This is a genomic window from Streptomyces sp. NPDC103540 (assembly GCF_055584445.1).
This window is the reverse complement of sequence record NZ_JBVJMA010000016.1, coordinates 57,672-113,611: the sequence shown is the minus strand read 5'-3', so window position 1 is coordinate 113,611 and position 55,940 is coordinate 57,672. Positions and strand designations below refer to the sequence as shown.

48 protein-coding genes (1 of these 48 only partly in view) are annotated in these 55,940 nt (G+C 72.9%); 16 read left to right on the top strand and 32 right to left on the bottom strand.

What is annotated here, in order from left to right; translation table 11 throughout:
• The first annotated feature begins 408 nt into the window (after positions 1-408).
• From ACZ6ZI_RS31995 to ACZ6ZI_RS31975, 5 genes are all read left to right on the top strand, one after another.
• The gene (locus ACZ6ZI_RS31995; protein WP_469526708.1) at positions 409-1,170 is read left to right on the top strand and encodes a thioesterase II family protein; all 762 of its coding nucleotides are present in this window, start codon (positions 409-411) and stop codon (positions 1,168-1,170) included.
• Positions 1,171-1,181: 11 nt separating this feature from the next.
• Entirely contained in the window at positions 1,182-1,724 is a 543-nt protein-coding gene (locus ACZ6ZI_RS31990; protein WP_363056351.1) for a carboxymuconolactone decarboxylase family protein, read from the top strand.
• Entirely contained in the window at positions 1,714-2,862 is a 1,149-nt protein-coding gene (locus ACZ6ZI_RS31985; protein ID WP_469526705.1) for a DegT/DnrJ/EryC1/StrS family aminotransferase, read from the top strand. Before ACZ6ZI_RS31990 ends, ACZ6ZI_RS31985 begins: the two co-directional genes overlap by 11 nt.
• A gap of 162 nt (positions 2,863-3,024) precedes the next feature.
• Positions 3,025-4,950: a KedN5 family methylcobalamin-dependent radical SAM C-methyltransferase gene (locus ACZ6ZI_RS31980; protein ID WP_469526703.1), complete on the top strand. Its 1,926-nt coding sequence runs from the start codon at positions 3,025-3,027 to the stop codon at positions 4,948-4,950.
• On the top strand, positions 4,947-6,113 hold the full coding sequence (locus tag ACZ6ZI_RS31975; RefSeq protein WP_469526700.1) for an aminotransferase class V-fold PLP-dependent enzyme: 1,167 nt from the start codon (positions 4,947-4,949) through the stop codon (positions 6,111-6,113). The genes ACZ6ZI_RS31980 and ACZ6ZI_RS31975 overlap by 4 nt, the downstream gene beginning before the upstream one ends.
• 96 nt (positions 6,114-6,209) lie before the next feature.
• Here ACZ6ZI_RS31975 and ACZ6ZI_RS31970 read toward each other — a convergent pair whose 3' ends face one another.
• Entirely contained in the window at positions 6,210-7,793 is a 1,584-nt protein-coding gene (locus ACZ6ZI_RS31970; protein WP_469526697.1) for a GMC family oxidoreductase, read from the bottom strand.
• Between the two features lie 203 nt (positions 7,794-7,996).
• Here ACZ6ZI_RS31970 and ACZ6ZI_RS31965 point away from each other — a divergent pair, with 203 nt between their 5' ends.
• Complete coding sequence (locus ACZ6ZI_RS31965) at positions 7,997-8,479, top strand: SgcJ/EcaC family oxidoreductase (RefSeq protein WP_469526695.1); 483 nt, start codon at positions 7,997-7,999, stop codon at positions 8,477-8,479.
• A 105-nt stretch (positions 8,480-8,584) separates the two neighbouring features.
• On the opposite strand, the gene ACZ6ZI_RS31960 is transcribed toward ACZ6ZI_RS31965, so the two are convergent.
• The 8 genes from ACZ6ZI_RS31960 to ACZ6ZI_RS31925 form a co-directional block, all read right to left on the bottom strand.
• On the bottom strand, positions 8,585-10,195 hold the full coding sequence (locus ACZ6ZI_RS31960; protein WP_469526690.1) for an MFS transporter: 1,611 nt from the start codon (positions 10,193-10,195) through the stop codon (positions 8,585-8,587).
• A gap of 86 nt (positions 10,196-10,281) precedes the next feature.
• Entirely contained in the window at positions 10,282-11,580 is a 1,299-nt protein-coding gene (locus tag ACZ6ZI_RS31955; protein WP_469526688.1) for an activator-dependent family glycosyltransferase, read from the bottom strand.
• A gap of 306 nt (positions 11,581-11,886) precedes the next feature.
• Entirely contained in the window at positions 11,887-12,549 is a 663-nt protein-coding gene (locus ACZ6ZI_RS31950; protein WP_469526685.1) for an alpha/beta hydrolase, read from the bottom strand.
• Between the two features lie 31 nt (positions 12,550-12,580).
• Positions 12,581-13,327, bottom strand: a complete 747-nt coding sequence (locus ACZ6ZI_RS31945) for a DUF2306 domain-containing protein (protein WP_363056368.1) — start codon at positions 13,325-13,327, stop codon at positions 12,581-12,583.
• A gap of 107 nt (positions 13,328-13,434) precedes the next feature.
• On the bottom strand, positions 13,435-14,493 hold the full coding sequence (locus ACZ6ZI_RS31940; protein ID WP_469526681.1) for a glucose-1-phosphate thymidylyltransferase: 1,059 nt from the start codon (positions 14,491-14,493) through the stop codon (positions 13,435-13,437).
• Between the two features lie 28 nt (positions 14,494-14,521).
• The gene (locus ACZ6ZI_RS31935; protein ID WP_363056372.1) at positions 14,522-14,986 is read right to left on the bottom strand and encodes an SgcJ/EcaC family oxidoreductase; all 465 of its coding nucleotides are present in this window, start codon (positions 14,984-14,986) and stop codon (positions 14,522-14,524) included.
• A 49-nt stretch (positions 14,987-15,035) separates the two neighbouring features.
• Positions 15,036-15,482 (bottom strand): SgcJ/EcaC family oxidoreductase, encoded by a 447-nt coding sequence (locus tag ACZ6ZI_RS31930; RefSeq protein WP_469526679.1) that lies wholly within the window; start codon positions 15,480-15,482, stop codon positions 15,036-15,038.
• Between the two features lie 32 nt (positions 15,483-15,514).
• Positions 15,515-16,798, bottom strand: a complete 1,284-nt coding sequence (locus tag ACZ6ZI_RS31925; RefSeq protein WP_469526676.1) for a cytochrome P450 family protein — start codon at positions 16,796-16,798, stop codon at positions 15,515-15,517.
• Between the two features lie 204 nt (positions 16,799-17,002).
• Here ACZ6ZI_RS31925 and ACZ6ZI_RS31920 point away from each other — a divergent pair, with 204 nt between their 5' ends.
• From ACZ6ZI_RS31920 to ACZ6ZI_RS31910, 3 genes are all read left to right on the top strand, one after another.
• Positions 17,003-18,184 (top strand): acyl-CoA dehydrogenase family protein, encoded by a 1,182-nt coding sequence (locus tag ACZ6ZI_RS31920; protein ID WP_469526674.1) that lies wholly within the window; start codon positions 17,003-17,005, stop codon positions 18,182-18,184.
• A gap of 91 nt (positions 18,185-18,275) precedes the next feature.
• Positions 18,276-19,625, top strand: a complete 1,350-nt coding sequence (locus ACZ6ZI_RS31915) for a nucleotide sugar dehydrogenase (RefSeq protein ID WP_469526672.1) — start codon at positions 18,276-18,278, stop codon at positions 19,623-19,625.
• Positions 19,625-20,602: an NAD-dependent epimerase/dehydratase family protein gene (locus ACZ6ZI_RS31910; RefSeq protein ID WP_363056382.1), complete on the top strand. Its 978-nt coding sequence runs from the start codon at positions 19,625-19,627 to the stop codon at positions 20,600-20,602. Before ACZ6ZI_RS31915 ends, ACZ6ZI_RS31910 begins: the two co-directional genes overlap by 1 nt.
• A 53-nt stretch (positions 20,603-20,655) precedes the next feature.
• On the opposite strand, the gene ACZ6ZI_RS31905 is transcribed toward ACZ6ZI_RS31910, so the two are convergent.
• The 7 genes from ACZ6ZI_RS31905 to ACZ6ZI_RS31875 all read right to left on the bottom strand — a co-directional run bounded on the left by ACZ6ZI_RS31905 (position 20,656) and on the right by ACZ6ZI_RS31875 (position 28,313).
• Entirely contained in the window at positions 20,656-22,110 is a 1,455-nt protein-coding gene (locus ACZ6ZI_RS31905) for a pyridoxal phosphate-dependent decarboxylase family protein (protein WP_469526668.1), read from the bottom strand.
• A 5-nt stretch (positions 22,111-22,115) separates the two neighbouring features.
• Entirely contained in the window at positions 22,116-23,936 is a 1,821-nt protein-coding gene (locus tag ACZ6ZI_RS31900; RefSeq protein ID WP_469526667.1) for a hypothetical protein, read from the bottom strand.
• Entirely contained in the window at positions 23,933-24,514 is a 582-nt protein-coding gene (locus tag ACZ6ZI_RS31895) for a prephenate dehydrogenase/arogenate dehydrogenase family protein (protein ID WP_469526665.1), read from the bottom strand. Before ACZ6ZI_RS31895 ends, ACZ6ZI_RS31900 begins: the two co-directional genes overlap by 4 nt.
• A gap of 7 nt (positions 24,515-24,521) precedes the next feature.
• A complete protein-coding gene (locus tag ACZ6ZI_RS31890; RefSeq protein WP_469526664.1) occupies positions 24,522-25,325 on the bottom strand; it encodes a TIGR03084 family metal-binding protein in 804 nt (267 codons plus the stop codon).
• Positions 25,326-25,513: 188 nt separating this feature from the next.
• Positions 25,514-25,972 (bottom strand): acyl-CoA thioesterase, encoded by a 459-nt coding sequence (locus ACZ6ZI_RS31885; RefSeq protein ID WP_363056392.1) that lies wholly within the window; start codon positions 25,970-25,972, stop codon positions 25,514-25,516.
• Positions 25,973-26,073: 101 nt separating this feature from the next.
• A complete protein-coding gene (locus ACZ6ZI_RS31880; protein ID WP_469526662.1) occupies positions 26,074-27,732 on the bottom strand; it encodes an FAD-dependent oxidoreductase in 1,659 nt (552 codons plus the stop codon).
• Positions 27,729-28,313, bottom strand: coding sequence for a DUF5987 family protein (locus ACZ6ZI_RS31875; protein WP_363056395.1), 585 nt, complete (start codon positions 28,311-28,313; stop codon positions 27,729-27,731). The genes ACZ6ZI_RS31880 and ACZ6ZI_RS31875 overlap by 4 nt, the downstream gene beginning before the upstream one ends.
• Before the next feature lie 386 nt (positions 28,314-28,699).
• On the opposite strand from ACZ6ZI_RS31875, the gene ACZ6ZI_RS31870 reads away from it, so the two are divergent.
• Together ACZ6ZI_RS31870 and ACZ6ZI_RS31865 are read left to right on the top strand one after the other, a co-directional pair.
• Positions 28,700-29,710 (top strand): ParB/RepB/Spo0J family partition protein, encoded by a 1,011-nt coding sequence (locus tag ACZ6ZI_RS31870; protein ID WP_469526659.1) that lies wholly within the window; start codon positions 28,700-28,702, stop codon positions 29,708-29,710.
• 25 nt (positions 29,711-29,735) lie between these two features.
• Positions 29,736-30,518 (top strand): AraC family transcriptional regulator, encoded by a 783-nt coding sequence (locus ACZ6ZI_RS31865; RefSeq protein WP_363056399.1) that lies wholly within the window; start codon positions 29,736-29,738, stop codon positions 30,516-30,518.
• Between the two features lie 69 nt (positions 30,519-30,587).
• On the opposite strand, the gene ACZ6ZI_RS31860 is transcribed toward ACZ6ZI_RS31865, so the two are convergent.
• From ACZ6ZI_RS31860 to ACZ6ZI_RS31820, 9 genes are all read right to left on the bottom strand, one after another.
• Complete coding sequence (locus ACZ6ZI_RS31860) at positions 30,588-31,934, bottom strand: cytochrome P450 (protein WP_469526657.1); 1,347 nt, start codon at positions 31,932-31,934, stop codon at positions 30,588-30,590.
• Positions 31,931-32,500: a flavin reductase family protein gene (locus ACZ6ZI_RS31855; RefSeq protein ID WP_469526656.1), complete on the bottom strand. Its 570-nt coding sequence runs from the start codon at positions 32,498-32,500 to the stop codon at positions 31,931-31,933. The genes ACZ6ZI_RS31860 and ACZ6ZI_RS31855 overlap by 4 nt, the downstream gene beginning before the upstream one ends.
• A complete protein-coding gene (locus ACZ6ZI_RS31850; RefSeq protein ID WP_469526654.1) occupies positions 32,497-33,081 on the bottom strand; it encodes an acyl-CoA thioesterase in 585 nt (194 codons plus the stop codon). The genes ACZ6ZI_RS31855 and ACZ6ZI_RS31850 overlap by 4 nt, the downstream gene beginning before the upstream one ends.
• Positions 33,078-39,017, bottom strand: a complete 5,940-nt coding sequence (locus ACZ6ZI_RS31845) for a type I polyketide synthase (protein ID WP_469526652.1) — start codon at positions 39,015-39,017, stop codon at positions 33,078-33,080. Before ACZ6ZI_RS31845 ends, ACZ6ZI_RS31850 begins: the two co-directional genes overlap by 4 nt.
• Positions 39,014-40,168: an enediyne biosynthesis protein gene (locus ACZ6ZI_RS31840; RefSeq protein WP_469526650.1), complete on the bottom strand. Its 1,155-nt coding sequence runs from the start codon at positions 40,166-40,168 to the stop codon at positions 39,014-39,016. Before ACZ6ZI_RS31840 ends, ACZ6ZI_RS31845 begins: the two co-directional genes overlap by 4 nt.
• Positions 40,165-42,087 carry a CRTAC1 family protein gene (locus ACZ6ZI_RS31835; RefSeq protein WP_469526648.1) on the bottom strand — a complete coding sequence of 641 codons (1,923 nt, stop codon included), beginning with the start codon at positions 42,085-42,087 and terminating at the stop codon, positions 40,165-40,167. Before ACZ6ZI_RS31835 ends, ACZ6ZI_RS31840 begins: the two co-directional genes overlap by 4 nt.
• Positions 42,084-43,070: a DUF1702 family protein gene (locus ACZ6ZI_RS31830; RefSeq protein ID WP_363056413.1), complete on the bottom strand. Its 987-nt coding sequence runs from the start codon at positions 43,068-43,070 to the stop codon at positions 42,084-42,086. The genes ACZ6ZI_RS31835 and ACZ6ZI_RS31830 overlap by 4 nt, the downstream gene beginning before the upstream one ends.
• 92 nt (positions 43,071-43,162) lie before the next feature.
• Entirely contained in the window at positions 43,163-44,146 is a 984-nt protein-coding gene (locus ACZ6ZI_RS31825) for a DUF1702 family protein (protein ID WP_469526646.1), read from the bottom strand.
• A 141-nt stretch (positions 44,147-44,287) separates the two neighbouring features.
• Complete coding sequence (locus tag ACZ6ZI_RS31820; RefSeq protein WP_469526644.1) at positions 44,288-44,731, bottom strand: winged helix-turn-helix transcriptional regulator; 444 nt, start codon at positions 44,729-44,731, stop codon at positions 44,288-44,290.
• Between the two features lie 145 nt (positions 44,732-44,876).
• Here ACZ6ZI_RS31820 and ACZ6ZI_RS31815 point away from each other — a divergent pair, with 145 nt between their 5' ends.
• Positions 44,877-45,440: a hypothetical protein gene (locus tag ACZ6ZI_RS31815; RefSeq protein ID WP_469526642.1), complete on the top strand. Its 564-nt coding sequence runs from the start codon at positions 44,877-44,879 to the stop codon at positions 45,438-45,440.
• On the top strand, positions 45,437-45,958 hold the full coding sequence (locus ACZ6ZI_RS31810) for a hypothetical protein (protein WP_469526639.1): 522 nt from the start codon (positions 45,437-45,439) through the stop codon (positions 45,956-45,958). Before ACZ6ZI_RS31815 ends, ACZ6ZI_RS31810 begins: the two co-directional genes overlap by 4 nt.
• Before the next feature lie 363 nt (positions 45,959-46,321).
• Here ACZ6ZI_RS31810 and ACZ6ZI_RS31805 read toward each other — a convergent pair whose 3' ends face one another.
• Positions 46,322-47,518 carry an IS701 family transposase gene (locus ACZ6ZI_RS31805; RefSeq protein ID WP_469526636.1) on the bottom strand — a complete coding sequence of 399 codons (1,197 nt, stop codon included), beginning with the start codon at positions 47,516-47,518 and terminating at the stop codon, positions 46,322-46,324.
• A 307-nt stretch (positions 47,519-47,825) separates the two neighbouring features.
• Between ACZ6ZI_RS31805 and ACZ6ZI_RS31800 the strand changes: the two genes are divergently transcribed.
• Entirely contained in the window at positions 47,826-48,482 is a 657-nt protein-coding gene (locus tag ACZ6ZI_RS31800) for a TetR/AcrR family transcriptional regulator (RefSeq protein ID WP_363056425.1), read from the top strand.
• Positions 48,483-48,525: 43 nt separating this feature from the next.
• Here the strand turns inward: ACZ6ZI_RS31800 and ACZ6ZI_RS31795 are convergent, their stop codons facing one another.
• Together ACZ6ZI_RS31795 and ACZ6ZI_RS31790 are read right to left on the bottom strand one after the other, a co-directional pair.
• The gene (locus ACZ6ZI_RS31795; RefSeq protein WP_469526922.1) at positions 48,526-49,281 is read right to left on the bottom strand and encodes an SDR family NAD(P)-dependent oxidoreductase; all 756 of its coding nucleotides are present in this window, start codon (positions 49,279-49,281) and stop codon (positions 48,526-48,528) included.
• A 245-nt stretch (positions 49,282-49,526) separates the two neighbouring features.
• Positions 49,527-50,162 carry a ScbR family autoregulator-binding transcription factor gene (locus ACZ6ZI_RS31790; RefSeq protein ID WP_363056427.1) on the bottom strand — a complete coding sequence of 212 codons (636 nt, stop codon included), beginning with the start codon at positions 50,160-50,162 and terminating at the stop codon, positions 49,527-49,529.
• 110 nt (positions 50,163-50,272) lie between these two features.
• Between ACZ6ZI_RS31790 and ACZ6ZI_RS31785 the strand changes: the two genes are divergently transcribed.
• Positions 50,273-51,211, top strand: coding sequence for a ScbA/BarX family gamma-butyrolactone biosynthesis protein (locus tag ACZ6ZI_RS31785; protein ID WP_469526634.1), 939 nt, complete (start codon positions 50,273-50,275; stop codon positions 51,209-51,211).
• 47 nt (positions 51,212-51,258) lie between these two features.
• Here the strand turns inward: ACZ6ZI_RS31785 and ACZ6ZI_RS31780 are convergent, their stop codons facing one another.
• Both ACZ6ZI_RS31780 and ACZ6ZI_RS31775 read right to left on the bottom strand, forming a co-directional pair.
• Complete coding sequence (locus ACZ6ZI_RS31780) at positions 51,259-52,338, bottom strand: saccharopine dehydrogenase (protein WP_469526632.1); 1,080 nt, start codon at positions 52,336-52,338, stop codon at positions 51,259-51,261.
• Between the two features lie 368 nt (positions 52,339-52,706).
• Positions 52,707-53,225 (bottom strand): hypothetical protein, encoded by a 519-nt coding sequence (locus ACZ6ZI_RS31775; protein ID WP_469526629.1) that lies wholly within the window; start codon positions 53,223-53,225, stop codon positions 52,707-52,709.
• A 122-nt stretch (positions 53,226-53,347) separates the two neighbouring features.
• Between ACZ6ZI_RS31775 and ACZ6ZI_RS31770 the strand changes: the two genes are divergently transcribed.
• On the top strand, positions 53,348-54,034 hold the full coding sequence (locus ACZ6ZI_RS31770) for a TetR/AcrR family transcriptional regulator C-terminal domain-containing protein (RefSeq protein ID WP_469526627.1): 687 nt from the start codon (positions 53,348-53,350) through the stop codon (positions 54,032-54,034).
• Positions 54,035-54,101: 67 nt separating this feature from the next.
• Here the strand turns inward: ACZ6ZI_RS31770 and ACZ6ZI_RS31765 are convergent, their stop codons facing one another.
• Both ACZ6ZI_RS31765 and ACZ6ZI_RS31760 read right to left on the bottom strand, forming a co-directional pair.
• Positions 54,102-54,875 (bottom strand): thioesterase II family protein, encoded by a 774-nt coding sequence (locus ACZ6ZI_RS31765; protein ID WP_469526625.1) that lies wholly within the window; start codon positions 54,873-54,875, stop codon positions 54,102-54,104.
• Positions 54,872-55,940, bottom strand: the 3' portion of a protein-coding gene (locus tag ACZ6ZI_RS31760) for an AMP-binding protein (RefSeq protein ID WP_469526622.1). Its footprint extends 314 nt past the window's final position; only the last 1,069 of its 1,383 coding nucleotides appear in the window; the start codon falls outside the window, past its right edge; the stop codon is at positions 54,872-54,874. Before ACZ6ZI_RS31760 ends, ACZ6ZI_RS31765 begins: the two co-directional genes overlap by 4 nt.

The window sequence follows — 55,940 nt, the reverse complement described above, 5'->3', positions numbered from 1 at the left end:
CCACCGCGCCTGCCGCGGCCCCGCACGAACCGCACGGCGGCCCGCAGGCCCGCCCCCGACCGGCGCCGCGGTCCGCCCGGGCGGGCCACCCGGCGGGCCGCCCGACGAGCCGCCCGACGAGCCGCCCGAGGGTCCGTCCGCACCCCCCGTACGCCCCTTCACGCGCCCGCGCGCAAGGCCGCTCCACCGCCGGTGCACCAAGTTGCCAAAGTCTGGCAATTCATTGCCAACCTCTGCCGGCTCCACTAGGTTCCTGGCCGTCGCGAACTCCGCGACTCCCGCCGAGTCCGACTCATCGAGGAGACGCCATGCGTACCGTCCTTCGCGTTGCCCGCCTCACCGCCGCCGCCGTCGCCCACGGGCCCGACGACATCGGCTGGCCCTGATCGGTCGGCGCCCACGCCCCCCATGAGATGGCTGGAGCGCACGACCCCCCGCCCCGGCGCGGGATGGCGGCTGGTCTGTTTCCCCCACGAAGGGGGTTCGGCCCGCCTCTTCGACACGTGGGGCGAGGGCCTCACCGGCACCGAGGTGTACGCGGTGCGCTATCCGGGGCGCGGCCCCCGGTCGAACGAACCCTGCCCGACCGACGTGCACCGGCTGGCGGCCGAGATCGCCCGCGCCGTCGCGCCGCTGACGGACCGTCCGGTCGCCCTGTTCGGGCACAGCCTCGGCGCCTGGGTGGCCTTCGAGACCGCCCGGCGGCTCCAGCGGGCCGGCACGCCGGCGGGCCACCTGTTCGCCTCCGGAGCGCACGCCCCGCAGACCCGTACGGGACTCGGCGCGTGCCGGACCCAGCACGGACACGACGCCGTCGCCGCCGCCCTGGTGGAGATCGGCGGTCGTGACGGGGGCGGGCTCCTCGACCCGGCGCTGCGCCGGATGGTCATGCCGTACGTCACCGCGGACCACCGGATGCTGGACGGCTACGTGTACCGGCAGGGGCCGCCGCTCGACTGCCCGGTGACCACGGTGGTCGGGGTCGGCGATCCGCACGTCACCGCGCGGGACACCGCCTCCTGGGCCCTGTTGACCCGTCGCGGGCACCGGGGGTATACCGTGCCGGGCGGCCGCCTCTACCTCAACGCGCACCCTCCGCTGCGGCTGTTCGCGACCCTGTCCGCGCCGACGCCCGTGCCCGCCGGCGCCGGCGCGCCGTACCGCTCCTGAAGGGAACCACCATGCCCCACATCTCCCTGGACAACGACCTGCCCGGCATCAGCGGCCTGCTGACCCAGCGACCGGACACCGCCGGGCCGCTCGGCGCCCTGGCCAACGCGCTGCTGCGGGTGTCGACGCCGTCGCTCGGCTGCGGCGACCGGGAGCTGATCGCCGCGTACGTCTCCGAGCTCAACGGCACCCGTTTCTGCTCCGACTCGCACCGCGCCTTCGCCGCCGCCCAACTGCCCGGCGGCCAGGAGCTCGTCAAGGCCGTGCTCGCCGACCCCGACACGGCCCCCATAGGCGCCAGGATCCGCGCGCTGCTGCGCATCGCCGCCGAGGTGCGGGGACAGGTCGGCCCGGTGAGCGACGCGGCGGTGGAGGCGGCCCGCGCCGAGGGGGCGAACGACGCCGACATCCACGACACCGTGCTGATCGCGGCCGCGTTCTGCATGTTCAACCGGTACGTCGACGGCCTGGCGACCAAGCTCCCCGACAGCGAGGGCTACTACTGCGAGTCGGCCCGCAGGATCGTCAGTCGGGGCTATCTCGGTGATCGCTGAACCGGAACGGACCGCCGCGGGGGAACCGCCGGTCCCCTTCCTGGACCTGCGGGCGCCCTACGCGGAACTGCGTGACGGCCTCGACGCGGCCTGGGCCCGGGTGATGGGCTCGGGCCGCTTCGTCCTGGGGCCCGAGGTGGAGGCGTTCGAGGAGGAGTTCGCGGCCTGGTGCGGCGGCGCGCACTGCGTCTCGGTGGGCGACGGCGGCTCCGCGCTGGAACTGATCCTGCGCGGCCTGGGCATCGGGGCGGGCGACGAGGTGATCGTGCCCGCCCACACCTTCGTGGCGACCTGGCTCGCGGTTTCCGCCACCGGGGCCCGGCCGGTGCCGGTCGAGGTCGACGCGCACACCTTCACCCTGGACGCCGACCGGGTCGCGGACGCCGTCACGCCCCGGACCCGGGCGGTCCTGCCGGTGCACCTCTACGGGCATCCGGCCGACCTGCGGGCCCTGCGCGCCCTCGCGCGGCGGTACGGGCTGGCCGTGGTGGAGGACGCGGCGCAGGCGCCCGGCGCCCTGGCGTACGGGAGCCGCGTGGGCTCGGGTGACTCGACGGCGGCCTTCAGCCTCTACCCGGGCAAGAACCTGGGGGCGGTCGGGGACGCGGGGGCGGTGGTCACCTCGGACGGGGACCTGGCCCGCCGGATCCGGCTGCTGCGCAACTACGGCAGCGAGGTGAAGTACCGGCACGAGGTCCGGGGCACCAACTCCCGCCTGGACGAGCTCCAGGCGGCCGTCCTGCGCGTGAAGCTGACCGTCCTCGACGAGTGGAACGCGCGCCGGGCGGCGGTGGCGCGGCGGTACCTGGAGGCCTTCGAGGGGTTGTCCGGGGTGGAACCGCCCCGACCCGCGTCCTGGGCGGATCCGGTGTGGCACCTGTTCGTCGTGCGCTGCGCGCGGCGGGAGGAGGTGCGGCGGCTGCTGGCCGAGGCCGGGGTCGAGACGCTGATCCACTATCCGGTGCCGGTGCACCGCTCGGGCGCGTACGCCGACGCCGGCCTGCCGGTCGGCTCCTTCCCGCTGTCCGAGCGGCTGGCCGACGAGGTGCTGAGCCTGCCGATCGGGCCGCACCTTTCCGCGGGACAGGTCGACCGCGTCGTCACCGCGCTTGAGAAAGCCTTTACCCGGACGGGCTGACGGGGAGGCGTTTGCGCATCCTCGAAGATGTTCCGCTCACCACGCCACGGCCACCCTTGAGCAATCGAACCGCTGCCGGAGTGCAGAATCAAGGGAGTCCTGACGATGCCGCGTGAGAAAGCCCTGGTTTACCTGGTTCAGCAGAGCGTCTGGGATTCTCCTATGGAATCCATGCCGCTCGCCATGGGGTACATGAAATCCACGGCCCTGGCCGATGAGCGGATAGCCAGGGAAGCCGAGATAAAGATCCTGAACTACCGGGGCGGAAAGACCCTCTCCAGCATGGCGAACGAAATGTTCCGGGACGGTGTTCCGGACGTGCTGGCGTTCTCCGTGCTCGGTTGGAACTTCCGGACCTTCGGCTCCCTGGCGGAGACGTTCAAGCAGCTCAACCCCGACGGCTGGGTGGTGATGGGCGGCACGCACGTGGCGCACCAGGGCAGCCGGGTGTTCCGGATGTTCCCGGAAGTCGACATCGTGGTGAACGGCGAGGGCGAGTTCGTATTCCGGGACATCCTGTCCGCCCGGCTCGACGGGACCTCTCCGCGCGAACTCGGTTCGATCACCGGTCTGACCTATCAGAGTCCCGAGGGTCTTCCGGTGAAGAACGAGGACCGGGCGCGGATCGAGAACCTGGACGACATTCCGTCGCCCTTCCTGACCGGAGCCCTGGAGCTCACGGACGAGAAGGGCGATTTCCGCTATGACGTCGCCATCATGGAGACGAATCGCGGATGCCCCTACAAATGCGCCTTCTGCTACTGGGGCGGGGCGATCGGGCAGAAGGTCCGGGCGTTCTCCCGGGACCGGCTCCGCGAGGAACTGGAGCTGTTCGCCAAGCACCAGGTCCACACGATCGTGCTGTGCGACGCGAACTTCGGGCTGCTGCGCAGCGACGTCGACTTCATGGACGACCTGATCGAGCTGCGCGAGCAGTACGGCTTCCCGCGCGCGCTGGAGACCTCCTGGGCGAAGAACAAGTCCAAGTCGTTCTTCGAGATCGTCAGCAAGATGAAGAAGGCCGGCATGCGCAGCTCGTTCACACTGGCGTTGCAGACCCTCGACGACAACACGCTGAACCTCATGAACCGCAAGAACATGAAGGTCAACGCGTGGGAGGACCTCGCCGAGTGGCTGGGCAAGGAGGGGCTCGACCTGTACGCGGAGCTGATCTGGGGAGCCCCGGGCGAGACGGTGGAGTCCTTCATGGAGGGCTACGACAAGCTCTCGCGCCGGGTGTCGCGCATCGCCTGCTACCCGATGCTGATGCTGCCCAACACCGACTACACGGAACAGAAGTCCCGGTACGGGATCATCTCGGTGCGCGGTGACAACGACGACTTCGAGTACATGCTGGCGAACAACACCGTCACCTTCGCCCAGAACCAGCAGATGCAGCGGTTCCTGTACTGGGCGCGCGTGGTCGCCGAGATGTGCGTGCTGCGCTCGACGTGGGTGGGGCTGCGCGAGTTGGGCGGCATCACCCAGTCGGAGGCGCTGCGCAGCATCGGCTCCTACATCGAGGAGTCGGGCGACCCGGCGGCCGAGCCGCTGCGGGCCGCGATGGCGAGCGCGATCGGCGGTACGGGGGACATCGCCCAGGGCGTGACCCTCTTCTACACCGACGCGGACTCGCGCGAACTGCTGCTGCGCTGGTGGGCCTCGGAGATCCGGCCGAAGCTGCCCGCGGAGGTGGCCCCGGTGGTGGACGAGATCTTCCGCTTCGACCTGCTGACGCACCCCGTGTACCACGACCCGGACCTGCCGGTCCCGCCGGAGGACGCGCTGCCGGTGGTGTCCCTGCGGGGCGAGGGATACCACGTGCGCGAGGACGTGAAGCTGGAGTACGACGTGCCGGCGATCGTCGCGGCGCTGCGCGCGGACCGGGAGGCCGACCTGCGGCCGTCGCCGACGTCCCTGGACCTGTACTACCGGACGGGTTCGCACAACGCGGTGACCTCGACCAACCACGAGGTGATCATCCACTACATGGGGATGCCGAAGGAGGAGGCGCTCGCCAACGCCGCGGCCCTGGACACCCCCGCCGCCACGTCGGAGCTGGTGAGCGACCACGGCGGGTGCTCGTGAGCGCGCCCGACGCGGGGCCGGGGTCGCTGGACCCGGCGGCGTTCCGGGAGCGCTTCCCGGTGCTGCGCCGGCTCACGCACCTGTCGTCGTGCAGTCTGGGGGCGCCCTCGACGGACGTCGAGGAGTCGCTGCGCGCCGTGTTCGGGGCGATGTACCGCACCGCGTCCCCGTGGCCGGAGTGGGAGGTGGAGATCGACGACGCGCGCGCCCGCCTCGCGGGTCTGCTCGGGGCGAAGCCGGCCGACGTGGCGGTGGTGCCCCACGCCACGCAGGGCGCGTACCTGGCGGTGTGCACGGCGGACCTGGTCCGCCGGCCGCGGCTGGTGGTGTCGGCGGAGGACTTCCCCACGATCGCGCACGTGGCCCTGGCACAGCGCCGGTTGGGCGCCGAGGTGGTGTTCGTGCCGGCGGGCGAGCCGGAGGAGGTGGTGCGGGGGTACGCGGAGGCGATCGACGAGCGGACCTCGCTGGTGTTCCTGCCCTCGACGACGTTCCTGCGGGGGGTGCGGCTGCCGGTGGCGCGGATCGCGGCGCTGGCGCACGCGTCCGGCGCGCGGGTCTTCGTCGACGCCTACCAGTCGGTGGGGGTGGAGCCGGTGGACGTGGCCGCGTGGGACGTGGACTACCTGGTGACCGGCTCCCAGAAGTACATGCTGGGGGTGCCCGGGTTGGCGTTCCTGTACGTGCGCCCGGGGCTGGCCGACGAGCGGGAGCCGTTGCTGACCGGGTGGTTCGGTCGGGTCGACCCGGACGCCTTCGACCCGTACACACTCGACTTCGCGGACGGGGCGCGGCGGCTGGAGACCGGCAACCACGCGGTGCCCGCCGCGTACGCGGCCGCGGCGGCGCTGCGGCTGCTGGAGCGGGCGGATCCGGCCCGCGTGCGGCGGCACGTGGCGGGGTTGACGGCGCGGGCCGCCGCCCTGCTGACGGAGGCGGGCGAGACGCTGGCGGGTCCCTCGGACCCGCGGGACCGGGGCGCGCACCTGGCGTTGTGCGATCCGGATCCGCAGGCGTTGTCCGCGTGGCTGGTGTCGCGGGAGGTGCGGATCGCCCCGCGCGGGGCCTTCGCGCGGATCTCGTTCCACCACTTCAACAACGAGGACGACGTGGACCTGGTGTGCGCGCAGATCCGCGCGTACCGCGAGCGCGGCGGACGCTGAGCACGGCGGGCTTCGGCCGCCGGGTGGGAGGAAGGCGGAACGCGAAGGGGGCGGGCCGGCGGTCGAACCGCCGGCCCGCCCCCTTCGCGTGTGGCCTCAGGCCGCGGCGGCGTCGGTCCGCGCGGTGTCGGCCGGGGCGCGCCGGCCCCGGATGAGGTCGGCGGCCTTCTCGGCGATGGCGATGGTGGGCGCGTTGGTGTTGCCGCGGACCACGTTCGGCATGACGGAGGCGTCGACCACGCGCAGTCCCTCGATGCCGAGGACCTTGAGCTCGGCGTCGACGACGGAGCCGATGGCGCAGGTGGAGGTGGGGTGGAAGATGGAGTGCGTGACCCGCAGGGCGTAGGCGCGCAGGTCGGCGTCGGAGGCCGAGGCGGGCGGCAGGTACGGGGTGGCGGTGTAGGGGCGCAGGGCCTTCTGGTCGGCGATGTCGAGGGCGATGCGCAGGGCGGCCACGGCCGTGTCGAGGTCGGCCTCGTCGGCGAAGTAGTTGTGCTGGATCCGCGGCTTGGCGGTGGGGTCCTCGGAGGCGAGGCCGACCGATCCGCGGCTGCGCGGGGTCAGCAGGGAGGGCCCGAAGGTGAAGGCGTGGGCGGTGGGTACGCCGAGGCCGCCGTCGGTGAACATGACGGGGGCGGCGAGGTATTCGACGTCGGGGGCGTCGAGGGAGGCGTCGGTGCGGACGAAGCCGCCGACCTCGGGGCCGTTGGAGGTGAGCGGTCCGCGGCCTTCGGCGAGGAAGCGCTGGAAGTTCTCGGGGGTGCCGGCGGCGAGCATGCTGATCGGGTGCTCGTGCGGGTAGACCAGCGGGATCAGGACGTGGTCCTGGAGGTTCTGGCCGACCAGCGGCTGGTCGAGGACGACCGGGATGCCGAGGGCGCCGAGCAGGGCGGCGGGGCCGATGCCGGAGAGCTGGAGCAGCTGCGGGGAGTTGTAGGTGCCCGCGGAGAGGACGACCTCGCGTTCGGCGCGCAGGGTGATCAGTTCGTCGAGGCGGTGGCCGACGACGCCGGTGGCGCGGCCGTCCTCGATGACGACCCGGTGCACCTGGAGGTTGGTCTCGACGGTGAGGTTGGGGCGGTCGAGGACCGGGTGGAGGAAGGCGGTCGCGGTGCTGGCGCGGCGGCCGTCGCGCTGGTTGAGCTGGAAGGCGCCGAAGCCCTCCTGGGAGGCTCCGTTGAAGTCGTCGTTGGCCGTGTACCCGGCCTCGACGGCCGCCTCGACGAAGGCGGTGGACATGGGGTTCTCCGCGCGGCCGTCGGAGACGGCGAGGGGTCCGCCGGTGGCGTGGTAGGCGTCGGCGCCGCGCTCGTTGTCCTCGGAGCGCTTGAAGTAGGGGAGCAGTTCCGCGTAGCTCCAGCCGGGCTGGTCCCAGGCGTCGTAGTCGGCGCGGTTGCCCCGGATGTAGATCTGGGTGTTGATGGAGCTGGTGCCGCCGAGCACGCGGCCGCGCGGGAGGTAGAGGCGGCGGCGGTTCAGGTGCGGTTCGTCATGCGTGTCGTAGTCCCAGTCGAGCCGGGTGCGGAACAGCTTCGCGAAGGCCGCGGGCACGTGGATCTGTTCGGCCGAGTCCACCGGGCCGGCTTCCACGAGGCACACCTGGATCTGCGGGTCCTCGCTGAGCCGGGCCGCGAGCACCGCGCCTGCCGAGCCGCCGCCGACGATGACGTAGTCGTACATGAACCCCTCCTCGGACGTTTGGCTCAAGAATCGCGCAGCGGGCTCGGGGCGGCTTCTCCTGGAGTGCCCAAACGGGTTGGTGTGAAAGGGAGTTGGCGGGTACGGCAGAGCGCAATCGCGAAGACGTGCGGCGCCCCGGCGGGTGTGACGATGTGGCGTGGGGTTCGCCCGGAACCGACCCGCATACGACAAGGAGATCCAGCATGAGCGAGACCGCCACGTCCTGGGGCAACGCAGCCGAGCTTCTCGCCGCCGCCGGTGTGGAGGAGGACGTCGACTACTACCGCTCGTTCACGTCCCCCGACGAGAAGGCGGTGCTGTCGGTGGCCCTGCGGGTGCAGGCCGCCTGGGCGGCGAACGACGGCGACGTCTTCGCGGACTGCTTCTCCGAGAACGGCAGTCTGCTGATGCAGGACGACCAGCTGACGAGCCGCGAGGAGATCCGCTCCTACATGACGCAGGGGTTCGGCGGCATCTACAAGGGCGCCCACGTGACCGGCTACCCGCTGTCGCTGAAGTTCCTGTCCGACGGCGTGGCGCTGGCCGTCACCGAGGGCGGGATCGTCCTGGACGGGGAGACCGAGGTCGCCCCGCAGCGCCGGATCCGGGCCACCTGGGTCATCGTCCGTGAGGGCGAGGGCGACCTGCGGCTGTTCTCGCACCAGAGCAGCCCGATCAACGGCTGAGCACGACCGCGCCCGCGACCGGGGTCCGGCGACGCGAAGGGCCCCGTACGGTCGGTCCGGTGGACCGGGCGACCGTACGGGGCCCTTCGCGCGGCGTGCCGGCCGTCAGGCGCCCGGCGCGGCCGGGGCCGGGGCGCCCTCGACCGGGGCGTCCGCGCCCTGCGGGGCGGCTTCGGCCGGGGTGTCCGCGGCGCGGGAGCGCAGCAGGCCCCAGGCGAGGGCGATCAGCACCACCATCGAGGCGGCGCTGGCACCGGCGACGCTGTTGAGGCCGCTCGTGAAGGCCTCCCGGGCCGGGCCCAGGAGGGTGGCGGCGACCGACTCGGACAGGTCGGCGGCTGCCGCCGAGGCCCCGGCGAGGGACTCGCGCGCCGCGTCGGCGGCCCCGGCGGGCAGCCCGGCCGGCAGGGTGTCGGCGGCCTCGGCGCGGTAGACGGCCGTGCCGACGCTGCCCAGCAGGGCGACCCCGAGGGCGACGCCCAGCTCGCTGCTGGTCTCCGAGGTCGAGGCGGCCGATCCCGCCTTCTCGGGCGGGGCCGCGCCGACGACCAGGTCGGTGCTGAGCGCCGCCATCGGACCGAGCCCGAAGAAGATCAGCGTGAAGCAGGCGATCACCGGCAGGGCGCCGGATCCGCTGCCCACCTGGGTCAGGAGCAGGCCGCCGACGGCCGAGAGGGCCGCGCCGGCCGCGATAACCTGGCCGGTGCCGATCCGCTGCGCCACCGCGGGCGCCAGCATCGCTCCGACGACGGTGCCCAGGGCCGAGGGCAGCATCCACGGGCCGGCGGCCAGGGGGGAGAGGCCGTCGACCATCTGGAGGTACTGGGTGACGAACAGGCCGACGCCGCCCAGGGTGGCGGTGCCGATCAGCATGACGGCCAGGGCCCCGCTGAAGGAGCGGCTGCGGAAGAGGCCGATGTCGAGCAGGGGCGTGGTGAGCCGGCGCTGCCGGGCCACGAACACGACCGCGCTCGCGATGCCGACGGCTCCCGCGGCGAGGGCGGTGGCCGAGACGCCGTGCGCGGCCACCTCCTTGAGGGCGTAGATGACGGGCAGGATGGCCGTCAGGGACAGCGCGACGCTGGCGAGGTCGAGCCGGCCGGGCTCCGGGTCGCGGTACTCGGGCAGCAGCCGGGGGCCCGCCACGAGCAGGATCACCATGACCGGTACGCCCAGCAGGAACACCGAGCCCCACCAGAAGTACTCCAGGAGCGCCCCGCCGATGACGGGGCCGACGGCGGTTCCGGCCATGAAGCAGCTCATCCAGATCGCGATGGCCATGCCGCGCTGCTTCTCGTCCTGGAACATGTTGCTGATCAGGGCCAGCGTCGAGGGGCCGAGGGTGGCGCCCGCGATGCCCAGTAGGGCGCGGGTGACGATGAGCATCTCGGCGCTGGTGGAGTACGCCGCCAGCACGGAGGCCACGCCGAAGGCGGCGGCGCCGATCAGCAGGAGGCGGCGGCGGCCGATGCGGTCGCCGAGGGTGCCCATGGTGATGAGGAACCCCGCGATCATGAACGCGTAGATGTCCATGATCCACAGCTGTTGGGTGCTGCTGGGGTCGAGGTCGGCGCTCAGGTGCGGCAGCGCCAGGTACAGCACGCCCAGGTCGAGGGCGAGCAGGGTGGTGGGCAGGGCGAGGACCGCCAGCCCGATCCACTCCCTCCGGGTGGCCCTGGGGGCCGGGGGGCCTCCGGTCTCGGGGGCTGTTTCCATGGTTTTCCTTCCCGGTGTACGTCACTTCGTCGCTTCGGACAGGGGCTTGGTCCGTGGGGGGCGTCCGGCCTCGGGGGCTCGCGACCTCAGGGGCGGGCGGCGCGGTGGCGCGCGGTCAGGCGCTCCAGCAGGGGGACGATCTCGTTCGGGCTCGGGGTGCCCAGGCGCTGGGTGCGCAGCCGGGCGGCGTTGGCGGCGAAGGAGGGGTCGTCGAGGACGCGCAGCAGTTGGGCGCGCAGGAGTTCGGCGGTGATCTGGTCGGAGTCCGCGACGTACAGGCCGGCGCCCTCGTCCTGGAGGCCGTTGGCGTGGGCCACGGGCGCCCACCACTTCTCGCTCCAGTACGTGCCGGGCACGATCAGCTGGGGGACGCCGTGCTCGACGGCGGTGATGAAGGTGCCGGGTCCGCCGTGGTGGACGATGGCCGAGCAGGTGGGCAGCAGGGTGGTGAGCGGGACGAAGTCCACCAGCCGGACGTTGTCGGGGATGGTGGTGCCCGCGTCGAGCTGGCGGCCGGAGAAGGTGGCGACGACCTCGGCGTCGATGTCGGCCACCGCTTCGAGGAGTTCGGCCGCCGAGGCCTCTATGCCGTGGGACTCGCGGTGGGAGAAGCCGAGGGTCAGGCACACGCGGCGTCGCTCGGGCGGGTCGTAGACCCAGTCGGGCGACTGCACGGGGCCGTTGAAGGCGACGGGGCGCACCGGGACGTGGTGGATGCCCTTGGGGTGGTGGATCCAGTCCGGGGAGGGGTCGATGGTCCACTGGCCGAGGACCATCTCTTCGTCGAACTCGTGGCCGTGGCGCTTGAGGATCGGCTCCAGCCAGGCCCGCATGGGGTCGTGGCGGTGGGCCAGTTCGGGGGCGACGGCGGTGTGCAGCTGTCCGAGGGTGTCGACGCCCCACAGGAACCGGGCGTGCGCGGCGCCGCAGGCGCGGGCGGCGACGGGGCCGGCGAAGGACAGGGTGTTCCAGACGACCAGGTCGGGCCGCCAGCGGCGGGCGAAGGCGACGAGGTCGTCGAAGGTGGACTCGGGGGACAGCAGCGGGAAGAACTCGGTGGCCAGGGAAACGTACTCGGCGTACGGGTCGTCCCAGCCGTACTCGCTCTGCCGGGAGGTGGGGCGCAGGGTGCCCGGGGCGGCGCCCGCGGGTGCGCTCTCGACGGTGGGCCCGTCCTCGGGTTCGGCGTCGGCGAGGTCCTGTCCGAGGTGGCCGGCGGGTTCGCCGACGGGCACGGGCATGAGGCCGAGGCCGGCGATGTCGCCGGCGAGGTCGGGATGGCTCGCGACGCGCACCTCGTGCCCCGCGGTCTGCATCGACCAGGCCAATGGGGCCAGGAGGTACAGCTGCGATTTGTTCAGGCAGGAGACGAACAGGACACGCATGGGAGTCCCTTCCGGTAGCGGGAACGACCTCGACCGGCCCGGACGGCCCGGCCCCCGGGGTGCCGGGGCGTGCCGACAGGAGCGCCGGCGTCGAGCGTCGCACCGGGGCGGCGGGTCGGGCATCTTCTGGATTGCCCGGTTTCCGCGGGCGGGCGGCGGGCGCGGGCTACTGCTGCGGGCGGCGGGCGCGGGCTGCTGCGGCGGGCGGCGGGCGGGAACGACGGTGGGCGGGAACGACGGTGGGGCCGTGCGCGTGTGCGCGCACGGCCCCACGGCCCGGGAGGCTCCCGGGGATGTCACATCCGACTACACCTCGGCGGCGTAGGCCTCCAGGACGTCCGCGACCTCCTGCGGGCGGCTGAGCGGCAGGCAGTGGCCGCCGTCGATGGCGTCCGCCTCGACGCCGAGGCGGTCCTTGGCGACCTGGCGGCTCCACTCCTCGGGCATGAAGCGGTCGTCACGGCCGATCAGGACCCGGGAGGGGATGGACGGCCACGTCTCCAGCGGCCAGACCCGGTCCATCGGGGTCTGCTGCTGGATCCGCGCCCGGCGCAGGGCCTCGGCGGCCAGCTCCGGCGGGACGTCGTGGTAGAACTGCGCGTTCTCGTCCTCGCCTTCGGCGGGTTCGTAGACGAGGTCGTTGTGGCCGGTGTTCTGCCACCACTCGTTCGGGGTCTCGCCGGGCCGCGGGATCATCCCGGACACGAACACGATGAGGTCGGCGCCCGTGCGCTCGGCCACGATGGGGGCGGTGAAGCCGCCCAGGGAGTGGCCCGCCACGACGAGGTCGGTGCGGTCGCCGACGGCCTCGACGACGGCGTCGGCGTACTCGCTGTAGGTCGCGCTCTCGTCCTCGCTGGGCAGGTCTACGGCGACCACGTCGTGGCCGCGCTCGCGCAGCGCGGCTTCCACCAGGTGCCAGCTCCAGGCGCCGTCTTCGGCTCCGTGGATCAACACGAAGGTCGTCATGTGAATTGGTCCTTCCGGTTGGTGCGTGTGCTCAGGCCCCGGCCGCCACCGCGACCGCCGCCCGGCGGGCGGAGGTACGGCGCAGCCACCAGTGTGCGGCCAGGAGGGTGACGATCCAGTTCGCCCAGAACCCGGCCAACTGAGCCAGTATGGGCAGGAGTTCGTAGTTGAAGTCGGGTATCAGCGCGGTTCCGTACCAGACCGCGTTGAAGAAGATCCGGCCCGTCACCACGCCCATGCACAGCGCGAAGCTGTAGATCATCAGTACCCGGTGGGTCTCGTAGCGGCGGGCGCGCGCCGCGCGGAACCCGCCGATGGTGACCACCAGCGACAGGGCCGCCCAGAGCGTGGTGCCCACGGCTCCGAGGCCGGTCAGCGTGCCGAAGGGCATGATCACCAGGGAGAGCGTCGCGGACGGCACCATGCCGCCGATGACGTACGCGCGCCCGCTCGCGCGGTGCACGGCCGGGTGCTCGCGGCGCAGCCACGGCCACATCTGGAGGCCCGCCGTGACGATGGCGACGGTCCCGAACACGATGTGCGCCACCAGGAAGGCGTAATGGCCGGCGAACCCCGGGTTGACGGGGATCAGCGACTCGGCCGGATCCAGGCCCAGGTAGCGCGGCCAGGTGTAGACGAGGAAGGCCGCGATCACCAGGGCCAGCGGCAGCGTCCAGGGCCGGCGCAGCCAGGAAACGGAGGACGCCGGGCCGGCGGTGGCGCCCACGGGGTCCGGCGCCTGTCTGTCGGTCACGTGGGCCGGATCGGTCTGAGTCATGGGCGCACACTCCTGCGCGGGCTGGGGAAGCGGAGGCTGAGTGCCGTATCTGCGACACGGTAGTGAGCGCGGCGGTCGCGCTCTTCTTCCAGATTGCTCAAGTCGGTTCAGGCGGCGATCTCGACGCGGGTGTGGTCGCCGACCACCAGGCGGTGGTGGGCTCCCGCGGGCCCGACGGTCGCCGAGCGGCCGATGATCGAGTCGTGCAGGCGGGGCACGTCGGCGACGGTCGCGCCGTCGAGGACGATGGAGTCGCCGACGTACGCCCCGCTGAGCACGCAGTCGCGGCCGACGGAGGTGTAGGGGCCGATCCGGCTGTGCTCGACGAGGGTCCCCGCGCCGATGACGGCCGGGCCGGTGATCCGGGAGGCGACGACCCGGGCTCCGGGACCCAGCACCACGGGGCCGTCGAGCACGCTGAGGCCGTCGACCGCGCCGTCGACGGCCGGCTCCAGGGCGCCGAGCAGACGACGGTTGCAGTCGAGGAGCGCATCGGCGCTGCCGGTGTCCTGCCAGTAGCCGTCGTGTTCGCCGGCCGAGACCGGGGCGCCCTCGGCGACCATCCACTGGAGGGCGTCGGTGATCTCCAGTTCGCCGCGGGCGCCCGGCCCGATCGCCGCGACCGCCGCGTGCACGGCCGAGGTGAAGAAGTACACGCCCATCAGGGCGAGGTCGCTGCGCGGCCGGCGGGGTTTTTCGACCAGGGCCCGGACCCGCCCGACCTCGTCGAGTTCGACGACGCCGAAGGCGCGCGGGTCCGCCACCTTGCGGACCATGACGTGGGCCGCGGGACGTTCCCGCGCGAACCGCGCGGCCGCCTCGGTGATGCCGTCGGGTACGACGATGTCACCGAGGTACAGCACGAAGTCGTCGTCGCCGAGGAAGGGACCGGCGAGTCGGACGCAGTGGGCCAGGCCGAGCGGGCGGTCCTGGCGGATGTAGGTGAGGCGCGCCCCGAACCGGGAGCCGTCGCCGAGCACCCGCTCGAACTCCTCCGCCCACCGGCCGACGATCAGGCCGATGTCCTCGACGCCCGCCGCCCGGATGTTCTCCAGGACGTACTCCAGGACGGGCTTGTTGGCGACGGGCACGAGCTGTTTGGGCATGGAGTGGCTGAGCGGGCGAAGGCGCGTACCCGATCCGCCCGCGAGGACGAGTGCTTTCACAGCGTGCCTCCCGGCGGGGCGTGGTGGGTCAGCCCTTGACGGGGCTGGTCTGGTAGGAGAAGAGCTTCCAGTCGCCTTCGTCCTTGACGACCACCCACACCGCGCGGACCTGGTCCTCGGGCGTCGGCCCGTCCTGCTCCGCGCGCACGAGCCCGCCCTCGGTGACGGCCACGGCCACGCCGTCGGTGATGAAGCGGACGGAGACCGGGTCGTGCACGACGCGGGTGCCCCGGTAGGGGCCCGCGAACTCCTCGGTCAGCCGGGTGCGGATCTGCTCGCGGCCCTGGAGCTGGTCGTCGCCCAGCAGCAGGCTGCCGTTGTCGGCGAAGACGTCGGCCAGGGCGTCGGCGTCGCCGCGGTCCCAGGTCCCGCGGAAGCGCAGCGGCACGCTGAGGACGGCTCCTTCCTCGCCGTTGGGGAAGCTGCCGTAGTGGCCGGCCCACTCCTTCGCCTGTTCGACGAGGAGGGCGGCCTTGGCGGCCCGTTCGGTCATCGGGGTCTCCTGCCTCTCGGGGGGATGGGCTGTGGCCGGGGGCCGACGGTCACCAGCGCAGGGTCGCGCCCGCGCCGCGCGGGCTGTTCTGGTAGGCGGTGAGCTGCCACTCGCCGTCGCGCTTGACGATGGTCCAGGTGGAGCGGACGGCGAGGGCCGGGTCGATCTCGGACTCGCCGGGGGGCAGGATCCCGCCGTGGGTGCGGATCAGCGCCACGTCGTCGGTGACGAAGCGCAGGTCGACGGGCTGGCCGGTGACGCCGCTGCCCTTGAACGGGCCGGCGTACGCGGCCGCCATGAAGGCGCGTATCTCCTCGCGGCTGGTCTTGTACACGTCGCCCGGCAGGATGAGCACCCCGTCCTCGGTGAAGACGTCGGCGACGCCGTCGGCGTCGTTCCTCGCCCAGGCGGCCACCAGCCTGAGCGGCACGCCGAGGGCTTCCTTCTCCTTCTCGCTGGTGAACGTCCCGTAGTAGGCGTCCAGTGCTGCGGTCACCATTCCTCCTTCGCCTGCCTGCTCGGACGCGTTCATCGTTGCCCCGCGCCTTCCGCCCGCGCATCTCCTGACGTGCTGGGGGCCGGTTCGGTGAACGTCACCGGCAGTGCGGCGAGGCCGCGGGTGATGCTCGGGCCGCCGATGCGCCAGCGCAGGCGCTCGGGCCGCTCGTCGAGGGCGAGGACGGGGAAGCGGCGCAGCAGGGAGCCGAAGGCGATCTCGCCCTCGACGCGGGCCAGCGCCGCGCCCAGGCAGTAGTGGATGCCGTGGCCGAAGGCCAGGTTCTCCTGTTCGGCACGGGCGATGTCGAGCCGGTCGGGCTCCGCGAAGCGCGCCGGGTCCCGGTCGGCGGCGGCCAGGACCACGGCGACGACGGACCCGGCGGGGATGACGGTGCCGGCGACCTCGGTGTCGGCGGTGGTGAAGCGCCAGGTCGCGCGCTCCACGGGGCCGTCGTAGCGCAGCAGTTCCTCGACGGCCCCGGGCAGCAGGTCGGGGCTTTCGCGCAGCAGGGCGAGCTGGTCGGGGGCGCGCAGCAGGGCGAGCACGCCGTTGCCGACCATGTTGGCCGTGTTGTTGTGCCCGGCGACGATCAGGAGCTTGGCCATGCCGATGAGCTCCCGCTCCGAGAGTCCCTCGCGGCCCTCGGACGCGGCGATGAGCACGCTCAGCAGGTCGGGTTGGGCGTCCACGGGCAGGCGGGTGTCGAGGCGCGCGCGCAGGGTGGCGAGCAGCCCGGTCAGGTAGGACTCCATCGCGGTGTTGCCCTGTTTTCGACGCAGTACGGCCGCCTCGTCGACGGGTGGGGACAGGGCCATGTCCGTCCAGGTCCCGAAGGCGCCGCGGTCCGCCTCGGGCACCCCGAGCAGCTCGCAGATCACGGTGATGGCCAGGGGGAAGGCGAGGTGGGCGACGATGTCGGGCCGTTCGGCGGCGGCGAGGGACTCCAGCAGCCCGTCGGTGATCTCCTGGATCCGCGGGCGCATGGCCTCGATGCGGCGCGGGGTGAACGCCCGGCCGACCAGGCGGCGCTGGCGGGTGTGGTCGGGCGGGTCGCTGTTGAGCATGTTGGCGCCCAGCGGGCCCTCCTCGCCTCCGGCACCCATGCTGCGCAGCCAGTCGGGGGCGAGGGTGGGGTCCTTGGAGAAGCGTGTATCGGCCAACACCTCGCGGGCCACGTCGTAGCGGGTGATGAGCCAAGACTCCAGGCCCATGGGGCCGGCCGTGCGGTGCACGGCGCCGTCCTGCCGCAGGAGGGCGTACGCCGGGTAGGGGTGGGCCTGGAAGGCCTCGCTCAGCAGGTCGATCGTGGTCATGGGTCCCCTCGGCTGTCTCCGGGCGCGGGAGCGCGCGTGGGGCCCAGCATTGGCGCGATCTCGCCGTCCGGGCACCTTCTGGATTGCGCTGTCGTGTCCGAAAGCAGTTGTCGGCGGTGCGGTGCGCAATCGGGAAGATGCGGGCCCGCGGGGCCGGTGAAACGGTCGGGCCATACATCCACGGGCACGTCGGGGAGGAAACTGATGGCGACCGCGCAGACACCGTCACGGCAGGAGTTGGTCCAGCGGGCCCGGGACCTGGCCCCCGTGCTGGGCAAGCACGCGCTGTGGTCCGAGGAGAACCGCAGGCTCCACGACGACGTCGTGGCGGCGATCTCCGACGCGGGCCTGACCCGGATGCGGGTGCCCACCCGGTACGGCGGTTACGAGAGCGACACCCGCACGGTGGTGGAGGTCCTCGCGGAGCTGGGCCGGGCGGACGGGTCCGCCGCGTGGAACGCGGCGATCTGGCAGATCAGCGGCTGGATCGCGGGTCTGTTCCCGGACGCCGCGCAGGACCTCTTCCACTCCACGCCGCAGGTGCGGGTGTGCGGGATCCTCAGCCCGTCCGCCATCGCCGAACCCGTCGAGGGCGGGGTGCGCGTCAGCGGTACGTGGGCCTTCAACAGCGCGGCGCTGCACAGCGACTGGGACATGAACGCGGCGCTGCTGCGGCACCCGGACGGCTCCATGGAGCCGATCATGACGGCGATCCCGCTGTCGGAGCTGGAGGTCGTCGACGACTGGTACACCTCGGGTCTGCGCGGGTCGGGCAGCGTCTCGACGACCGCGCGGGAGGTGTTCGTGCCCCAGGAGCGGGTGCTGTTCATGCGCAACGTGCTGCACGAGGTGTACGCCTCCGAGCGGAACGCCGAGAGCCCCCTGTTCCGGGGACCGCTGCTGCCGACGGCGTGCGCGACGATCAGCGGCGTGGCGCTGGGCCTGGGCTGGGCGGCGCGGGACGCGTTCTTCGAGCGGCTGCCGGGTCGGGGCATCACGTACACCGACCATTCCAGCCGCAAGGACGCCCAGCTGACGCACCTCCAGGTGGCGGAGGCCGAGATGCGGATCGAGGAGGCGGAGTTCCACACCTTCCGCGCCGCCGACCTGGTCGACGCCAAGAACGCGTCCGGGGAGGCGTGGACCACGCAGGAGCGGGCGCGGGTGCGGGCCGACATGGGGCGGACCTGTCAGCTGGTGAAGGAGGCCGTGGACGTGTACGCGACGGCCTCCGGCGGCACGTCGATCTACCAGACCGTGCCGATCCAGCGGATCGAGCGGGACGTCCGCGTGGTCAACCTGCACGCCATCATGCAGCCGGCCACCAACCTGGAGCTCTACGGGCGCCTGCTGTGCGGCCTGGAGCCCAACACGCACTACATCTGAGCCGCTCCCCGCCCTCCCCGGCTCCCTCCCCCGCGCTCTCCCGGGCCCTCCCCCGCCCGTCCCCCGTTCCCCGTCTCCCCCAGGAGTGCACATGCCTGTTCTTCCTGACGACCGCCCGCCCACCGTGGCGGTCGTGGGCTTCGGATACGTCGGCTCGTGCCTCTCGGCGGCCCTGGCCGACCGCGGCCTCGACGTCGTCGGCGTGGACACCGACGCCTCCCTGGTCGCGGAACTGGAGCGCGGGTACTGCCGCTTCCAGGAGAGCGGCCTGTCCGAGATGGTGCTGCGCACCATGGCCGACGGGCGGCTGCGGGTCACCACCGACCACGCGGCCCTCGACGACGCCGACGTGGTGGTGATCGCCGTCGGCACGCCCGTGCGCGCCGACGGCTCGCTCGCCGACGAGGCCCTGCGCGAGGTCTGCGCGGAGCTGGGGCGGCGGCTGCGGCCCGGCCGGCTGGTGGTCCTCAAGAGCACGGTGTCGCCGGGCACCACCCGCAACCTGGTGCTGCCGCTGTTGGAGAAGGGGGGCCTGACGGCCGGGCGGGACTTCGCCCTGGCCTTCACCCCGGAGCGGCTGGCCGAGGGGGCGGCGCTGCGGGAGCTCGCCACCTTCCCGATCGTGGTGGGCGGCCTCGACGAGGAGTCCGTCCGTACGGCGTCCGGGTTCTGGCGGCGGGCGCTCGGCGTGAGGACGATCGAGCTGGGTTCGCTGGAGGCCGCCGAGATCGTCAAGCTGGCCGACAACTGGTGGATCGACCTCAACATCGCGCTGGCCAACGAACTGGCGGTGTTCTGCGACCTGTTCGAGGTGGACGTGATGGACGTCATCTCGGCGGCCAACACCATCGCCAAGGGCAACGGCAGCGTCAACATCCTCACCCCGGGCGTCGGGGTGGGCGGCTCCTGCCTGACGAAGGACCCGTGGATGGTGTGGCGCGCGGCCCGGGAGCGGGGCGTGGAGATCCGTACGGCGCCCGTCGCCCGGGAGGTCAACGCGGCGATGCCGGCCCACACGGCCGGCCTGGTCCTGCGGGAGCTGGAGGCGCTGGGCAAGGATCCGGCGGGGGCCCGGGTGGCGGTCCTCGGGCTGTCGTTCAAGTCGGGGTCGGGGGACCTGCGGGCCACCCCGGTGCTGGACGCGGTCCGGGCGCTGACGGCGGCCGGGGTCGAGGTCCGCCTGCACGATCCGCTCGTCGACCGGGAGGCGGCCGCCTCGCTGTTCGGCCTGGAGCCGGAGCGGAGCGTGGCGGACGCGGTGCGCGGCGCGGACTGCGTGGCGGTCCTGGCCCGCCACCCGCAGCTGGAGGGGCTGGACTACGGGGCCCTGCCGCTGGCCGCCCGGGCGGTCGTGCTCGACGGGCGCGACTGCTTCTCCGGAGCGGAGATCGAGGCTGTTCGCCGGGCCGGGCACGTCTACCGCGGCATCGGGCGGCGGTGATGGCGCGCGTCCTGGTCACCGGGGGCAACGGGTTCATCGGTGGCCACCTGGTGCGGCGGCTGCTGGAGCGGGGCGACGAGGTGACCGTCTACGACGGCGCCGCGCCGCCCGGGGGCGGCGCCGCCCCGGGCGCCCGCTTCGTGGAGGGCGACGTCCGTGACGCGGACCGGCTGGGGACCGCCCTGAAGGGGGCGGAGCTGGTGTACCACCTGGCCGCGGTGGTCGGCGTGGACCGGTACCTGTCGCGGCCCCTCGACGTGATCGACATCAACTTCTCGGGGACCCGCACCGTGCTGGACCTGGCCTGCCGGGCGGACGCCAGGGTGGTCGTGGCCAGCACCAGCGAGGTCTTCGGGAAGAACCCGGCCGTGCCCTGGGCCGAGGACGGGGACCGGGTGCTGGGGCCCACCAGCGCCGACCGCTGGACGTACTCCTCCAGCAAGGCCCTGGCCGAGCACCTGACCTTCGCCTTCGCCCGCCAGCACGGTCTGGAGGCGACGGTGGTGCGCTACTTCAACGTCTACGGTCCCCACCAGCGGCCGGCGTACATCGTGAGCCGCTCCGTGCACCGGGCGCTGAACGGGCTGCCGCCGGTGGTCTACGACCGCGGGGGCCAGACCCGCTGCTTCACGTACGTCGACGACGCGGTGGCCGGGACGGTGCTGGCCGCGACCGTTCCCGGGGCGGCCGGTGAGGCCTTCAACCTGGGCAGCGAGACCGAGTCGACGGTCGGCGAGGTGGTGGACCTGGTCGTGGAGCTGACCGGGGCGGGCTGCGGTACCGCGGCCGCCGACACCGCCGCCGCGTACGGCCGGGCGTACGAGGACCTGGCCCGACGGGTGCCGCTGACCACGAAGGCCCGTACGGTGCTGGGCTGGAAGTGCGCGACCCCCCTGCGCGAGGGGCTGGAGCGGACCGTCGCCTGGGCGCGGGCCACGCCGTGGTGGCTGGAGCTGCCGGACAGCGGGGCCGGCTGAGGGGCGGTCCGGGCGGCCGGCCGTGGGGCCGGCCGTCGCCGCGCGGCGCGGGCTCACAGGGCCACCAGCGCGCGGGGGGCGGTCGCGGTGACGGCGGCGACGGCGTCCTTGACGATGGAGACGACCTGGTCGACGTGGCGCCGGTGGGTGCGGTGGTTGAGCACGCACAGGCGGAGCGTGTAGCGGCCGTGGATGCGGGTGCTGGTGAGGTGGACGCGCCGGTCGGCGTGGATGGCCTCCAGCAGCCGCCGGTTGGCGTCGTCGCCGTCGCGGAGCCGGAAGTTGAGGACGGTCAGGTCCGGGGTGAGGATCTCCAGCTCGGGGACCGTCAGCAGTTCGGCGTGGACGTGCCGGGCGAGGTCGAGCTTCTCGTCGAGGGCGGCGCGGAATGCGGCGACGCCGTGCAGGTGCAGCGGCAGCCACAGGCGCAGGCCCCGGTAGCCGCGGCTCATCTCGGTGCCGAGGTCCTGGTAGTCGGGCAGGGGCGTCTCGCGGTCCATGTCCTGGAGGTAGGCGGCGTCGGCGCTGTGCGCGGCGTGCAGGAGGCGTTCGTCGCGCACGAGGAGCACGCCCGAGCTGTAGGGGAAGAACATCGACTTGTGCGGATCGAGGGCGATGGAGTCGGCGCGTTCGATGCCGGCCAGGGCGGCCCGGCCGCGTTCGGTGAGCTGGAAGCCGCCCCCGTAGGCCGCGTCGACGTGCAGCCACAGTCCCCGGTCGCGGGCGAGGTCGGCGAGGACGTCGATCCGGTCGACGGCCCCGGTGTTGGTGGTGCCGGCGGTCGCGACGAGGAGGAAGGGGATCCTGCCGGCCGCCCGGTCTTCGACGATCATCCGTTCGGCCGCCTCGGGGTCCATCCGCAGGCCCTCGTCGACGGGGACCAGGCGGACCTGGTCGGGTGACATGCCCGCGATGCGGGCGGCCTTGGCGACCGAGAGGTGGGTGTGCTCGGTGGTGTAGACGGTCGCGCGGTGGTGGTAGGGCGGGTCGCCGAGGATCTCCTGTCGGGCGGCGAGCAGGGCGGAGAGGGCTCCGGTGGAGGCCCCGGTGGTGACGAGGCCGCCGGCGGCGGCCGGCAGGCCGAACTGTCGGGCGAACCAGCGGATCACCCCGTGTTCCATGGCGACGAGGCCGGGTGCCATGGAGCTGGCGGCGGTGAAGCGGTTGACGGTGCAGGCGAGGAGTTCGGCCACGGCGGAGGTGAAGAGGCCGCCGCCGGGGAAGTAGGCGAAGGTGTTCGGGCCGGCGGTGTCGGCGGCCTGTTCGGCGGCGCCGCGGAAGGTGTCGAGCAGCCGGCCGAACTCCCCGGGCTGTTCGGCGGGCGGGGCCAGCAGGGCGGCGGTGTCGGCGTCGATGCCGTGGTCCGTGGCGGATCCGGCGCTGCTCAGGCCGTTGAGGGGCGCGGTGTCGAGCGAGCCGATGAAGTCGGTGACGAAGGAGGTCGCGGAGGCCATCATGGCGGCGATCTCGTCCTGGCGGGGCTCCAGCCCCGGGCGCAGCTCCGACACGGTCCTCACGCTCCCGTCACGGTCGTCGTGGCCGCGGCGCGGGCGGCGGGGTGGGTGTCCTCCAGGGGCGGCAGGGGGTAGGCGTAGACGCTGCCCGGGTACATGACGGGCCGTCGCCAGTCGGAGGGGTCGAGCGGGGCGAGGGTGTGGCGGTGGCGGCGGGAGGCGTCGATGGCGGCGGCGCGGGCGTCGGAGGAGCGGCCGCTGGAGTCGGCGATCTGCTGGATGCGTTCGCTGCCGAAGTTGATGGGGGCGGCCTGGCTGAACTCCTGGGCGCTGACCTGGAGCCAGCCGTCGGTGTCCTCCTTGATGCCGTCGGCGAGGCGGCGTACGGCCTCGTCGTGGTCGGCGCCGGCGTCCCGGGCCTTCCAGTAGTCCAGGACCCGCCGACCGTGTCCGATCATGCCGGTCATGGCGCCGCCGCTGGTCATGAAGTGGCCGTTGCCGAAGGAGTCGCCGGCGATGACGCCGTTGGCGGCGACCAGGGCGTCGGCCCCGGTGCGTTCGACGAGGCTGAACATCTTGGGCCCGTAGGTCATCTGGACCTTGCGCAGTTCGCTCTTGGGTATCTCCAGGATGTGCGAGGACTGCTCCAGGTAGAACTCGCGCAGCAGGTACTGGTAGCCGGCGTAGTACTCGGGCGATTCGTGGTCGGTGCCCTCGGGGATCAGGCCGGCCGCGATCGGGTCGAACTTCTTGAAGTCGGGGACCTGGACGAGGACCCAGCCGACGGCGGGGTCGCCCTCGTGGCCCACCGCGATCTGGCGGGTCCAGTACTCGACGCCGTCCTCGTCGAACTCGGAGGCGACGCGGCGGCGCAGGCGGCCGTCGACGAGGACGTCCATCAGCCCGGCGAGGTAGTCGGCCTGGGCCACGACGGGGCCGCGGCCGTCGCCGTGGTCGACGAGGACGTCCTCCTGCTTGAAGCCGAGCTGGTCGGCGTCGTCGCTGCGGAAGCCCTGGGCGACCATGAACACCTTCGGGACGCCGAGGTCGATGACGTCGGTGCCCGGGGCGCGCACCCGGCGGAACTTGCCCTTGAAGTCGAGCTCGCGGACCGCCTCGATGCGTACGTTGCGCAGTCCGTCGCCGGCGTCCTGGAAGCCGGTGCCGTCGGTGAGGACGCGGTGCTGGCTGAAGAGGCGGACGCGCGGCCGGGCGACACCGGCCTGGAGGTCCTGGCGTTCGACGGCCTCCAGGTAGCGGCGCAGCAGGATCAGCACGTCGGCGGCGCGGGACTGGAAGGCGGAGGGGCCGTCGAGGACCTGGGTCATGGACTCGCCGAGGCGGTTCTCGTCGGGGCGGGTGGGCAGGGTGACCGGGTCGAGGACGGTGACGATGCGGTGGGGCCGGCCCTCCTTCCAGCGGTCGTCGATGAACTCCGCGTGCTGGACGGTGCCGGCGATGCGGGCCTCGGCGCCGACGTACGAGCCGAGGAAGCCGGTGACGACCTCGTCGGCGGCGACGGGTCCGGCGGGCAGGCCCGGCTGGTAGAGGCTGTCGGCGAGCCAGAGGATCTTGCCGTCCCCGCGTCGGGGCAGGCGGTCCTCGCCGTAGCGCTCCAGCATCATCCGGTCGATCAGTCCGAGGTGGTGGTAGAGCTCCTCGCGTATGTTCCAGTGGACTCCGAGGGAGGGGCCGCCGCGCAGTTCGACGCCCACGGCCCGCCGTCCCATGGCGACCGTCCAGAGCATGGCCATCATGTTGGTGCCGCCGAGGCCGAGGGCGAGGAAGTCGGGGTCGCGGACCCCGGTGAGGTCGTCGGCCAGCGCGTCGCGGTCGAAGCCGACGGCGGGGGCGTTCGGGGTCGTCTCGGTGCGGCTCATGTCGTGCTCCTCTTCGGGGTCGCGAGGGTGGTGTGGGCGGGCGGGACGTTCGTGGTGGTGTCCGGTGCCAGGGGGCGGGGGTCGGCCCCGCAGAGTCGGGCGAGGTGGGCGACGGCGGTGACGTCCCGCGGATCGGTGTCCGGGTAGGGGCACAGGATCCAGGGGCGGCCGGCGAACAGCGCGGGGTGCGGGGTGCGGGCGTCGGGGCCGCGGCGTCCCGCCAGCGGATGTCCCGGTACGTGGCCCAGCAGGTCGCAGCCGCGCAGTGCGGCCTCGGACCGCACCGCCGGGGTGGTGCCGGCGGTGTCGGTGTAGACGTGGCCCAGGCCCCGGGCCTGGGCGGTGACCAGCGCGTCGACCGTGTCGTGCGGGTCGGTGGCGACGACGACCAGGTCGGCGGGCGGGTGGCGGTCGGTGAGCGGGGTGCCGGCCCCGAGCCGCACGGCGGCGGCCAGGGCGTCGGCGTCCGGGTCGTCGAGGGTGACCTCGACCCCGGCGCCGGCCAGGGCGAGCGCGATGGAGGTCCCGGTCACTGTGCAGCCGATGACGGTGACCCTCCTCGGGCCCGCTCCGGTCACGGCCGCCTCACTCCGCGGAGTCGGTGAACTGGCCGGGGCGGCGGCCCTCGCCGGCGGGTCCGCGGTAGGCCTGGGCGATGTCGAGCCACGCCTCGGCGTCCTCGCCGGTGGCGGTGAGCGCGAGGTCGGCGCGGTGGCGGCGGCGGGTGACCAGGAGGGCGAAGTCGTGGGCGGGTCCGACGATCTTCTGGGCGGCGTCCTCGGGGCCGATGTTCCAGGGCTCGCCGGAGGGGCTGGTCAGTTCGAAGCGGAAGGGTTCGGCGGGGGCGGTCAGACCGCGGGCCTGGTAGCCGAAGTCGCGGGTGAGGAAGGCGAAGAAGGCGAGGTTGTGGAGGCGGTCGGTCGGTTCGCGGCGGACGCCGAGGGCGTCGGCGACGTCCTGGCCGTGGGCGAAGAGCTCCATGATCCCGGCGCTGGCGAGGACGGCCGGCGGCAGCGGGTTGACCAGCCAGGGCACGACCTGTCCCTCGGGGACCGCGGCGAGGGCGGCGACGGAGGCCTCGCCCTCGGCCCGGAAGCGGGCGAGGAGTTCGGCCGGCGGGAGGGTGTTGAACTGCGCGAGGGCGGCGTTGACGGCCCCGTTGAAGTCGCCGGCGGCGGAAGCGGCGATGGCCTTGAAGGTCTCGGGCTCGGCCGCGGCGGTCTTCGCGAGGGTGAAGATGAAGGTCAGGTGGGCGATCTGGTCCGCGACGCTCCAGCCGGGGGCGGGGGTCGGGGTCCGCCAGGCGGCCTCGTCGATGCCGGCGACGAGGGCGGCGACCTCGTCGATGTCGGCGGACAGGTCCTTGAGTACGTCGTTCAGGGCGCTCATGTCGGGTCTCCTCGATGCGGTCGTGCGGGCGGTGGTGTGGTGGGTCGCGCGGTGGGTTGTGTGAAAGGACTGACCGGGCGCGGGCGGCGGGTGGTCGGTCCCGTGAAGCAACCCACCGGGCGGGGGGCGGGTCCCGTGAAGCAACCCACCGGGCGTGCGGGGCGGCGGGGGTCGGGGCGCGGGCGCGCTCACGCCGCCCGGCCGGCCAGTGACCGGGTGCCGTCCTGGTAGGGCTCCAGGGCCCGGGCCAGGGCGGCCGGGATCAGGGAGGGGACGGTGTCGGTGTTGGGGCCGCGCATGCAGGCGATCCGCTGCCGGCCGCGGGCGATGAGGGTCTCGACCCCGTCCTCGCCCAGCTTCACGTAGTCGAAGGTGAACTCCAGCTGGGTCTGGCCCTGCTCGGCCAGTCGCATCCGGATGGACAGCTCGTCGAAGGCGGTGATCTCGGCGAAGAACTCGCAGTCGACCTTCAGGGTGAACAGCTTGAGGTCGTCCTGGACCTCGGCGAGGACGGCCGGGGCCTTCTGCTTGAGGAACAACTCCCGACAACGTCCCTGCCAGCGCAGGTAGTTGACGTAGTAGACGTTGCCCACGAGGTTGGTCTCCTCGAAGCCGACCGTGTGCCGGTACTCGAAGTATCCGCTCATGTCTCTCCCTCCGTCGGATGCGTGCGGCATCACGGTTCGTTGAAGCAACCCACTCGGGGTGCGGACCGTCCGCGACCGAAGGGGCCGCGGACGGGTGTCCGTCAGGAACGTGCGAGGGTGGGCAGCAGGGGCAGGACGTTCCTGCGACCGCTGCGGGATCCACCGGGGGCCGGCGCCCCGTAGGTGACCGACACGCCCCGCGCCTGGGCGGCGCGGACGATGCCGGGCACGGCGCGCTCGGCGAGCGCGGCGATGGTCATGGCCGGGTTGACGGTCAGCGCGCCGGGAACGGCGGAACCGTCGGTGACGAAGATGCCCGGGTGGCCGCGCAGCTCGTTGGTGTCGTCGAGCGCGGACGTCTCGGGGTCGTCACCCATGCGGACCGAGGACAGCGGGTGGACGGTGTAGGCGCCCACCAGGTCGTTGGTCCACGGCATCACCTTGGCGAGGCCGTCCTTCTCCAGGATCTCCTTGACCTCGGCGTCGGACTTGTCCCAGGCGCCCAGGGTGTTCGCGGTGGGGTCGTAGCGCAGGTTGCCGCGGCCCAGCATCTGCTGGGATATGCGGTGCGCGTTGCCGGTGGCGGGAGGGGGTCCGAAGACGCCCTCGTTGTCGTCCTCGATCATCGTGAAGATGGTCAGCCAGGACGTCCAGCGCTTGAGGATCTCCTTCTTCTCGGGGCCGAACCAGGTGGGTCCGACGGCGTCGGGCACCTGGGCGAGGATGGTGCCCAGGCCGGGCGGGAAGTACAGCTGTTCCAGCGAGTAGCGCGAGTACTCGGGCAGGGAGGCGTCGAGCCGGTCCCAGCTGGCCACGGTCGGGCCCTTGCCGATCTGGTTGGCGGCGTAGGCCAGGCCGTCGCCGCGGTCGAGCCCCAGCAGTTCGGCGGCCTTCGCCTCGTCGATGATCGCGGTGTTGAGCCGTTCGCCGTTGCCGGAGAAGTAGCGGCCGACGGCCCTCGGCATGGTGCCGAGGTGGTCCTCGCTGCGCTGGAGGATGACGGGGGTGGCGCCGGCGCCCGCCGCGACGACCACGATCTTCGCCTCGATGACGCCGGAGCCGACGTGGACGCGGTAGTCCTCGTCGTCCACGACCTCGTAGTGGACGCGGTAGTCGCCGTCGGAGGTGCGGGCGATGTACTGGACCTCGTGCAGGGGGCGGATCTCGGCGCCGTGGGCGAGGGCCGCGGGCAGGTAGTTCACCAGCAGCGACTGCTTCGCCTCGAAGCGGCAACCGGCCATCATCCAGTTGCAGTTGACGCACTTGGTGTTGTCGATGGCGACGGCGAGCGGGTTGGCGGTGCGGCCGGCGCGGTCGCAGGCCGCGGCCCACAGGCCGCCGGCGTAGCTGACGTCCTCCCAGGTCTGCCGGGTGACGGACAAGGACTCCTCGACGCGGTCGTACCAGGGGTCGAGGGTGGCGCGGCTGACGGAGCCCGGCCACATGCGGCGGCCGATGGAGCCGTGTCGGTCGAAGACGAAGCGGGGGGCGCGGGGCATCGCCGCGAAGTAGACGACGCTGCCGCCGCCCACGCAGTTGCCGCCCAGGACGCTCATCCCGTCGCCGACCGTGAAGTCGAAGGCCCGGGTGTAGGAGGAACCGAGCTTGTAGTCGTGTTCGAAGTCGTCGCTCTTGAGCCAGGGCCCGCGCTCCAGGACGGTGACCTTCGCGCCGCCGGCCGCCAGGTGGTAGGCGGCGATGGCGCCGCCGAAACCGCTCCCGATGACCAGCACGTCGGTACGTTCGGCCGTCGAGCTCATGCGGGACTCCCGGTGGACGTGGTGTCGGGGTGCAGGCGGGCGAGCGGGCGGCCGTAGCCGAACTCCTTGAAGCGCCACAGGCCGTCGGCGTCGGGGTGGCTCAGGCCCATGGCGGCGAGGCCGGGGTGGCCCGCCGCCAGTGCCTCGGCGGTGTGCAGGTGCGCGGCGGAGTCGAAGGCCATGTTGCAGAAGAGCGAGAGCAGGACCCAGAACTCCTTCTCCGGGTGGCCCGGCCGCGTCAGTCGCAGGACCAGTTCGGCCCGGTCGGGGTAGGCGAGGGCCACGAAGGGGGGTACGTCCCGGTCGAGGGTCAGGCCGCGCTCGGCGGCGTACTCCTCGGCGTGGGCGTTGGCGAGCCGGGCCAGGTCGTCGAGACCGTCGTGGATCCCGGTCGCGTCCCAGCTCAGCAGTTCCAGGGCCCCGGCCTGGACGGCGCCGCCGCCGGTGGCGACGCCGGCGATGGCCCGGTCTCCGGCCCACCGCTTCTGTCCGGGGACGATCGTGTCCGCATAAGCCTCCAGGGTGATCGTCGTCGTGTGCTTCTCGCCGCCAGGCGCCACACGTCCCTCGTCCTGTCCCATCTCAGCCTCCCGTCGTTTCTTCCGGAGCGGGGCGCCTTGCGGCATGGCAGAAAGCTAGGCGCGGTATCCGCGTTCAGGCAACGGAAGTCCGTTCGGGCGGGCCGCCGACCTTCCCAAGTCGTCGCGAGAAGCGGGTGGACTGCCCAGAGTCGCGGCATCGGGAACGGCCGGGTCCGCGCCCGCTCTTTTCGGCCCTTAGGCTGCTGGCCGGGATGCATTCCTCGTCGCCTGCGACGGCCCTTCCACGAAGGGAACGGGCATGCGAAAGGGCTTCGGGTCTCCTCCCTGGGGGAATTGTGGGTAGCTCCGACCGCTCCGCGACGACACCGACGGATTCCGGCCGCCTCGTGCGGATCGATTCACTCGTGGCCGCAGATTCACCCCGGGTGAACGGCACGGACGAGATTCACGTGAGGCGGCTCGCGGAGATCGTCGCGCAATTGCCCCCGGTGCTCGTGCACCGGCCGACGATGCGGGTCGTCGACGGCACGCACCGCATAGAGGCGGCGCGGATGATGGGCCTCGACTCCGTGGAGGTCCGCTTCTTCGACGGCCCCGAGGAGGAGGTGTTCCTGCGCTCGGTCGCGGCGAACATCGCCCACGGGCTTCCGCTGTCGCTGGCCGACCGCAAGGCCGCCGCGCTGCGCGTCCTGGCCTCGCGGCCGCACCTGTCGGACCGGACCGTCGCGGGCCACACCGGCCTCGACGCGAAGACGGTGGCCTCCGTGCGGCGGTGTTCAGCCGTGGGTCTTCCCGCACTGAACGCCCGTACCGGCGCCGACGGCCGCGTGCACCCGCTGGACCGCACGGCCGAACGGCTGCACGCCGCCGAGCTGATGACGAAGGACCCCGACCTGCCGTTACGGGCCGTGGTGCGGGAGACCGGCCTCTCGCTGGGCACCGCCCACGACGTGCGCCGGCGGCTGCGGCTGGGCGAGGACCCGGTCCCCGCCGGCCGCCAGGGCGCCGGCCCCGGCCGGTCCCGTACGCCCCCCTCCGCCGGCTCCCCCGACCCCGCTCCCCCGACCGGCCCCACCCCCCTGCCGCCGCCCGCGGCCGCCGGGGCGCCGAGCCCGCGGCGGCGGGAGGCCGACGAGCGCGACCGTCGGCGCCGGCCCCTGGACACCCTGCGCGGGCTCGCGGGAGACCCCTCCCTGCGGCAGTCGGAGTCGGGCCGGGACTTCATCCGCTGGATGCACACCCACTTCGTCCTGGACGAGGCGTGGCGCAAGCGCGTGGACGCGATACCGCCCCACTGCAACGAGGCGGTCGCGGAAATGGCCCGGCACTGCTCGGAATCCTGGCTGCGTTTCGCCGAGGACCTGACGGCCCGGCGGATTTCCCACCACACCGTCCACTTCCTCGATCTGAGTGCGACTCAGGCAACTCGGCATTGAAACCCATCGACGACGGGGAGACACGGTGACCACGACCACCATCGAGCACGCTGTCCGCCGAGTGATCCACTACATGCACGTCAATCTCAGTCAGGATCTGACGATCGACGACATGGCCCGTACCGCGATGTTCAGCAAATTCCATTTCACGCGCTTCTTCAGAGAGGTCACCGGCACTTCTCCGGGGCGTTTCCTTTCCGCGCTGCGCATTCAGGAGGCGAAAAGGCTCCTCATCCACACGGAATTCAGCGTGGCGGACATCGGGAGCCAGGTCGGATACAGCAGCATCGGCACCTTCAGCTCGCGCTTCAAGGCCTGTGTCGGCCTCTCCCCGAGCGCCTACCGCGAGCGCGGCGGGGTCCTGACGAAGATGCCGCAGCCGGCCGACCGGCAGGCCCCGATCGCCCAGCGCCTGACCCTGCGCGGCCGGGTCGTCGCCGAGCGGCCGGCCGCCGAGGGCCCCGTGTTCGTCGGGCTGTTCCCCAGCCGCGTCCCCCAGGGCCGGCCGGTGCGCTGGGCCGCGCTCAGCCGGCCGGGCGCCTTCGAGCTGCGCGACGTGCCCAACGGCACCTGGCACCTGCTGGTGCACACCCTCCAGTACCCGCACGAGGGCTCCCCGGTCGGGGCGACGGAGCCCGCCGTGCTGTCGGTGGGCCGCTACGGGCCCGTCACCGTCCACCCGGGGGCGCTGCTGCTGCCGGCCGAGGTGGTGCTGCGGCCGGTGGACGTCCTGGACCCGCCGGTGCTGCTGGCGCGGCTGGACGCGCACCTGATGGAGAGCCCGCGCGAGGAGCGGGTGGCGTACTGAGGAACGGCGAAAGGGGCCGGCCGCGGGGAGTCTCCCCGCGGCCGGCCCCTTCCTCGTGCGCGCGCCCGGTCAGGGCGCCGGGTGCACCGTCATCGGCAGTCCACCGCGCATCCGCAGCGACAGCATGGCCTCGGGCGTCGCCGGGTGTCCGGGCAGGCTGCGCAGTTCCAGGTCCCGGGTGAGCAGGGCGGTGACGAACACCGCCTCCATCATCCCGAGGTTGCTGCCGACGCAGAACCGCGGTCCGGCGCCGAAGGGCAGGTAGGCGTAGCGCGGCCGGCCGGCGACCCGCGCCGGTTCGAAGCGGTCGGGGTCGAAGCGCTCGGGGTCCTCCCACAGCGCCGGGTTGCGGTGCAGGATGTACGGGCAGATCAGCACGTCGGCCTTGGCGGAGACGGTGTACCCGCCGACGTCGTCGCGTTTCTGGGCGACGCGCGGCAGCACCCACACCGGGGGGTAGAGGCGCATGGCCTCCTGGACGACGCGGGTGGTGTACGTCAGCCCGTGCAGGTCCTCGGCGCCCGGGGTCCGTTCGCCGAGCACGCGCCGGGCCTCCTCCCGGACCCGTTCGCGCACCTGCGGGTGGCGCTCCAGCAGGCGCAGGGTCCAGCCGAGGGTGGAGGCGGTCGTCTCGTGGCCGGCGAGGAGCAGGGTGACCAGTTCCTCCTGGAGCCGGCGGCGAGCGAGGGCCCGGTCCGGCATGCCGCGGGCGGCGACGATCATCCGGGCGAGGGCGTCGTCGGCGGGCGCTCCCGCGGCGAGCCGCGAGGCCCGGTCGGCGACCAGCAGGTCCACCACCCGATGCAGTTCCCGCCGCCCCCTGCGGAAGCGCAACTGGCCTGGCAGCGGAAGCCACTTGGGCACCATGCCCTGGGTGACCATCTCGAACATGGCCTGGTCCTGGACGTCCTCGAAGGCGTGGGCCACCGAGTCGTGGCCGTCGAGGCCGGTGTCGAGCAGGGTGCGTCCGAGGACGCCCAGGGTCAGGCCGGTGACCTCGTGCAGGACGTCGACGGGGCCGGCGCCCTCGCGGGTGCGCAGTTGCGCGACGAGTTTGGCGGCCTCCTCGGCGACGGCGTCCGCCTGGGCGGTGATGCGGGCCGGTTTGAAGGCGGGCTGCACGTTGCGGCGCTGGGTGCGCCAGATCGCGCCGTCGCTGGTCAGGAGGCCGTCGCCGAGGACCCGGCGGGCCTGCACCAGGCCGATGCCCTTGTGGTAGTTGTCGCTGTTGTCGGCGAGCACGTGCCGGGCGTAGTCGGGCCGGTTGAAGATGTAGAGCTTCTTGGGGCCCATCGACACCCGGACCGCGTCACCGAGGGCCGCCGCGTCCCGCATGAGGCCGAGCCGGTCCACCGCGAGCTTCTTGAGCAGGCCGGGCAGCGCCGTCAGGGGCGGTCCGGGCGGGTTGACGCTCATGCCACCCTGCCTCCTTCTCGTTCTTCGTCGCGGGTGTCGGCCGGGCAGCCGAAGCGGCCCTCGTGGAAGAGCAGGGCGCCGGTGCCGGCGGTGCGGGAGGCGGTCAGCAGCCGGCCGAGGAAGATCGTGTGGTCCCCGGCGTCGTACGCGCGCCACTTCTCGCACTCGAAGTGGGCGCTCGCCCCGGTGATCAGGGGGGCGTCGCAGGCACGGCCGGGCCGGCAGTCGACGGTGTCGAACTGGCCGGCGCCGACGGGCCGGGAGTGGTCGGCGAAGTGCCGGGCGACGGCCTCCTGGCCGTCGCCGAGGATCGAGACGCCGAAGGTCGCCGACCGCTCCAGGCTGCGGTGCATGTCGGCGTCCTTGTCGACGCAGACCAGCAGCAGGGGCGGGTCCAGGGAGACGGAGGTGAAGGAGTTGGCGGTCATCCCTCGGGGGACGTCGCCGCCGACGGTCACGATCGTGACCCCGGTGGCGAACGTCCCGAAGGCACCCCGCAGTTGACGCCGGTCGTCGAGGTCGACGAGCCGGCCGGCCGCGGCGGTCGTCGCCGCGAGCGGGCTCACGTGGTGCTCCCGGCGAGCGGCGCGACCAGCCGTCGCGCGCCCGCTTCGGCGCACGGCGCCCCGTCCGGCTCCCCGGGCGGGGCCTCGGAGGCGGTCTCGGCCGCGGCCTCGGCGGGGTCCTGGGCCGGCCGGCGGCAGTGCTCCAGGGCCCGTGCGAGCGAGGCGGGGATGAGGGTGGGCACGGCCTCGCCGGGGCGTCCGCTCATGCACGCGATCCGCTGCCTGCCGCGCGCCGTCAGCGTCGAGGTGCCGTCCCCGTCCGTCCTGATGTGGTCGAAGGCGAGTTCGAGGCCGGTGTGGCCGACCTCGGCCCAGGCGAGCCGGATCCGGATCTCGTCCCGGGCGGCGACGGGGGCGAGGAGCTCGCACTCCACCTGCTGGGTGAACAGGCGCGGCCCGTCGGGTTCCTCGCCGAGGACGTCGGGGGCGCGCTCGCGCAGGAACAGTTCCTGGCAGCGGGCCTGCCAGCGGGTGAAGGTGACGTGGTCGACCCGCCCGCACAGGTCGGTCTCCGCGAAGGCCACCGTGTGCCGGTACTCGAAGCGGGCGTCGTCCGGCGCGTCGTGCCCGGTGTCGGTCATGACCGGTCGCCTCCTGTCGTCGGGGCGCCGCCGGTCAGGACGGCGAACACGCCGGAGCTCAGGGCCCCCACGCGTACGCCGACGGCGGCGGGCGCGGTGTCCGTGCCCGACAGGGCCGCGGCGGGCGCGGGCGGGCCGGCGGTGCGCCGGACGGGCCGGCGGACCGTGGTGGTGAAGGTGGCGATGCGCGCGGCCCCGGAGGTGAACACGACCCAGTGGGGCTTGGTCGCGGGGGCCAGGGTGAGCGGGGCGTCCGAGGCCGCGCCCGCCTTGCGCAGGCACTCGACGGCGCTCCACACGCGGGTGGCGGCGGTGTCGGCGCTCTCGCCGGTCTCCTTGGCGACGAGGTCGGCGAGCGGGGCGTGGGCGCCGAGCAGGCCCTGCCATTCCTCGCGGGTGCGTCCGGTCACCGCTTCGACGTCGCAGGCCACGGAGGTGTCGGAGCCTTCGGCGGCGGCGACGCCGAGGGTGAGGCCGAGGCCGTGCGCGGCGGAGATCGACCGGCCGTCGGCGAGTTCGGGTCGGCCGTCGGGCCGGTGGAGGACGTCCACGGGCGCGGCGACGGCGCGGCGGATGGCGGCGGTGGTGCCCGCGCGGCGTTCGGCGGGCTGCCCGTCGGGGGTGGTCGCGTCGGGTTCGACGGCTACGGAGATCCGTGCGGAGAGCACTTCCTCTAGGGCCCTTTCCAGGTAGGAGCCGAGCAGGGGGGCCACCCACGGTCCCTGGCCGTCCGTCTTGCGCACGGCGTGGAGGGTGAGGCCTTCCCAGCGTTCGACGACGGTTCCGTCGGGGGTGCGTACGGCGATGTCGTAGACGTAGGTGTCGCCGTCGCGGGAGCGTTCGGTGGCGCAGTAGCGCAGTTCCGCCGGGACCTCGGTGCCGGCGCCGAGCAGGTGGAGCCGGTCGATGCCCGAGGGGAGCAGCGTGGCGTCGGGGACGCACACCTGGTTGCCGTGCATGAGGGCGTCGCGCATGCCCGGGTCGGCCAGCAGCAGCCGGCCGGGCAGGAACCCGGCGAACCAGTTGCCGCGGGGGTCGACGGCGACGTCGGCGTCGACGTGGCGGGCGGCGGCGCGGTGGAAGCGGCGCAGCCGCTGGAAGCGGGGGCCCTGGAAGAGGACTCCGCCGTACAGGTCGGCGGCGGGGTCGAGGGGGGCCTGCGGCACGCCCTCGGCGACCTGGTCGGGAGCGCCGTCGGGGGCGGTGGCGCCCGAGTAGAGGAGGCGGGCGCGGAAGTGTTCGGCGGTGAAGCCGGTCTCCTCCGCGTGGATGGCGACGTCGACGGTGTCGGCGGCGGTGACGGTCGCGGCGACGCGGATCCGGTTGGCGCCGTTGGGCGGGACGAGGATGGGCCGCAGGAAGCGGGCGTTCTCGATGACGGGGACGTCCTCGCGGCCGATGGCGGCGCCGGCCACCTGGACCATGGCCTCCATGCCGAGGACGGCGGGCAGGAGCAGGTTGCCGTCGAGGTGGTGGTCGGCGAGGTAGAGGTCGGTGCCGGAGTTGAGTTCGACCTCGGTGACGAGTTCCACGCCGTGGTAGCGCACCAGCGGGGTGCCGGTGAAGCGCAGCAGCGGCAGCGGTGGCAGTTCGCGGCGTACGGTCTCGATGCCCTCGGTGCGTCCGCTGATGACGCTGACGACGGGGGCGTCGGGGTCGGTGACCAGGCGCAGCAGGATCTCGATGCCCTGGTCGGGGGTGACGGGGGTGATGCCGTCGCGGGTCAGGGACTCGACGACGGCCAGCTTCTCGCCCATGCCGACGCCGGACCACACGGACCACTCCAGGCACAGGGTCCGGCAGTGGGGCAGGTCCCGGGCGAGCTGTTCGGTGGCGGCGGCCAGCCATTCGTTGGCGGTGGCGTAGTGGGCCTCGCCGCGCAGGCCGGCCCGGCCGATGATGCTGCCGAGGGTGACGATCAGCTTGAGCGCGCCCTGGTCGACGGCGCCGAGCACGTGGTGCAGTCCGTCGACCTTCGGGGCGAAGGTGCGCCGGAAGTCCTCGGGGGTCAGGGCGGTGACGGGGGCGGGTTCGTTGCGTCCGGCGCCGTGCAGGACGGCGGTGACGGGGCCGAGTTCGCCGGTGAGCTCGGCCACGGCCGCGGCGACCCGCGCGGGGTCGGTGACGTCGGCGCGGGCGTAGGCGACGGTGATCCCGCCGTCGCGCATGCGGCGCAGGTTGGCGGCGACGTCCTGGTCCTCGGCGGGGTCGGAGCGGCCGAGCAGGGCCAGGCGGGCTCCGGTCTCCTTGGCGAGGGCGAGGGCGCACTCGGCGGTGATGCCCTTGGCGCCGCCGGTGACGAGGAGCACGTCGTCGGAGTCCAGGACCCGTTCGACGCGGGTGCCCGTGTGGGGCAGCACGCTCAGGGTCGGGACGCGGCGGGTGCCGTCGGCGTCGTAGTGGACCTCGGTGAAGGAGGCGGTGGCGGCGACCTCGGCGAGGACGCGGGCGACGCTCTCCCCGTCGGCGGGCGTGTGGACGACGGTGGTCCGCAGGTGCGGGGCCTCCAGGTGCAGGCTCTTGGCGAGGCCCGCGGCGCCGGCGCCGTCCTGGACGAGGACGAAGCGGCGCGAGCGGTCCCCGGCGAGCGCGGACTTGGCCGCGGTCAGGGCCTGTTCGAGGGCTTCGGCCGGGCAGGGGGACGGCAGCCAGACCAGGACGCCGGCCCCGGTCCCGGAGCCCTCCAGTTCCCGCCGGAGCGTCTGCGCGTACGGGTGTCCCTGCGGGGCGTACAGCTCCCAGGCGCCGTCGTTCCGGTCGGGCGGGGGCGTCTGCGCGGGCAGCGGTACGGGTTCCAGGGCGACGGCGAAGGGCCGGGCCCAGGGGGCGGCTCCGGTGACGAGGGCGGTGGGGCCGGCGGCCCCGGAGCCGGCGGTGTCGGCGAGGGTCTCCAGGGCCTCGGCGAGTTGGACGAGGGTGGCGGTGGCGAAGTTGGTGGGGACGTGGGCGGCGGCGATGCCGAGCCGGCCGGCGGCCTGGTTGACGAGCTGGCCGACGGTGATGGAGCTCATGTGGAGTTCGTCGATGAGGCTGATGTCGTCCCCGACGAGCTCGGGCGGCAGTTCGGCGCGTTCGGCGACCAGGGCGCGCAGGACTTCGAGGGCCGATCCGCCGCCGGCCGCCCCTTCCCCGCCGGTGGCGGCCCGGTCGGGGCTCGCGGTGTCCGCGTCGTCCTCGGTCGGGGCGCCCGCGCGGGCGCGGCCGGCGGGCAGGGTGATCTCGGGGGCCTGTTCGCAGGGGCTCGACAGGAAGTCGAACGTGGCGCCGATCTCCAGCGGCCGGGTGAGCCGGTCGTTGAAGAGGCGTTCGTGGATCAGCGGGACGCCGGCGACGTAGGCGGCGCCCACGACCTGGAGCAGCGGCTTCAGGGACTCGGCGTCGGTGTCGAGGGCGAGGGCGGGTACGTCCACGCCGGCGGCGGTGAGCGCGCTCAGCACCCGGCCGGGGCCGACCTCGACGAACAGGTCGACGTCGGCGGCGGCGGCCTTGACGGCCTGGGCGAACAGCACGGGGTCGGTGATCTGCCGGTGGAGCAGCTTGGGCAGGTCGCTGTCGGCGAGGAGGTCCTCTCCGGTGACGGTGGAGATGATCCGCCGGTCGACGGGGCCGAAGGGCACGCCGGTGAGCCAGTCCCCGAAGGCGTCGGCCGCCGGGGCGACCAGCGGCGAGTGGAAGGCGTGCGAGACGGCGAGGCGGGTGCAGGTGACGCCGGCCGCCTCGGCGCGCCCGGCGACGGCCTCGATGGCGTCGACGGGACCGGCGAGGACGGTCTGGCCGGGGCTGTTGAAGCCGGCGACGACGACGGGCAGCCCCTCGGCGAGGGAGGTGGCGGTGTCGGGGGCGGCGGCGAGCGAGGCCATGGTGCCGGAGGCGCTGTGCTCGGCCATGGTGCGGCCGCGGACCCGGGCCACCTCCAGCAGGGTGGGGGCGTCGAGGGCGCCCGCCCAGTGCAGGGCGGAGAGTTCGCCGAGGCTGTGTCCGACGGCGACGTCGGCCTCGATGCCGAGGGAGTCGAGGACGCGCAGGCCGGCCGTGGAGCCGGTGACGATGCGCGGCTGGGCGACGCCGGTGGCGACCATGTCGCCGTCGGTCGGCAGCGCCGCCCGGTCGTAGACCTCGGCGGCCTCGGTGAAGCGGCGGCGCAGGGCGCCCCCGCCGGTGCCGCGACCGGAGCCCTGTCCGGGGAAGAGGAACCCGACGCGCGGGGCTTCGGTGGTCCGGCCGAGGAAGGCGCGGCCGTCGCCCGCGGGCAGGCCGGTCGCCCCCTCGTCGAGGGCCTCGGCGATGCGGGCGAGGCGCAGTTCGGCGTCCTCGGGCGAGGTGACGACCACGGCCGCGCGGTGGGGCAGTTCGCGCAGTTCGCGCTGGAGGGTGGCGGCGAGGTCGGCGAGCTGGGCGTAGGACAGGCCCGCGGCGAACGCGCCGACCTCCGCGACGCGGGCGCGCAGCGCCTCGGGGGATTCGCCGTCCAGCAGGAGCAGTTCGGCGTCCTGGAGGGAGCTCGCGAGGACGGTGGAGCGGCGGCTGGGGGCGGTGCGCCGTCGGGGCGGGGTCTTGTCGAGGACGACGTGGGTGTTGATGCCGCCGAAGCCCATGGCGGTGACGGCGGCGCGCAGCGGCGCCCCTTCGGGCCAGGCCTCGGCCTTGCGCAGGACGCGCAGGGTGGCGTCGTCGCCGGTGAGGAGGTCGTGGGGGTCGACGCAGCCGATGGCGGGCGGCAGGACGCCGGCGTCGACGGCCATGGCGGCCTTGATGAGTCCGGCGATGCCGGCGGCGGCCTTGGCGTGGCCGATCATGCCCTTGATGGAGCTGATGGCGGCGCGCGGGGCGGTGGGGTCGGCGTCGGCGCGGGCGCCGGTGATGGCCCGCAGTTCGGTGGCGTCGCCGACGGCGGTTCCGGTGCCGTGGCCCTCGAAGAGGGGGACGGTCTCGACGCCGAAGCCGGCGCGCTCGTAGGCCCGGCTCATGGCGAGCCGGTAGCCGCTGACCTCGGGGCGGGTGATGCCGCCCTGGCCGTCGGAGGCGATGCCCCAGCCGGCGACGGTGGCGTAGATCCGGCGGCCCTGGGCGAGGGCGTCCTCCTCGCGCATCAGGACGACCATGCCGCAGCCCTCGCCCGGCCAGAAGCCGTTGGAGCCGCGGTCGTAGAGCCGCATCTCCTTGCGGGCCAGGGCGCCGGTCTTGGCGAACCCGATGATCTCGAAGGGGTCGATGGACAGGTCGACGCCGCCGGCGACGACGACGTCGAGGTCTCCGCCGACGAGGGACCCGGCGGCGGTGGTGACCGACAGGAGCGAGGAGGAGCAGGCGCCGTCGACGGTGTAGCCGCCGCCGTTGAGGTCGAAGTGGTTGCAGATGCGGCCGGCGATGGTGTTGGAGAGGCCGCCGGCGAGGGTGTCCTCGTCGATGGCGGGGAAGGGCCGCTTGTAGGCGTCCTCGACCCCGTCGAGGAAGTCGGCGAGGCGCTCGTCCTGCCAGTCCTGGTCCTTGAGGGCGGCGGCGAGCACGCGCCGTACGTAGGGCCAGCGCAGCCGCATCACGTTGGCGCGGGAGAACTCGCCGGTGAGGGTGTTGCCGACGACGACGCCGGTGCGCGGCCGGGGCAGGCCCTCGCCGGCCGGGAAGCCGGCGTCGGCGAGGGCGGAGGTGGCGGTGTCCAGGGCGAGCCAGTGCGTGAGGTCGGTGGAGCGGTAGGTGCTTCCGGCGATGCGGTGGGCGACGCGGTCGAAGGAGTAGCCGTCGATGACGGCGGCGTTGCGGGCGTAGAAGCGGTCGGGGACGGTGGGGTCGGGGTCGTAGTAGTCGTCGAGGTTCATGCGGACGGCGGGCAGCCGGCGGAAGGCCCGGCGTCCGGCGATCGCGTTCTCCCACAGTTCCCGGTGGTTGGTGGCATCGGGGTAGCGGGCCGCCATGCCGACGATGGCGATCCTGGTCATACGGTGACCTCCTTCTTCTCCCTGGCCGCCCGCATGGAGGCGCACTTGCCGTGCTGGCAGGTCCCCGCCGTGCAGGCGTCCACGGGGGCCGGGGCGGCCACGGCGGCGCCGGCGGCGGGTGCGGGGGCCGCGGCCAGGGCCGGGGCGGGGTTCGGGGCCGAGCTGAGGGCGGACGCCGGGGCCGGGGCGGCGGTGGGCAGGACGGTCAGGCCGACGGCGGGGGCCGTCGGGGCCTGCTTGGCCTGCGCGGCGCGCTGCTTGTCCAGGTAGTGCAGCAGCCACAGGTAGCCGCCGCGGATCAGGCAGACCAGGGCGGTGGCGAAGAAGATGCCGTAGGCGATGCCGAGGCCGGTCAGCAGCCCGTACATGGCGGCGACGCCGGCGCCGAAGGCGATCTGGGAGGAGCGCTTCGACGGGGAGGTGCCGGGGTCGGTGATCATGTAGTTGGTGAACAGCACGAAGGCGGTGCCGGTCATCATGCCGAGCGCCGAGGGGATCGAGGTGTCCAGCAGCAGGCCGCGGACGACGGCCTGGAGCGCGAAGCCGCCGACCCAGGCCATGATGAGCCACATGCGGTTGGTCAGCTTGGCGTTGAGCAGGGTGCCGAGGGTGATGATGATCGCGGGCAGGACCCAGTCGGCCGGACCGTAGAGGTACTCGGTGAAGTGGTACGGCGGCGCGATGCTGGCCCAGGGGAACAGCAGCAGGATGATCGTGATGCCGAAGTTCGACGGGTTCATGTAGTGCCGCATGCGTCCCTTGAGGGGGGAGCGCAGGACCCACTTGGTGGCCACGGCGACGACGACCCCGAAGACCAGCACCCAGATGCGGTCGTTGACGTAGGTCAGCATGTTCACGGCGAGGGAGGTGATGTGGGCCGGGAGGAGGAATTCGACGAGGCCCTTCTTGCCGCCGCCCGCGTAGCGCGGGGCGCGGCCCTCGGCGCGGGCGCCGATCGCCTCCAGGACGATCTCGGTGGTGTAGCCGGTGGCGAGGGCGATGAACGGCCACAGCCAGGCCTGTTCGAAGCCGAGGACCGTGTACCCGAGGATGTTGAGGACGGAGATGGAGATGGCGAACCGGCGGAGCGCGGTGATCGTCTTCAGGTCGTGGCGCGGGGGCGTCTGTGGTTGCGTGGTGGACACGGTCATTTCTCCTTGGCCTCGGCGCCGAGCTGGATCGAGTGCCAGCCGGGGGTCAGCTGAAGATCCTGTTTGCGTACCTGACCGGTGCGGTCGCGCCAGGTGAGGTGGACCGTGTGGGGGCCGGTGGCGTTGCCGAGGCCGAGCTGCACCTCGTGGCTGCGCTTGCCGGAGTGGCCGCTGCCGCCGTCGACCCGTCCGATGAGGGTCTTGCCGCCCGGTCCCTTGGCGCTGACCTGCGCCCCGATGGCGGGCGAGCCGTTCTCGTCGGTGAGGCGCAGGCCGAGGAAGGCGTTGCCGGCGTCGCTCATGTTGCAGTAGAAGACGGGGGCGTCCCACTGGCGGGCGACGACGAGGTCGAGGCGGCCGTCGCCGTCGGCGTCGCCGGTGGCCATGCCGCGGGTCGGGACGGGGACGGCCAGGCCGAGCGGCTTGGACAGGTTGCTGTAGGAGCCGTCCTTGTTCTTGGCGAAGAAGCGCAGGAACTGGTCGCCGGCGAGGTCGTCGCCCTCTTCGACGTTGGGCCAGAAGTAGGGGTGCTTGACGAGCGAGTCGTTGGCGGTGGCCAGCTCCTGGAGCTGGGGCCAGCGGTTGCGCTTGCCCTTGACGAAGCCGGTGGCCTGGGTGATCTCCTGCGTGCCGTCGTTGTCGAAGTCGCCGGTCTTCACGTCCCAGCCCCAGCCGGACCAGGCGAGCTGGAGGGGTGCGCTGCGGTCCACGAAGGGGGCTTCGCCGGAGGTGAGGCGGGTCTTCAGGTCGGCCTTGTCTCGGGCGGTGTTGATGAAGGCGAAGTTGGATTCCTGGATGCCGAAGGAGGTGGTGATGTTGGAGACGAAGGCGTCGTAGAGGCCGTCGCCGTCGAGGTCGGCGAAGTCGACGCCCATGCCCTTGAAGGAGCTGCGGCCCAGTTCCTTGGACTTGGGGGTCATGGCGGTGTGGGTGGCCTTGACCTGCGCGAACTCGATCTTTCCGGGGCGGGACTTGTTGTAGAGCAGGGCGGAGGTGCCGAAGTCGTGCGCCAGGTACATCTCGGGCTTGAGGTCGCCGTCGAGGTCGGTGGCGGAGACGCCCAGGGTCCAGCCCTTGGAGATGCCCTCGGGCAGGACTCCGGGCTCCTCCTCGAAGCCGTTCGGGGTCCAGCGGAAGAAGTGGCCGCCGCCGCCGTTCTGGGCGTGCGACAGGGAGTCGTTCATGGTGACGCCGCCGTCGACGGTGTCGTCGAGGACCGGGCTGTCGGGGAAGTAGTTCCCGATGTAGATGTCCTGGTGGCCGTCGCCGTCGAAGTCCGCGACGGTCGCGGCGTTGGAGTTCCACAGCGGGCCGTTGTAGACGGATCCGCCGGTGCCGGGCACCAGCTCGACGGGGACGAAGCAGTCGGGGCCCAGCGGCGCCTTCTTCTCCCGGCCCTCCTTCTTGGCCTGGTAGATGACGGGCGTGCGGCCCCAGTAGTAGACGAGGACGTCGAGCGCGCCGTCCTCGTTGAAGTCTCCGGGCACGCAGCCGATCGGCGCGGTGATGTCGTTCTTGGGCAGCGGCGCCGGGTCGAGCACGAATGGCTTGTACGTCTCGCTCTTGCGGCCGGGGACCGGCGCCGGGGTGATCACGACCTGGTCGATGCGGGGGTCGGTGATGCACAGGTCGTTGGCCAGTCCGTCGGCGTCGATGTCGTTCATGGCGACACCGGCGCCGACGGAGGATATCCAGCCCTCGATGTGCTTGTAGGCCTTGTTCACCTTGCGGACCGTCTGCTGCTTGTATCCGGCGGGCATGGCGATCGACATCGGCACGAACTTGTAATTCTCGGCGAGTTTCGCGTCGTCGGCAATTGCCTGGGACGCGGGTTTCACCGCGTAGAACAGACTCACCATCAGGGTGAGTGCGACGATTCCCGGAGCCTGCCGGCGAATCCAGGAAATGGGGTGCGTCATGCGCTGGCCCCCTTCTGGAAGATGAGGGGCGAGGTGATCTTCTCGGCGATCTGCTGCCGCCAGGTCTCGAACGCGGGCACCTCACCGCCGTCGCAGTGCGTGGGGCGCAGCTCCAGGCAGACCCGGGCGGCCTCCTCGGGGGTGCGTCCGCCGCACAGCACGCGGGCCGCCATGACGGTGTGGTCGATGACGGTGCCGGCCTTGACGCGGGCCTCGGAGGCGAACGCGGACCCCTGCGCGAGGTTCGGCAGGTGGGCGCCGGCGAGCTCGCCGAAGCGGCGCAGCTCGTCCTCGTCGGCGCTGCCCGCGTAGGTGCAGGCCAGGCCGGAGCCGGCGTACAGGTCGCCGTGGCGGTGCTCGGGGTAGGCGGCGATGAGGCCGGCGACCACCTCGGGGTCGGTGCCCCCGACGAACCACAGGGCGCGGCCGATGCCCTGGTCGAGGACCCGGGCGCTGTAGGCGTCGGAGCCGCCCTTCCAGCTGAAGGGGTGGTCGGCGAGCGGGTCGCGGACGTAGCCGTCGGTGTGGAAGTAGGCCTGGTGGAAGCCGTAGCCGTCCAGGATGAGCCAGCGCAGGACGGGGTCGTAGCGGTCGACGTCGGGCCACAGGAAGCGGGGCAGGCGGGCCATGGCCCAGCCGATCCCGACGTAGATCATGTAGTCGTGGCGGCTGCCCTCCCCGGCGAGGAGGCCGTCGAGCCGCTTGGTGCCGCCGGTGAGGGAGTCGAGCATGACGGCGCCCATGCCGGCGCCCTCGTAGGCGAACCCCCGGTAGGCGAGGGGGACGGTCTCCAACCACTCCTCGGCCTGGGCCGCGGACCGGGCCTCGACCGCGTACGCGTACCCCTGGAGGAAGGTCGCGCCGACGGTTTCCAGCTGGTGTTTGGCCGCAGCGTTCTTCACATGGAATCCGCGCGTTTCCAGCTGCGTTTCCCGGACATTGGGCGTGAGGACTCGGCGCCTCAGCGCACGCAAGGTGGACACGTTGTAACCGCCCCTCGTGATTTTTCCTCTGGAATTCCTTACTCGTTACGAATCTGCCAAGTACCCGGCCGAGCGGTCCACTTCAGGAATGCTCATACAGAATTGACGAGGACCTTTTCGCGGACGGCGCGGCGCCAGTGCTCGTACGTGGGCACCTCGCCCGCGGCGCTCGGTTCGGGTGCGCTGTCGTCGGCGAGGGCGGCGGCGGCCTCGACGGTGAGGCCGGCGAGGGCGTGCACGGCGGTGCGGGTGTGCTCGGGGACGGTGCGCGAGAAGTGGCGGGCCTTGGCGGCGAAGACGGAGCCCTGGGCGACGTGGTCGCGCAGCTCGCCGGCGGCGGCGCTCAGGGCGGCGAGGTCCTCGGCGGTGGAGCAGCCGGCGAAGGTGGCGGCGAGGCCGACGCCGGCCCACAGGTCGGCCTGCCGGCCGGTCGCGAAGCGGCGTACGGCGGCGGCGACCTGCTCGACGCGGGCACCGTTCACGAACCACAGGGCGCGCCCGATGCCCTGGTCGACGGCCCGCTGGAAGTAGTCGGGGTGGCCGTCCCACGGGTGGGGGGTGTCGAGGCGCTGCTCGTCGATCCACCGGCGGGTGTCGAAGTAGGCCTTGTCGAAGCCGTAGCCGTCGACGGCGAGCCAGGTCATGGGCGGGTAGAACTCCTCGCCCTCCAGCTCGGGCACGACCTTCTTCCACAGCGGGCGGGGCAGCTTGGACATGGCGAAGCCGATGCCGATGTAGTTGAGGAAGATGTGGGGCCTGCCGCCGCCCTGGAGCAGGTCGGCGGTGCGCCGGCCGCGGCCCGGGCCCATCGTGTCGCGGATGACGCAGGCCATGGTGGCGCCCTCGTAGGCGAAGCCGCGCAGCTCGGCGTCGACCAGGGACAGCCGGCGTTCGGTCTCCCACAGGTCGCGGGCCTCGATGCCCCACTCGAAGCCGTTGACGACGGCCTGCGGGATGCTCTCCAGCTGCCGGGTGGCCGCGGTCTCGGTGACGGGGAAGCCCCGGCCGGAGAAGCTGACGTCCCTCAGGGACGGGGCCATCAGCAGCTTGCGCAGTGATCCCATTGCCGTTGCCACGCGGTGCCTCCTTCGCGCAGCCACCCGGGGTGGTGGCGGAGGGCCCCATGGTGGGCGCGCCCGCCGGCGACGGGCATCTTCCGGAGTGCGCAACGGCCCCTTGAACAGGGCGTGTTCAACCTCGACGGGGGCGCGGGCGGGTCAGCGCAGCCGGCGGACGGCGACCTCCTCGCCGTGCACCTCGCGGTCGCACCCCTCGCAGACGGGCCGGACCTGGACGTGGCCGTCGCAGCCGATGTGTTCGGCGCGGCGCGGGGGTCCCTGCTCGGTGGGCAGGTTGCGGTCGCCCCACTGCATCAGGGCGAGGACGGCCGTGGTGAGGTCGCGCCCCATGGGGGTGAGCGGGTACTCGTGGCGGACGGGCTTGTCCTGGTACGGGACGCGTTCCATGATCCCGAGGTCGACGAGCCGGCCCAGCCGGTTGGTGAGCACGTTGCGGGCGATGTGCAGGTTGCCGAGGAAGCCGTCGAAGCGCTTCACCCCGAGCAGGGCCGAGCGCACGATCAGCAGGCTCCAGCGCTCGCCGATCACCTCCAGGGAGCGGGCGAGGTTGCAGTCCTGACCTTCGTATGTCCGTGGCAGCATGCGGCCCACCGTAGCGGGGAGGGTTGCGTGAAAGGACTCATCCGGGGGCCGCGGACCGCAACAGCGCAATTCCGAAGAAGACCGCGGGCCACGCGCGGTGGTGCGATGATGCGCGGGATTTCCTCGACCGATGGAGGTGGGGCGGGTGGCCGCAGGAGTGCACACCGGTACCGAACGGCAGGCGACAGGGCTGATCGACGCGCTCAACACTCGTTACCACAAGACGGCGTTACGGGTCTTCGCGGTCATCGTCGTGGCGCACTGGGCCGAGCACCTCGCCCAGGCCGCGCAGATATACGTCCTCGGCTGGCCGCTGCCCGAGGCGCGCGGCGTCCTCGGTGTGCCGTTCCCGTGGCTGGTGAAGTCCGAGTGGATGCACTACGGGTACGCCCTGCTGATGCTGGCCGGCTTCCTGATGTTGCGGCGCGGGTTCACCGGCCGCTCCCGCACCTGGTGGAACGTCACCCTCGGCGTCCAGGTGTGGCACCACTTCGAGCACCTGCTGCTGCTGGTCCAGGCGCTGACGGGTGCCTTCCTGGCGGGCAAGGCGGTGCCGACGAGCATCGTCCAGCTGCTGGCGCCGCGCGTGGAGCTGCACCTCTTCTACAACGCGATCGTCACGATCCCCATGATCGTCGCCATGGTGCTGCACACGCGGGCGAACTCCGACAACTCCTCCGCGCGCTGCGACTGCGCCCTGACGGCATGAGTCTGACGGCCGCCGCCCCCGCCCCGGGGGCGTCCGCCCCCACACCTCCCCCGGCCCGGCCGGCCCGCCGGCCGTCGGGGTTCGTCTCGTTGCTCGTGCTGATGGGCGCCGCGCTGATGCTCTACCTGTCGCTGCCGAACCTGGGCAACGCGTTGCGCTCGGCGACGACGGACGGGGTGGCGGGCACGTTCACGGCGAGCCGGTTGACGTGCATCCAGCATCCGGGGCACGAGACCTGTGAGTGGTCGGGCGACTTCCGTCCGGCGGACGGGGCGGGCGCGGCGATCGAGAACGTCAAGCTGTACGGGACCGACCGGGACTCTCTCGGCATGGGGCAGACGGCGGCCGCCGTGGACGTGGGCAACCCGGGCCGGGTCTACCGGCCGGGACGCTCGGCCGAGTTGGCGTTCACGGGCGCGATGCTGGTGATCGGGTACGCCCTGCTCGCCGTGGTGGTCCGACGCCACCTGATGCCCCCGCGCACCACCGCTCCCCCCGGAGCCCGCACGGCCGATTGACCCGCGCGGCACGACGGAAACCCCCGGCGGCACGACCTCGCCACCGGGGGTTTCCCCACGTCCGCGCCACCTCTCCCCCCGCACAGGGCGAGTGAGCCGAAGGGGGCGCGGGCGCCCGCCCCCGCCCCTTTCGCAGCCCGCGCGGGCGAGTGAGCCGAAGGGGGCGCGTCGGCGAAGGAGGGCGAACGCCCGGAGGAAACGCGAGGAACGAGCGTTTTCGAGGACGTACGCCCTCCTGGAGCCGACATCTGCGCCCCCGGAGGCGAACCGAGCCCCGAAAAATACAGCCCCGTCCCTCCGCCGCGGGGGTAGGGAGGCGGAGGGACGGGGGGCTACGGACCCGGGGAGGGGGGTCCGCGCGGGTCAGGCCGTGCGGCCCGCGGGCGCGGTCTCGCCGGGGAGGGCGAGACGGCTGTACGCGTAGGCCGCCGACACGAGGGTCATGTGGTGGTGCCAGCCGGGGTAGGAGCGGCCTTCGAAGTCGAGGAGGCCGAAGTCGTCTTCCAGGCGCTGTACGGTGGCGCCGGCCCGGCGGTGGAGCTGGGCGAGGGCGACGAGTTCGTCGGAGCGCCGGTAGAGCATGTTGGTGAGCCAGAGTTGGGGTGAGCGCCGGCCGGCGTGGTGGCGTACGGCGAACAGCCGGTAGGTGTGGTGGGGGTTCTGTCGGGTGGTGCGCAGTTCGGGGAGTCGGACGAGGCCGGTGACGACGGAGGTGCGGCCGGGCTGTCCCTCGTGGCTGCCGAGGGTGTCGAGGCGGAAGTGGCTTTCGGGCTTGAGCTCGAAGAACCGTCGGGCCTCCATCGCCGCCGGCAGTCCGCCGCCGCCGACGTAGGTGGCGCGGCCGTTGCCGTGGACGCCGGGTACCACCGGTATGCGGCCGGGTACCGCGACGACGAAGTCGCGGCCGCGTGCGCTCAGTGCCCTGACGAGGGGTGCGGCGCCGGGGCAGGTGGTGAGGTCGGCGACGATCGGCGGGGCACCGAAGCGGGTGTTCACCGCCAGGGCGTCGGCGAGGTCCAGGGTGTGTTGTTCGACGGCGCGGTGGGTGACGCCTTCGGGGATCCGGGCGCGTGAGCGGCGTTCCTCGTCGCCGGCCCAGGCGCCCGGCAGCAGCAGGCCCCAGTCGACGGGGAAGGCGTCGGTGGCGGTCGCGAGGAAGGCGCCCACGCCGACCTGGCAGTTCACGGAGCGCCCGGTGGCGGGTACGAAGCGGCGGTGCACGCCGCAGGAGTGCTCGCCGCGCTTGCGCAGGACGGCCGTGTCGAGGACCCATGCCTGGGGTTCCACCCTGCGCTCCACCCAGCGGGTGAGTTCGGCGCGGGCCAGACCCCAGTCCCAGGGGCTGGCGTTGACGAACTGGTGCATCGACTGCGGGGCCGTCGGTGAGTCGGACACCGCCGCGGCGATCCGTCGTACCGACTTCTTGCCCTCGGTGGTGAGCAGCCCCTGGAGGTAGGCCTGGGCCCAGTAGCGCTGGTCGGCCCGGGGCAGGTGCCCGAAGAGCTGTTCGGTCATCAGCGAGACGGGCGCTTGGGCAAGGCTCGAGTCGTTCGCCGCCATGGCGCGATCCTTCCTGCATCGGTCATCCAGCCGCTCCGCATCAGCATAGCGATCGTTCGTTTTTTTTCCAGTGGGTGAACGTACCTCCACCCCAACCGGCCACGATCCGGGCCCACTTCGGCAAGTGGACACCGCCCCGTCCGCCCGCACGGTGGTGTGACCACGTCCAGTCACCACTTCGGCAACTCTGCGTTGCGTTCGCCGCCTGATCATGCGGAAGCTGGAGGCATCGCAACCACGCACGCTTGAGGTGCCGGGACAGCGCACCGGTGGGCCGGGCACCTCCCGACCCACCTTCGGAGAACCCATGGCGAATCAGCAGAGGGCGGTCAGGAGCCGCGGCGCCCTCGTGCGGGCGGCCGCAGCCCACTTCGACCAGGACGGCTACGCCGGGACCTCGTTGTCACAGATCAGCAAGTCGGCCGGGATCTCGGTGGGCGGCCTGACCTTCCACTTCAAGTCCAAGGCCGAGCTGGCCGAGGCCGTCGAGGAGGTGGGCCGCGCCGACACCCGGGCGGCCCTGGAGCGCGTCCGGGCCCGGCCCGGCAGCGCGCTGCGCCGGCTCGTCGAGCTGACCCTGGAGTTGACCCGGCAGATCGGCAGGAACGCGGCCGTACGGGCCACCATCCGCCTGGAGCGCGAACGGCCCGGGGCGCAGCCGTGGTCCGCGACCTGGCTCCCCGACGCGCACGCGTTGTTGCGTCAGGCCCGCGAGGACGGCGGGTTGTTGCGCGGGACGGACCCGGAGGCGGTGGCGGCCCTGGTGGTGAGCCTGGTGTCCGCCACCGAGATGGCCTCGCGGCGCCCCACGGGCCCGGCCTGGTCCACCGAGGGCGCGGTCACGCTGTTGGAGGACACCTGGCGACTGGTCCTGACGGGGATCCTGGCCGACCGGGAGAACATCACCGAGGTCACCCGACACCACGCGGTCGTCTCGGGCCGCGAGGGCCGGGTGGTCGGCTAGCTCTCGACCCGAGGCGTCCGGGGCGTCCGGAGCGGAGGAACCCCTAGGCGGCCGTCCAGCCACCGTCCACGGGCAGGGCCGTGCCGGTGACGAAGGAGGCGCGGTCGCTGCACAGCCATGCCGCGGCCTGGGCGACCTCGTCGGGGTCCGCCATGCGCTTTTGCAGGGAGCGCCGGGTGAAGGCCTCCTCCAGCGAGGGGGTGTGCCGCAGGATGTCGGTCATGAGTTCCGTCCTCGTGCTGCCCACGACGAGGGAGTTGACCCGGATGCCGTCGGCCGCGTACTCGTCGGCGGTCGCCTTGGTCAGGCCGATCACCGCGTGTTTGGCGGCGATGTAGGAGGCGGTGGCGCCGGTGGCGCGGACGCCCGCCACGCTCGCCGTGTTCACGATCGATCCGCCGGATCCGGTGGCGAGCATCGCGGGCAGTTGGTGGCGCAGGCAGTTCCACACGCCGCGCAGGTTGACGTCGAGGACCTGGTCGAAGACGGAGTCGTCGGTCTCGTGCACGCGGGTGCCGGCCGTGGCCCATCCCGCGTTGTTGAGGGCCCCGTCGAGCCGGCCGTACTCCGCGACCGCCCGGGCGACCACGCGGGCCACGTCGTCGGACTTCGCCACGTCGCCGGCCACCGCCGTCGCCTGTCCGCCGCGCCGTCTTATCTCCTCGGCCAGGGCGTCGAGGTGCTCCTCGCGGCGTGCCGTCACGACCACGGCCGCACCTTCGGCCGCGAACAGCCGGGCCGCGGCCGCGCCGATGCCACTGGAGGCACCGGTGATCATGACGACCTTGTTCTCCAGCATGCGTAAGTCGCTCACGGCGGTTCCTTCGGCAGAGCGGCGGAGGGGGGCTGGCAGGTCTGCGGTGCAACGGCGGCGTAAAGAACCGGTCATGCGTTCACCTGGGGATGAGGCGTTCTATCACACCGAATCGGCCGCCCGACAGGCAGAACGTACGCTGCCTACGTCGTCGGCTGTCGCCCGTCTACGTCGAACGGTGCCGTCCGTGACGTAGCCGCTGAACCCCCGCAACCGCCCCTTCGTACCGGCTACTTGATCAGGGCCGCCGCGCGTCGGACGCTGACCTTCACCGCCTTGCGACCGCTCGCGCTCGCGATGGACGGAATGAGGAGTTCCCACATGGCCACGGTGCGTCGCGGGAGGTCGGAACGGTTGGTCACCAGATCGGAGTACAGCTGCATTCCGGTGCACGCGCCGACGACGAATTCCGCGATCTTCGCGACATCGGCGTCCTCGTCGAGTTCCCCCCGATCACGGGCCACCAGCAGGCATTCCTCCATGATCTTCTGCCATTCGTGGAACGAGCCCGCGTCGTGCACCCCGAATCCGGTCTGTTCGACGGCCAGCCGCACGCCCGCGCGCAGGATCTTGTCCACCTGGAGCTGGTGCGACCAGACGAGGGTGAGGTCGACCAGGCGCTGGAGCCCCTCCGAGGTCAGCCTGGGCATGATGGTGGCCGGCTGGGAGTTCATCACCGCCGTGGCCAGGGCTTCCTTGTTGGGGAAGTGGAAGTACACCGCCCCGAGCGTCACTCCCGCCCTCTTCATGATCTCGCGCATGCTGGCGCCGAGGTAGCCGCTCTCGTCGAAGACCTCGGCCGCCGCCGAGATGATCGCCTGCCGGGTCTTCACCGCGCGCTCCTGCTTCAACTGCGGCTCCACCACTTGTGCATCCTCTCTCGACAAACAAAGCGAACGCACTTTATTTTACAGTCCGCGCCAATGGCCGACCAGGCCAGTCACGGCCACACATACGCACGCCAGAGGGGAATGGCATGCTCATATCGACTGAACGTCCCGCACCTGCCCGCAGCGCCCTGACCACGACCGTTGCGAAGGAATACGTTCATCGCGCCGCCCTCTCCGACGTGTTCCTGACGGGATGCACGCCGAGCGGACCCGACGCGTTCACGATCGATGCCCAATGGCCCCGCTGTCACGGCTTCTACGTCTGTGACCGGGGCCTGTACGACCCCATGCTGCTGTGCGAGACCATCCGCCAGACGCTCCCGCTCCTGACCCACACCGCCTACGGGGTACCGTTCGGGCACCAGCTGAGCTGGTCGCGCCTGCGCTACGCGGTCAACCCGCACGCGATGCGCGTCGAGCGCACCCCGGCCGAGCTCCAGCTCCACGTGAACTGCACGAACATCACCTACCGGCGCGGGCTGCCCGTCGCCCTGTCCATGCACTACGAGATCACCCGCGGCGAGACCCTGCTGGCCGTGGCCAGCACCGTCTTCCACTGCCACAACCCGGCCGTGTACCAGCGGCTGCGGGCCGGGCGGGCGGGGACGCGGGAGTTCTGGGAGATGCCCGAACCGATCCAGGGGTTACCCCCCGCCCTCTGTCGGCGGGACCGGCCGGACGACGTGGTGTTGTCCCCCACGGAGGACGCGGACCGCTGGCGGCTGCGCGTCGACCCGACCCACCCCGTGCTGTTCGACCACCCGGTCGACCACGTCCCCGGGATGCTGCTCATGGAGGCGACGCGGCAGGCCGCGCACGCCGTCGCCCCCGAGGGCGGGGCCTGGTGGCCCGCCTCGATGAACGTGACCTTCCGGCGGTACGTCGAGTTCGGCGAGCCCTGCTGGATCACCGCCCGGCCGGTCCCCCCGCAGACCGAGGGCCGGGACAAGGGGCTGCGGGTGACCGCCGTCCAGGGCGAGGAGGCCGTCTTCGAGGCGACGGTGGCGGTCGCCCACATCCCCTGACGCCGACCCTGGGGGCACCGCGCGCCCGCGTCGGGCGCGCGGGCGGGTCAGCGTACGAGGCCCTCCGCCGGCGGGGCCTCGACGGCCGTGCGGAAGGTGCGCAGGGCGCGTTCCCAGACCCCGCCCCCGTCCCCCGCGGCCAACCCCGCGAGCTGCGGGGCGAGTTCGGCGGAGAAGGCGGTGGCGGCCTCGACGGGCAGCAGGGAGGGCAGGTTGTCGATGGCGATCAGGTCCAGGGGGTGGTCCTCGCCGCGCAGGGCCCGTACCGGCTCGGTCCAGGTGGTCGTCTCCTCGTAGACCGGCAGGACGTTGCAGTCCGAGGTGACGTCGCAGGTGACGTCGGAGACCAGGGAGAGCCGGCGCCCGGGGTCGTCGAGGTCGGCCTTGGTCAGGAACGGGGTCACCGGCGTGGTGGTCAGCACGGTGTTGACCAGCAGGTCGTGTCCGAGGAGGGCGGCCCGGTCGAGGGCGCGGGTCTCGGCGAGGTCCCAGCGGGTGGGCTCGATCCCGGCCCGCACCAGGGCGTCGCAGGCACCCCGGCCGCTGCGGCCGAGCGCGCCGACGACGAGGGCCCGGACGGGCTCCGCGGCGCGGGCGCCCGCGGCGAGCAGGGCGTCCAGGGCCGGCCGGTCGGTGGGGGTCAGCGGGGTGGTGAGCGCGCCGCGGTGGTGCAGGACGGCCAGGGCGGCGCCGACGTACCCGGCCCAGTAGCCGAAGGCGGCCACGCGGCGGCCGGCCTCGTCGGTCAGGTACTCCATGTCGAGCAGGGCCCCGCCGCCGGCGGTGAAGCGGGAGAGCAGTTCGGCGGCGCCGGCCTGTCCCTTGTAGGCGTGGCCGAAGTAGATGTGGCGGTGGCGCAGGGCCGGTGCGTCGGGGCCGGCCGGGAGTTCCTTGAGGCCGAGGACGTACGCCTCGTCGGGGGCCTGTTCGTGCCAGGAGGCGGTGGGGGCGGTGGCGCAGCCGGCGGCGGCGTAGTCGGCGAGCGGGAAGACGCGCTGTCGCGACTCCTCGACGGTGATCCGGATGCCGCCGCGGACCAGGCGGGCCGCGTCCTCGGGGGTGAGGGGTGCGCGGCGTTCGGTGGGGCGGGCCTCGTGCCGCATCCAGAGGTGGGTGCTGTCCGACATCGTGCGGTTCGTCCTGTCTACGGGCATGGGGGGTGGCGGACCTTCCGCGCTGCCCCGCTCGGGCGGACCGGGCGGTGGTGCGTGGTCGCCGGGGCGTGGTCGCCTTGGTGTTCCAGCCTGCCGTGCGCGGCCCGGTGGACGGGTGCGTCGGCGGGGCCGTCGACAGGCGCCTGACCTGGGCGGCGATGAGGCGCCACGCCGGGGTCGGGGACCGCCGGATTCACCCGCCCGGGGTGTCGGGTGCGTGGCCCGGGGTTGACGCGAGGACGTGGGGCGCGGCGGGGGTGTCGCCGGTCGTGCGCGCCTCGCGGTGGCGCCGGTCGACTCCAACGTACCCGTATCGGCGGGGAGTTGCCCGGGGAACGGGCTCAGAGCCCGGCGGTGAGGACGAGCGCGGCGACGGAGGCGCCGAAGACCACCACGTGGCGGACGTTCTGGAGGACCCACACCCAGCCGGGGAAGCCGCCCTCGGCGGCCTTGAGCAGCGCCGCGACGTCGATCCGGACGAGGTCCTCGTCCCCCTTGCGGGCGAAGGCGGCGGTCACGGAGCCGACGGCGGTGAGGTTGCTGTGGAGGATCAGGCAGTTGATCAGCAGGACGACCGTCTGGACGGCCCAGGTCACGCCGGAGGCCCAGGAGCTGCCGAGGAGGTGGAGGCCGGCGGCGGTCGCCATCGACGCGGCGATCGCGACGGGCGCCCAGGTCTCGTGGCCGCCGGCGTCGAAGCGCATGCCGTTCTCGGCGAGGACCCCGGGGCGCACGCCCTGGCGGCGCAGTTCGGTCTCGGCGGCGACGGTGGCGGCGGCCCCGAAGCGGTGGCGCACCAGCGGGATGCTGATGAAGGCGGTGGCGACGAGCAGCTGGAGTACGGCGACGGAGGCGTTCACGACCGGTGTCCTCTTCTCTGGATTGAACTAAGTACAAGAGGACTGTAGGCGGGAACTTGAACTAAGTGCAAGTGGTCTCCTGAACTTTGTGCAAGACGGGGTGGTCCACCTATCGTGAGGCCATGGCACGCGACACACTGACGCAGGAACACATCGTCTCGACCGCGATCGAGCTGCTCGACGAGGAAGGGCTCGAAGGCCTCAACATGCGGAGCCTGGGCAAGCGCCTGGACTCGGCGGCCACGGCGGTCTACTGGCACGTCAAGAACAAGGACAACCTGGTCCTGCTCGCGGCCGACCAGGTCTGGCACGAGATCGAACTGCCCGACGCGCGGGCCCTGGGCTGGCGCGAGGCGGCCGACCGCCTGGCCACCGGCCTGCACGAGATGCTGGGCCGCCACCCCTGGCTCGTGGCGGCCTTCGGCACCCACCTCTTCTACGGACCCGGCAAGGCCCGCTACGACGACCTGTGCCTCGCGACCTACGAGAGCGCCGGCTTCACCGAGGCCGAGGCAGACCGGGCGGCGGCCACCGTCTTCACCTTCGTCCTCGGCAGCGCCCTGACCGTGGCCTCCGAGGCCTCGCTGACGCGCCGGCTCGGCCGCGACGGGGACGACGCGCGGGCGCGCCTCGACGAGACGATGGCGAAGGCCGCCGAGGTCGCCCGCCGCTTCCCGCGCCTACGGGCCCGCCTGGACGCGCCGGAGGGCAACGCCTACGCCGCCGCGCCCGAGGGTTCCTTCGCCTTCGGGCTCCGGATGCTGCTCGGCGCGCTGGAGGCCGAGGTCGCGGGCCGCGCGGCGCGCTGAACCGTCGCCGCGCCCACACCCGTTCCCGCGCCCGATCCCGCGCCCTGGCCCGCGTACCGCCGAACCGTCAGACGGCCGCGAACGCCGCCAGGTCCTCGGTGACCGCCCGGACCACGGCCTCGTGTTGCTCGACCAGGTAGAAGTGCCCGCCGGGAAAGCCCCGGAAGGTGAAGGCGGCGCCGGTCAGCTCCCGCCACCTCATGGCCTCGGCCGGGTCGGCCCGCGGGTCGGACTCCCCGCACAGCACGCTGACGGGCGTGACCAGCGCCGGCCCCGGCTCGTGCCGGTGGTTCTCGACCGCCCGGTAGTCGCCGCGCAGCGAGGGCAGGATCAACTCCCGCATGTCCGCCCTGGCCAGCAGTTCCGCGTCGGTCCCGGCGAGCCCGGCCACGTGCGCGATCAGGGCCTCGTCGTCGAGCGCGTGCAGGCCCTCCCGGCGGTCGATCACCGGGGAGCGCCGCCCCGAGACGATCAGACCGCGCGCGGCCGTGCCCGACCGCTCCAGCCGGCGGGCCAGTTCGTAGGCGATCACCGCGCCCATGCTGTGCCCGAACAGCACCAGGGGGCGCCCGGTGCGCAGCCACGGCGACAGCGCCGCCTCCACTCCCGCGACGAAGGCGTCCAGGTCCTCGGGCACCGGCTCCCCGAGCCGTTCCTGGCGGCCGGGGTACTGGACGGTGAGCACCTCCGCGTGCGCGGCGAGGCCGCGGGACAGCGGGAAGTAGAAGGAGGCGTTGCCGCCGGCGTGCGGGCACACGACGAGGACCGGCCGACCGGCCTCGGGCCCCGTCGGCGGGTGGAAGCGGCGCAGCCACGGGCTCGCGCCGAAGGAGGTGGTCACGCGCGCGTCTCCTTCTGCGTGGTGGTCGCCGTGCCGGTGTTCGCCGTGGCGTCCGTCAGCAGCAGTCGCTTCTGTGGTTTGCCCATGGCGTTGCGCGGCACGGACTCGACGAAGCGCACCTCGCGCGGGCGCTTGTGCACCGAGAGGTGGGCGGCGACGAAGTCGGTCAGTTCGGCGCCCGTGACCCCGTCGGCGACGACGAAGGCGACGACGCGCTGGCCGAGGTCGGCGTCCGGGACGCCGACGACGGCGGCCTCCCGGACCCGGGGGTGGTCCAGCAGGGCGTTCTCGATCTCGCCCGCGCCGATCCGGTAGCCACCGGACTTGATCATGTCGATGGAGGCCCGGCCGACGATCCGGTGGACGCCGTCCGCCGGGTCGACGGCCGCGATGTCGCCGGTACGGAACCAGCCGTCCTCGGTGTACGCCGCCGCCGTGGCCTCCGGCCGGCCCAGGTAGCCGGCGAACAGGGTGGGGCCGGTGAGCTGGAGTTCGCCGATCTCGGCGCCCGGCTCGGCGACGATCCGGGTACGGATGCCCGGCAGCGGGGTGCCGACGGTGCCGGGGCGGACCTCGCCGCCGGCGCGACCGCTGACGGTGATCAGGGTCTCGGTCATCCCGTACCGCTCGACGGGGCGGTGGCCGGTGAGCCGTTCCAGGTCCCGGAAGACGGGCGCGGGCAGGGCGGCGCTGCCGGAGACCAGCAGTCGGGCCCCGGACAGCGCGGCGGCGGCGTCCGGTTCGGCGGCGATCCGCGACCAGACGGTGGGCACACCGAAGTAGAGGCTGCCGCGGGCCTGGGCGTAGGCCCGCGGGGTGGGGCGGCCGGTGTGCACGAGGCGGCTTCCGGTGCGCAGGGCGCCGAGCACGCCGAGGACCAGGCCGTGGACGTGGAAGAGCGGTAGTCCGTGCACGAGGGTGTCCTCGGCGCTCCACTGCCAGGCCTCGGCGAGCGCGTCGAGGTCGGCGGCGAGCGCGGCGGCCGTCAGGACCACGCCCTTGGGCGGGCCGGTGGTGCCGGAGGTGTAGAGGATCAGGGCCGGATCGCCGGGTCCGCCGGCGGTC

What these genes read in the sequence shown, in the direction of transcription:
- ACZ6ZI_RS31995 (WP_469526708.1), top strand. Translation starts at nt 409, where the DNA reads ATGAGATGGCTGGAGCGCACGACCCCCCGCCCCGGCGCGGGATGGCGG.
- ACZ6ZI_RS31990 (WP_363056351.1), top strand. Translation starts at nt 1,182, where the DNA reads ATGCCCCACATCTCCCTGGACAACGACCTGCCCGGCATCAGCGGCCTG.
- ACZ6ZI_RS31980 (WP_469526703.1), top strand. Translation starts at nt 3,025, where the DNA reads ATGGAATCCATGCCGCTCGCCATGGGGTACATGAAATCCACGGCCCTG.
- ACZ6ZI_RS31970 (WP_469526697.1), bottom strand. Translation starts at nt 7,793, where the DNA reads ATGTACGACTACGTCATCGTCGGCGGCGGCTCGGCAGGCGCGGTGCTC.
- ACZ6ZI_RS31965 (WP_469526695.1), top strand. Translation starts at nt 7,997, where the DNA reads ATGAGCGAGACCGCCACGTCCTGGGGCAACGCAGCCGAGCTTCTCGCC.
- ACZ6ZI_RS31960 (WP_469526690.1), bottom strand. Translation starts at nt 10,195, where the DNA reads ATGGAAACAGCCCCCGAGACCGGAGGCCCCCCGGCCCCCAGGGCCACC.
- ACZ6ZI_RS31955 (WP_469526688.1), bottom strand. Translation starts at nt 11,580, where the DNA reads ATGCGTGTCCTGTTCGTCTCCTGCCTGAACAAATCGCAGCTGTACCTC.
- ACZ6ZI_RS31950 (WP_469526685.1), bottom strand. Translation starts at nt 12,549, where the DNA reads ATGACGACCTTCGTGTTGATCCACGGAGCCGAAGACGGCGCCTGGAGC.
- ACZ6ZI_RS31945 (WP_363056368.1), bottom strand. Translation starts at nt 13,327, where the DNA reads ATGACTCAGACCGATCCGGCCCACGTGACCGACAGACAGGCGCCGGAC.
- ACZ6ZI_RS31935 (WP_363056372.1), bottom strand. Translation starts at nt 14,986, where the DNA reads ATGACCGAACGGGCCGCCAAGGCCGCCCTCCTCGTCGAACAGGCGAAG.
- ACZ6ZI_RS31925 (WP_469526676.1), bottom strand. Translation starts at nt 16,798, where the DNA reads ATGACCACGATCGACCTGCTGAGCGAGGCCTTCCAGGCCCACCCCTAC.
- ACZ6ZI_RS31920 (WP_469526674.1), top strand. Translation starts at nt 17,003, where the DNA reads ATGGCGACCGCGCAGACACCGTCACGGCAGGAGTTGGTCCAGCGGGCC.
- ACZ6ZI_RS31915 (WP_469526672.1), top strand. Translation starts at nt 18,276, where the DNA reads ATGCCTGTTCTTCCTGACGACCGCCCGCCCACCGTGGCGGTCGTGGGC.
- ACZ6ZI_RS31910 (WP_363056382.1), top strand. Translation starts at nt 19,625, where the DNA reads ATGGCGCGCGTCCTGGTCACCGGGGGCAACGGGTTCATCGGTGGCCAC.
- ACZ6ZI_RS31900 (WP_469526667.1), bottom strand. Translation starts at nt 23,936, where the DNA reads ATGAGCCGCACCGAGACGACCCCGAACGCCCCCGCCGTCGGCTTCGAC.
- ACZ6ZI_RS31890 (WP_469526664.1), bottom strand. Translation starts at nt 25,325, where the DNA reads ATGAGCGCCCTGAACGACGTACTCAAGGACCTGTCCGCCGACATCGAC.
- ACZ6ZI_RS31885 (WP_363056392.1), bottom strand. Translation starts at nt 25,972, where the DNA reads ATGAGCGGATACTTCGAGTACCGGCACACGGTCGGCTTCGAGGAGACC.
- ACZ6ZI_RS31880 (WP_469526662.1), bottom strand. Translation starts at nt 27,732, where the DNA reads ATGAGCTCGACGGCCGAACGTACCGACGTGCTGGTCATCGGGAGCGGT.
- ACZ6ZI_RS31875 (WP_363056395.1), bottom strand. Translation starts at nt 28,313, where the DNA reads ATGGGACAGGACGAGGGACGTGTGGCGCCTGGCGGCGAGAAGCACACG.
- ACZ6ZI_RS31860 (WP_469526657.1), bottom strand. Translation starts at nt 31,934, where the DNA reads ATGAGCGTCAACCCGCCCGGACCGCCCCTGACGGCGCTGCCCGGCCTG.
- ACZ6ZI_RS31850 (WP_469526654.1), bottom strand. Translation starts at nt 33,081, where the DNA reads ATGACCGACACCGGGCACGACGCGCCGGACGACGCCCGCTTCGAGTAC.
- ACZ6ZI_RS31845 (WP_469526652.1), bottom strand. Translation starts at nt 39,017, where the DNA reads ATGACCAGGATCGCCATCGTCGGCATGGCGGCCCGCTACCCCGATGCC.
- ACZ6ZI_RS31840 (WP_469526650.1), bottom strand. Translation starts at nt 40,168, where the DNA reads ATGACCGTGTCCACCACGCAACCACAGACGCCCCCGCGCCACGACCTG.
- ACZ6ZI_RS31835 (WP_469526648.1), bottom strand. Translation starts at nt 42,087, where the DNA reads ATGACGCACCCCATTTCCTGGATTCGCCGGCAGGCTCCGGGAATCGTC.
- ACZ6ZI_RS31820 (WP_469526644.1), bottom strand. Translation starts at nt 44,731, where the DNA reads ATGCTGCCACGGACATACGAAGGTCAGGACTGCAACCTCGCCCGCTCC.
- ACZ6ZI_RS31810 (WP_469526639.1), top strand. Translation starts at nt 45,437, where the DNA reads ATGAGTCTGACGGCCGCCGCCCCCGCCCCGGGGGCGTCCGCCCCCACA.
- ACZ6ZI_RS31805 (WP_469526636.1), bottom strand. Translation starts at nt 47,518, where the DNA reads ATGGCGGCGAACGACTCGAGCCTTGCCCAAGCGCCCGTCTCGCTGATG.
- ACZ6ZI_RS31800 (WP_363056425.1), top strand. Translation starts at nt 47,826, where the DNA reads ATGGCGAATCAGCAGAGGGCGGTCAGGAGCCGCGGCGCCCTCGTGCGG.
- ACZ6ZI_RS31795 (WP_469526922.1), bottom strand. Translation starts at nt 49,281, where the DNA reads ATGCTGGAGAACAAGGTCGTCATGATCACCGGTGCCTCCAGTGGCATC.
- ACZ6ZI_RS31785 (WP_469526634.1), top strand. Translation starts at nt 50,273, where the DNA reads ATGCTCATATCGACTGAACGTCCCGCACCTGCCCGCAGCGCCCTGACC.
- ACZ6ZI_RS31780 (WP_469526632.1), bottom strand. Translation starts at nt 52,338, where the DNA reads ATGTCGGACAGCACCCACCTCTGGATGCGGCACGAGGCCCGCCCCACC.
- ACZ6ZI_RS31770 (WP_469526627.1), top strand. Translation starts at nt 53,348, where the DNA reads ATGGCACGCGACACACTGACGCAGGAACACATCGTCTCGACCGCGATC.